This is a genomic window from Micromonospora sp. NPDC049801 (assembly GCF_040656575.1).
Classification (GTDB): Bacteria; Actinomycetota; Actinomycetes; order Mycobacteriales; family Micromonosporaceae; genus Micromonospora.
In genome coordinates, this window is the sequence record NZ_JBFAMS010000020.1 from 57,151 (window position 1) to 100,607 (window position 43,457).

Below are 43,457 nucleotides of genomic sequence, written 5' to 3' on the forward strand. Positions count from 1 at the left end.
CCTGGCGGGTGTTCCCGGGGGCCGCGACCCGGGGTCGCGGTGGCATGGGAGGTATAACGATCCCGCCCCGCCCGCGATTCCGCCGCCGGGGTGTCGTCCGCCACGGGACGATCGCACCACGGCCGCCCAAACCGCCCGCCCGGACCGGATGTTCCGCCGCCAACCGTGGTGATCGACTCGACGTCGGGGATGTTGGGGTATCCGGGTGGGCGGGACACCCCGATATCGGCGAACCCGAGTCGATCATCCCCCGGACTAGGTGCCGTGTCGTCAGCGTTCGGCGGTGTCTGCCTTGGCGGCGGGGCGCTGGCCCGGGATGGTCGGAATGGCCGGCCAGGGGATCTCGGGGCTGCGGTGGAAGGTGATCCCTGCGGTGGACCAGCGCGGGCCGTGTCCGGCCAGCCGGTCCCGGAAGCCGGCCCAGTCGTGCGTCGCCCGGGGCGACCAGCCCAGCTCGGCGATGGCGGGGAGCCGGGGGAGCAGCAGGAACTCGATGTCGGCCAGCGAGGTGACCGATTCGGTCCACAGCGGGGCCTCCACGCCGAGGACGGCCGTGCTGGGCACGCCGTCGACGTGTGTGCCCGGATCCCAGTCGTACGCGCGGCGTACGTCGATGAGGCCGGCCCAGTCGTGCCCGATCGGGGTCTCGTCGGCGTACTTCATGTCCAGGTACGCGTGGTTGCCGGGGGAGACGATCAGTCGGGCGCCCCGGCGGACGGCGTCGGCGGTGGTGGGGTCGTCGGTGTCCGTACCCCACCACTGCAGGACCCGCCCGTCGACGTGGGCGGCCGGGGCGAGCTGATGCCAGCCCACCACGGTCTTGCCGGTGTCGGCGACGAGTCGCTGCGCCCTCTGCACGAAACCGGTGTAGACCTCGCCCTTGACCTTGAACGCCTCGTCGCCGCCGATGTGCAGCCACGGCCCCGGGGTGAGGGCGGCGACCTCACCGAGTACGTCGGCGATGAAGTCGTACGTCTGCTCGTCGGCCGGGTCGACGTAGCTGAAACCGACCTCGGTGCCGGTGTACGGCGCGGGCGCGACCTTGTCCGGCGCGAGGCGCGGGTACGCGACGAGCGCCGCGTTGGTGTGGCCCGGAAGGTCGATCTCCGGGACGACGGTGACGTGCCGGGCGGACGCGTACGAGACGATCCGCCGGTAGTCGGCCTTGGTGTAGTGCCCGCCGGGGCCGCCGCCGACCTCGCTCGCCCCGCCGACGGTGGCGAGCCTCGGCCAGGAGTCGACGGCGATGCGCCAGCCCTGATCGTCGGTGAGGTGCAGGTGCAGGTGGTTGAGCTTGTAGCGGGCCAGGTGGTCGATCACCCGCAGGACGTCCTCGACGGCGAAGAAGTGTCGGGCCACGTCGAGCATCGCGCCCCGGTACGGGAAGCGGGGACGGTCCAGGATCGTGCCGCCGGGCAACGCCCAGCGGGCAGCCATCGGCGTCGGGCTCTCCACGGCGGCCGGGAGGAGCTGCCGGAGCGTCTGGACGCCGTAGAAGAGACCGGTGGCGGTCGCGGCGATGACGCGTACCCCGGTGGTGGTCACGTCGAGCCGGTAGCCCTCCGCCCCGAGGTCGGCGCTCTCGCCGGGGGTGGGGGGCGTCGTCGGGGTCGTGCCGGCCAGGGTGAGCGTCACCGTGCCGGTCGACTCCGTCGCGAGGGTGTCGGCGACGGGCAGCGGGAAGCCGGTCGCCGGGCGCAGCAGCTGGGCCAGGTGGTCGGCCACCTCCCGGGCGCCCGGGTGGGCGGTGACCCGGATGGCGGTGTCCCCGTCGAGCACGAACGTCACCCCCGGGTCCGCGTCGAGGAGTTCCGGTGCCGGCACGACGTTGTCGAGGCCGACCGGCGGGGCGAGCAGGTCGTCACCGGCCGCCCGAGCGGCGAGCGCCGCCAGGTCACCGGCCTCCGGCTGGTGCGCGGGCAGCGCGATCCCGTCGGCGGCGGCGGGGTGAGCGGCGGTGCTCGGGTCCGGGGTGGGGGAGGAGATCGGGAGGGAGGACACGACGACGGCTCCGGAAGGGGTTATTTCGCGTCGGATATGGCAAAAGCGAGCTTCGGCAGATCCAGTGGCGTCAACAATACGAGGACCGGGGATATTGCGTGATTGTGCGCGTGGAAGCGTTCCCAAAAACCGGTACGAACGCGGATAGTCGTGATAGCTGTGCCTATTGTCACCGAACGGTCCCAGGCCACCCGATCTTCGCTTAACCTTCGCCCTGAACCTTCGTTAAGTGTCAATCCGGCGCGCGTGGGAGGCTCTGGTGGCAGCGCAAGAGACCGACGAACACAAGTACGTCTACGACTTCTCCGAGGGCAACAAGGACCTGAAGGACCTGCTCGGAGGCAAGGGCGCCAACCTCGCCGAGATGACCAACCTCGGCCTGCCCGTGCCGCCCGGCTTCACCATCACCACCGAGGCGTGCCAGGCGTACCTCGCGACCGGCCGGGAGCCCGACGGCCTCGCCGGTCAGATCGAGGCGCACCTGCAGGCGCTGGAGCGCGAGATGGGCAAGCGTCTCGGCGACCCGGGCGACCCGCTGCTGGTGTCCGTCCGTTCCGGCGCGAAGTTCTCCATGCCCGGCATGATGGAGACCGTCCTCAACGTCGGCCTCAACGACCAGAGCGTGGTGGGGCTCGCCGCGCAGGCGGGCCAGAACGACCGCTTCGCCTGGGACTCGTACCGCCGACTCATCCAGATGTTCGGCAAGACCGTCTGCGAGGTGCCGGGCGAGGAGTTCGAGCACGCCCTCGACGAGATCAAGAGCGCCAAGGGTACGCACAACGACCTGGACCTGGACGCGGACGATCTGCGAGGGCTCGTCGACGCGTACAAGAAGATCTTCGCCAAGCACACCGGCCGGGAGTTCCCACAGCAGCCGCGTGAGCAGCTCGACCTGGCCATCCGCGCCGTCTTCGAGTCGTGGAACGCCGAGCGCGCGGTGCTCTACCGCCGCCAGGAGCGCATCCCGGCCGACCTCGGCACCGCCGTCAACGTGGTGACCATGGTCTTCGGCAACCTCGGCCCGGACTCGGGCACCGGGGTCGCGTTCACCCGGGACCCGGGCAGCGGCGCGCAGGGCATCTACGGCGACTACCTGGCCAACGCCCAGGGCGAGGACGTGGTGGCCGGCATCCGCAACACGGTGCCGTTGCAGGAGTTGGAGCGGCTGGACAAGTCCTCCTACGACGAGCTGTTGTCGATCATGGCCCGGTTGGAGGAGCACTACCGGGACCTGTGCGACATCGAGTTCACCATCGAGCGCGGCAAGCTGTGGATGTTGCAGACGAGGGTCGGCAAGCGGACGGCCGCCGCCGCGTTCGTCATCGCCGGGCAGCTCGTCGACGAGGGCCTGATCGACGAGGACGAGGCCCTGCACCGGGTCAACGGCGCGCAGCTCGCCCAGCTCATGTTCCCCCGCTTCCAGCTCGACCACGAGTTCGAGGCGGTCGCCACGGGCATCGGCGCGTCACCCGGCGCGGCGTCCGGCAAGGTGGTCTTCACCTCCGCGCGGGCCGTCGAGCTGGCCGCCGAGGGTGAGTCGGTGATCCTGGTCCGCCGGGAGACCAACCCGGACGACCTGAACGGCATGATCGCCGCGAAGGGCATCCTCACCTCGCGCGGCGGCAAGACCAGCCACGCCGCGGTGGTGGCCCGGGGCATGGGCAAGACCTGCGTCTCCGGCGCGGACGAGATCGACGTCAACGTGCCCGCGAAGCGGTTCACCGTGGCCGGGCAGACCGTCGACGAGGGCGACGTCGTCTCCATCGACGGCACCACCGGCAAGGTGTACCTGGGCGAGGTGCCGGTCATGCCGTCGGAGGTGGTGCAGTACTTCGAGGGCAGCCTCGACGACGAACACGTCGACAACCCGCTCGTCCGGGCCGTACACCGGATCATGACGCACGCCGACGGGAAGCGGCGGCTGGCGGTCCGCACGAACGCCGACACCGGCGCGGACGCGGCCCGCGCCCGGCGCTTCGGCGCCGAGGGCATCGGGCTGTGCCGCACCGAGCACATGTTCCTCGGTGACCGGCGCGAGCTGGTGGAGCGGCTGATCCTGGCCCGCGCCGAGGGTGAGCGCGGCGAGGCGCTGGCCGCGCTGCTGCCGATGCAGCGGGCCGACTTCGAGGAGATCTTCCGCGAGATGGACGGCCTGCCGGTCACCGTCCGGCTGATCGACCCGCCGCTGCACGAGTTCCTACCGCCGCTGGAACAGCTCGCGGTCAACGTGGCGGTCGCCCAGGAGCGCGGCGAGGACGTGGCCAAGGAGGAGGCGCTGCTCGCGGCCGTCCGGCGGATGCACGAGGAGAACCCGATGCTCGGGCTGCGGGGCGTACGCCTCGGCCTGGTCATCCCCGGCCTGTTCGCGATGCAGGTCCGGGCCATCGCCGAGGCCGCCGTCGCGGTCGTCCGCGCCGGCGGCAAAGCCTGCCCCGAGATCATGGTGCCGCTGGTCGGGGCCGTGCAGGAGTTGGAGACGGTACGCGCCGAGGCCGAGAAGATCATCGCCGAGGTGGTCGGGGACAGCGGCGTCGAGGTGCTGATCGGCACCATGATCGAGGTGCCCCGGGCGGCGCTGACCGCCGGTCAGATCGCCGAGGCCGCCGAGTTCTTCTCGTTCGGCACCAACGACCTGACGCAGATGGGCTGGGGCTTCTCCCGGGACGACGTCGAGGGCGCGTTCTTCTGGCGGTACCTGGAGCTGGGCATCTTCGGCATCTCGCCGTTCGAGTCGATCGACCGTGACGGCGTCGGCCGGCTGGTGCGGATCGCCGCCGAGGAGGGGCGGGCCGCCCGCCCCGGGCTGAAGCTCGGCGTCTGTGGCGAGCACGGCGGCGACCCCGACTCGGTGCACTTCTTCCACGAGGTCGGCCTGGACTACGTGTCCTGCTCACCGTTCCGGGTGCCGGTCGCACGCCTGGAGGCTGGCCGCGCGGCCGTGCAGACCGACGGCTCGGACAGTCGCTGACGCGTGACGCCGTGGCGGACCCGGGCGACCGGGCCGCCACGGCGCCCCACCACCCGTCGCCGCGTCGGGGGCACGTCAAGGAGCCGTGACGGGCGTAACCTTGGCTCGCTCGCAACGGCCGATTGTCTACGCCGTCGAACGGGAAGGGTGACTGAATGACAAGCGTCTGGGAGAGCCTCACCGTCGATGCCCGTGATCCGGCACGGTTGGCCCGCTGGTGGGCCGAGGCGCTCGGCTATCAGATCATTTCCGACAAGCCGAGTGGCGTGGAGATCCGCCAGTCGCCGGATCGGTCCCCCGCGATCTTCTTCGGCCCGGTCGCCGAGGGCAAGGTACGAAAGAACCGGCTCCACCTGGACCTGCGTCCCGCCGACCGGGAGGCCGAGGTCGAGCGCCTGGTCGACATGGGCGCCCGGCACGTCGACATCGGTCAGGGCGACGTGGAGTGGACGGTGCTCGCCGACCCGGAGGGCAACGAGTTCTGCGTGCTGCCTGAGCGCGAGGAGTGAGCCGGTTTTGCGAGCCCCGCAGTCGCGAACAACAGCGGCTGAGTGAAAGTGAGCGTTGATCCGGCCGACCGGTTGGTGGCGGAGCCGCCCAAGGACACCGGCCACCGCCGGTCGCCGTACGAGCGTGATCGTGCCCGGGTGCTGCACTCCGCCGCGTTCCGCCGGTTGGCCACCAAGACGCAGGTGCACACCGCCGGCACCGACGACTTCCTACGTACGCGGCTGACGCACTCGTTGGAGGTGGCCCAGATCGCCCGGGAGATGGGCGCCCGGCTGGGCTGTGACCCGGACGTCGTCGACGTCGCCGGGCTCGCCCACGACCTGGGGCACCCGCCGTTCGGGCACAACGGCGAGGCCGCGCTGGACCTGCTCGCGTCGCCCTGCGGCGGCTTCGAGGGCAACGCGCAGACGCTGCGGGTGCTGACCCGGCTGGAGGCCAAGGTGCTCGCCCCGGACGGGTCGTCCGCCGGGCTGAACCTGACCCGGGCGTCGCTCGACGCGATCGGCAAGTACCCGTGGCCGCGCCGCCCGGGGCAGCGCAAATTCGGGGTGTACGCCGACGACACGGCGGTGTTCGAGTGGCTCCGGGCCGGTGCGCCGGGAGACCGGCGCTGCCTGGAGGCGCAGGTGATGGACTGGGCCGACGACGTCGCGTACTCGGTGCACGACGTCGAGGACGGCATCCACGGCGGGTACGTCACGCTGCGTCCGCTGCTCGCCGACGCCGACGAACGGGCCGCGCTCTGTGCCGACGTGGCCGCCACGTACTCGGGGGAGTCCTCGGCCGATCTGGCCGAGGTGCTGGTCGCGTTGCTGGCCGACCCGCTGCTCGCCCCCCTCGCCGCGTACGACGGCAGCCATCGTGCCCAGGTCGCGCTGAAGGCGACCACGAGCGGGCTGACCGGCCGGTTCGTGTCGGCGGCGGTGGAGGCCACCGAGCAGCGGTACGGCCCCGGCCCGCACCGCCGGTACGCCGCCGACCTGGTGGTGCCGAGGCGGGTCCGGGCGCAGTGTGCGCTGCTCAAGGGCATCGCCCTGCGGTACGTGATGCGGCGCAGCGGGTTCCGGGGTCGCTACGAGCGCCAGCGGACGATGTTGGCCGAACTGGTGGCCGCGCTGGTGCGGCGGGCGCCGGACGGGCTTGATCCGATCTTCGCCCCGCTGTGGCGGGCCGCGCCCGACGACGACGCCCGGCTGCGCGTCGTGATTGACCAGGTCGCCTCGCTCACCGATCCGGCGGCGGTGAGCTGGCACACCCGTCTGGTGGACAGCTCGACTACTTAGGTTAGCCTAACTGCATGACGGAACGCCCCAGGAACGTCACCTCGGTCCGGGTGCTGCGCACCGAACGACCCACCCCGCACCTGATCCGGCTCGTCCTCGGTGGGGACGAACTGGTCGGCCTGCCGGTGGGCGAGTTCACCGACCACTACATCAAGCTGGTCTTCCCGCAGCCCGGTGTCGCGTACCCCGAGCCGCTCGACCTCGTCGCGATCCGCCGGGACATGCCCCGCGAGCAGTGGCCCCGGCTGCGCGCGTACACCGTGCGCCGGTGGGACCCGCGCGCCGGCGAGCTGACCGTCGACGTGGTGCACCACGGCGACGAGGGCCTGGCCGGGCCGTGGGCCGCCGCGCTGCGCCCCGGTGACCCGGTGCACTTCGTCGGCCCCGGCGGGGCGTACGCGCCGGACCCGGACGCGGACTGGCACCTGCTGGTCGGCGACGAGAGCGCCCTGCCGGCGATCGCCGCCGCGCTGGAACGGCTGCCGGTGGGCGCCCCGGCACACGTCTTCGTGGAGATCGCCGACCCGGCGGACGAGCAGAAGTTGCTCAGCCCCGGAGCGGTCACGCTCAGCTGGCTGCACCGTGGCGAACGCCCGGTGGGCGAGGCGCTGGTCGACGCGGTGCGCTCACTGGAGTTCCCGGCCGGCCAGGTGCACGCCTTCGTGCACGGCGAGGCGGCCTTCGTCCGGGAGCTGCGCCGGCTGCTGCGCGGCGAGCGCGGTGTGCCGCTGGACCGGCTCTCCATCTCCGGCTACTGGCGGCGGGGCATGGACGACGAGGGCTGGCGCTCGTCGAAGCAGGAGTGGAACCGGCAGGTCGCCGCCGAGGAGCCGGCCACCGCCTGAGCGCCGGCCAGCTCAGTCCTCGGCCGTCGTGGTGAGTCGTCGGGTGAGCAGCACCGCGTACCCGACGACCGCCACCGAGAGCAGGGACAGCATCAGCTTCGGTCCGTGCACCGCCGCGGTGATCAGGATGGCCGAGCCCACGCCGTAGCCGGCGATGCCCAGCCGACCGATGCTCGGCCGGTTCCACACCCAGTGCAACGCCAGCCCGCAGAGCACCCAGACGGTGAGCGTGGCCGCCAGCAGGAGCCGCAGCTCCATCGGCAGCCGGACCACCTCGTCGTCGGCCAGCCGGACCGTCTGCCCGAGTGCCCAGCCGAGCAGCAGTAGCGCGCCGCCGAGCGGAATATGCAGGTAGGCGTACGTCTGGCCGCCGCGCAGCCGGCGCTGTGACTCGCGGGTGGTGACGAAGGTGGTGTAGACCCACCAGACGGCCGCCGGCACCAGGAAGGCCAGTCCCGCCGTGACGATCATGTGTGGCCGCGGATGGTCGGGCACCGCGAAGAGGAGGCTGGCCAGCGCGCTGCCCAGCACGATGATGGTGAACTGCCCGATCCGTTCCGGCAGGTGCTGGTCGTCGACCGGAAACCGGTTCAGCCAGCGCTTGCCGACCCACGGGGTGGCCAGCTCGATGAGCATCGCGACGATCCACAACGTCGGGCGCGTGTCGGTGGGTACGGCCAGCGAGGCCAGCCAGATCAGCCAGCTCGACCCGAAGCCGCACAGGTAGATCGTGGTCACGGTACGGGCCATCGGGCTGGTCGGGCGGGCCCGCAGATACAGCAGGAGCAGCACACCCCGCACGATCAGGTAGCCGACCGGCAGGAGCACGCTCTCCGGCACCTCGTCCACCCCGAGCGTGATCGTTCCCGCGCCGACCAGCGCGACCAGCACCAGGATCCGGTGCGGTACGTCGTCCGGGTCGAAGCGGGTGTCGTAGAACACCTGGCCCAACCAGGCCCACTGGACCACGACGAAGAGCCCCAGCACGGCCAGCACGGCGCTCGGCGACGGTGTGGGGTCGTCGCCCAACCGGCGTGTCACCGCCGCCAGCGCGTACACGAAGATGAGGTCGAGGAACAGCTCCAGCCAGGTGGCGTGCCGTTCGCCGGTCTCACTCGCGCGCGGGCCGGACCCCCGTATCCGCAGCCGGCCGGCCACCCAATCCGGTGGCCGGGGCGTGTTGGCGCGTACCCTGCGCATCTGGTCATGGTCCCCGCGCGGACCCGCCGGCCGGGCCGGAACGGACGAGTCCGATGGCGGCCCCCGCCACACCGGCGTCCCCCGGACGGCGTCTCGTCGGCCCGGCAGGGCAGGATGTACGGCGAGGGGGTGGCGCATGGCTGGGCGGATCCGGGACGAGGACATCGCGCTGGTCCGGGAACGCACCTCGATCGGGGATGTGATCTCCGAGACGGTCACCCTGAAGTCCGCCGGGGGCGGCAACCTCAAGGGCCTGTGCCCGTTCCACGACGAGAAGAGCCCGTCGTTCAACGTCTCGCCGGCCCGCAACGTCTGGTACTGCTTCGGCTGCGGGGCCGGCGGCGACGCGATCAAGTTCCTGATGGACGCGGAGCACCTGAGCTTCGTCGAGTCCGTCGAGCGGCTGGCCGGGCGTGCCGGCATCCAGCTCCGCTACGTCGAGGACGACCGGGGCGCCCCGCGTCCGCGCCCGCAGCAGGGCCAGCGCCAGCGACTGGTCGCCGCGCACGCCGCCGCCGTCGAGTTCTACCGGGCGCAGCTCAGCACCGCCGGGGCCCGACCGGCGCGCGAGTTCCTGGCCCAACGTGGATTCGACCGGGCCGCCGCCGAGCGCTACGGGTGCGGGTTCGCGCCGGAGGGCTGGGACCTGCTCACCAAGCACCTGCGTCAGCAGGGCTTCACCCACCAGGAGCTGGTCACCGCCGGGCTGTCCCGGGAGTCCCGCTCGGGCACGCTGATCGACCGGTTCCGTCGTCGGCTGCTCTGGCCGATCCGCGACCTGGCCGGCGACGTGATCGGCTTCGGGGCGCGCAAGCTCTTCGACGACGACGACGGCCCGAAGTACCTGAACACCCCCGAGACGCCGATCTACAAGAAGTCGCACGTGCTCTACGGCCTCGACCAGGCCAAGCGGGAGATCGCCAAGCAGGGCCGGGTGGTCGTCGTCGAGGGCTACACCGACGTGATGGCCTGTCACCTGGCCGACGTGCCGACGGCGGTGGCGACCTGCGGCACGGCGTTCGGCGCGGACCACATCGGGGTGCTGCGCCGGCTCCTGCTGGACACCGACTCGGTGGCCGGCGAGATCATCTTCACCTTCGACGGGGACGCCGCCGGTCAGAAGGCGGCGCTGCGGGCGTTCGGCGACGACCAGCGCTTCGTCGGGCGGACGTTCATCGCGGTCAGCCCCGACAACATGGACCCGTGTGAGCTGCGCCTGGCCAAGGGTGACCTGGCCGTGCGGGACCTGGTCGCCCGCCGTGAACCGCTCGTCGACTTCGCGCTGCGGCACGAGATCAGCCGCTTCGACCTGGACACCGTCGATGGCCGGGTGGAGGCCATGCGCCGGGCCGCGCCGCTGGTCGCGCAACTCAAAGACCGGGAAAAACGCCCAGAGTACGTCCGCAAGCTCGCCATGGACCTCGGGATGGAGATCGAGCCGGTGCAGCGGGCCGTGCTCGCCGCCGCCAACACTCCGCCGTCCGGCGGCCGGGACGCCGCGCCCGCTGCACGGCCCGCCCCGGCCCACCCCGAGCCGGCGGTGGACAGCCCACAGTCGATGGTCGAGCGCGAGGCGTTGAAACTCGCCCTGCAACAGCCCGTGCTGGCCGGGCCCATGTTCGACGCGGTCGAGGCCAGCGAGTACCGCCACCCGTTGCACGTGGCCGTGCGCGCGGCCGTGGCGGCGGCCGGCGGGGCCGCGTCGGCGACCGGCGGCGCGGTCTGGATCGAGAAGGTCCGCGACGCCAGCGAGGATCTGGCCGCCGCCGCGCTGGTCGGCGAGCTGGCCGTGGAGCCGCTCCGTATCGACGGCGAGCCCGACCCGCGCTACGTGTCGATCACCATGGCCCGGGTGCAGTTCGGGTCGGTGACGGCCCGCATCCGCGACCTCAAGTCGCGGATCCAGCGGATCAACCCGGTCAACAACAAGGACGAGTACTTCGCCGCCTTCGGGGAGCTGCTGTCGCTGGAACAGCACGCCAGGGCGCTGCGCGAGCAGGCCGCGGGAGGGCTCTAGATGGGACTGTTCAGCCGCAAGCCGAAGCTGCCCCCGGCCGACCGGCCGCCGTTGGCCGCCGACGAGCGGGTACTCGCGTGGGCGGCGGTGGGCAACGGCGAGGGCGACGGCGTCGTCGTGGCCAGCAACCTCGGGCTGTGGCTGCCCGGTCGGGGGCACCGCATCGGCTGGCACGACCTGATCAAGGCGGTCTGGTCCGGTCGGGAGCTGACCGTCACGCCGGCCGAGACCGTCGTCGAGCGTGACGGCTACCTCGTGGTCGCCGACGGGCCGGCGGAGACGTACCTGCTGCTCGACCCCGGTGAGCTGCCACACCAGGTGCGCGCCCGGGTGACCCGTTCCGTCGCGTACACCGAACACCACCCGGTGCCCGGCGGCGCGGCGCGCGTCGCGGCCCGTCGCGCGGCCGGGGCCGACGGTCTGACCTGGACGGTCCGACTCGACCCCGGCACACCGGCGGACGACGAGGCGCTGCTCGCCGAGACCGACCGCCTGGTCGGCGTGGCCCGCGCCGCCACCGCGCCGACCGACCTCTGACCGACGGTCACCTCGCTCCCAGGTCGTTCAGCGCCTTCTCGGCGCCCCGGTGCAGCGGCACCGGCAGGGTCCGGCGGGCCTTCTCCAGCGTGATCCCCTTGGCCGCCGGGTTGGCCTGGGCCAGGGCGTCGCGCTTGTCGAACACCGTCCGGGTGATCACGCAGGCGACGTTGGCGTCCAGGTCCTCGCGAACCAGCAGCACGTTCGGCACGACGATGGTCGGGGTGTCGCTCGCCGTCCGGTAGACGTCCCGACCGATCGTGCCGGCCTGATAGCCGGGGCCAAGCGCGGTCAGCTTCGGCAGCAGCGTCGAGATGTCGACGAACGTCACCGTGTCACCGGCGGTGGTGAACAGGTCCGTCAGGCCACTGGTGGGCAGGCCACCGGACCAGAAGAAGCCGTCGATGCTGCCGTCCTTGACGCCGTCGACCGTCTTGGCGAGGTCGAGTCGCTGCGCCCGGACGTCCTTGGCCGGGTCGAGTCCGGCGGCCTCCAGCAGCCGGTTCGCGATCACCTCCGTGCCGGACTTCGGGGAGCCCGTGGAGATCCGCTTACCGCGCATGCCGGCGACCGAGGTGATTCCGGCGTCCTTGCGGACCACCACCTGCGTGTAGTTGTCGTAGAGACGGGCCAAGGCCCGCACCGGCTGTGGGGCGGTGAAGCTGCCCTTGCCCTCGACCGCGTTGACCGCCGTGTCGAACAGCGAGAACGCCACGTCGTACTGGCCGCCGACCAACTGCTCCACGTTCTGCACCGACGCGCCGGTCTCGGCGGCGGTGCCGGTGAGCTTGCCGCCGGTCGCCCCGGACAACTGCCCGGCCAGGGCGTTGCCGACCGAGTAGTAGACGCCCGTCGAGTTGCCGGTGGCGATGCCCACGCGGGTCTCCCGGGTCACCTCGCAGGTGACCGCACTGGCCGTGTCGTCCGTGGCCGCGCCGCCCTGCTGGCCTCCGCAGCCGGTGACGCCCGCCAGGACGAGGGCGAGCGCGCCCACGCCCGCCGCGAGCCGTACGTCGGTTCGTCTCACAGTCTCTCCTCTGTTGGTGTTCGCGGTCGGCCCGCTGTTGGTGTGCGCGGTCGGCTCGTGGATCCGCGTCGGACGAGCACTCCCGCTGCCGCGATGGCGGCCAGCGCCACGCCCACCGCGACCGGCACGGGTTCGAGCCAGAGCAGGGTGACTCCGGCGACGGCGCCGAGCACCCGTTCCGGTGCGCCGGCGGGACCCACCCCGGGCAGCCAGCCACCGGCGGCGACAGCGAGCACCGCCACGCTGAGCGCCGTCACCACGGCCGCGACGGCGATCCGCGGTACGCCGCCGATGCCGAGCAGGCCCAGCCCGGTCGGGGTGATGACGAACGCGATCGGGGTGAGGTACGCCGGCAGCGCGTACCGCAGGGTCTGCCACATGGTCGGCACCAGCCGGCCCCCGGTGACGGCGGCCGCGGCCACGGCGGCGAGCGCGGTCGGCGGGGACACCTCGGACAGCACGGCGAAGTAGAAGACGAACATCGCCGCGGCGGGCGCGGCCACGCCCAGGTCGAGCAGGGCCGGGCCGACGATCACCCACCCGATCACGAACGAGGCGGTGACTGGCACGGCCAGGCCCAGCAGGCTGAGCGCGACGGCCGCGAGCAGCGCCGTGAGCACCAGGACCAGCGTCGGGTCGGCGGTGACCGCCTTCGCCCCGCCGATCAGCAGCGCCGCCGTCTGCGGCCCGAGCCCGGTCTTCGTGGTGGTCGCCGTGATGATGCCGGCGGCGGCACACACGGCGGTGACGGCGAGCACCCCGCGTACGCCGGTGACCAGGGCGGTCACCAGCCGGGCCGGGGTGAGCCGGTGGGCGCGGTCCAGCCACGACAGCACGGCGGTGAGGACGATGGCGAACACCACGGCCCTCGTCGCGGAGACGCCGACCGCGAGGAACACGATGATCGCGATCAGCGAGGCGAAGTGGTAGCCGAAGCGGCCCAGCAGCCGCCACGGTGAGCCGACATGGAGCGCGACCGGACGTACGCCGGAGCGGCGGGCGTCGATCTCCACGGAGAGCAGGATGCCCAGGTAGTAGAGCACCGTCGGCACCGTCGCCCAACCCAGCACCTGAAGGTACGAAACGCCCAGGTACTCAGCGATGATGAACGCCGCCGCCCCGAGGGTGGGCGGGGACAGGATCGCGCCCACCCCGGCCGCCGCCAGCATGCCGCCGGCCCGCTCCGGTGGATAGCCGGCGCGACGCAGCAGCGGCCAGGTGACCGCGCCGATGCTCACCGTCGTCGCCGCACCCGAGCCGGAGACGGTGCCGAGCAGGAAGCCCGAGGCCACCGCCGTCCGACCGGCGGCGGTCCGGGAGCGGCGGAACGCGGCGGTCGACAGGTCGACGAAGAACCGCCCTGCCCCGGACAGCTCCAGCACCGCGCCGTAGATGGTGAACAACACGATGTACGAGGCGGCCACGTCCAACGGGGTGCCGTAGAAACCGCTGTCGGAGTTGTAGAACGCGTCGATGAGTTGACGGAAGTCGAGCCCGGCGTGCGCGACCGGCCACGACTGCGGCAGCAACCCGCCGTAGTAGCCGTACCCGAGGAACAGCAGGCCGACCGCCGGCAGGATCCAACCGGTCGTACGCCGGCACGCCTCCAGCAGCAGGAGCAGCAGCACGGTGCCGAGCACCAGGTCGGTCGGCGCGAGCAGGCCCTGCCGGTCGAGGAACGCGTTGTAGCCGCCGCCACCCGTACCGATCGTGATCGGCAGGACGGGATAGAGGCAGGCCGCCACGGTCAGCGCGGCCAGCAGCCAGTCGACGAGGGTGGGCCGGGTGCTGTCGGTGTGGTCGGGGCGTGCCGTGCCGTCGGTGGGCCGGGTGCTGTCGGTGTGGTCGGGGCGTGCCGTGCTGTCTGCGGGCCGGGTGCTGGCGGTGGCTTGTCGCCGCCGGCGCGGGCGGGTCCAGCGCGGCAGGTCGGCCGGGTAGGCGAGGAAGACCAGCGGGAGCACACCGGCCAAGAAGATGATCAGGTAGTACTTGCTGCCCTGTGCGAGCGGGCGGAACACCTGCCAGAGAGCGAGCGTGCCGACCGCCAGCGCCACCGTGCCGAGCAGGAGGGCCGCCGGACCGGCCAACACCCGGCCGGGCCTCTCGTCCTCGAACTGGGCCGCCACGTCCCTTGTGGCCCGCTCGGCGGCGCCGCCCGGCCCGGTCGGTTGTGCGGTCTCGGTTGGCTCTGCGGTGCGGGTCGGCTCTGCGGTCTGGGTCAGTTTCGCGGTCCGGGTCGGTTTCGCGGTCTCGGGCGGTTTCGCGGTGTCGGTCGGTTCTGGGGTCTCGGCGGTCGGCTCTGCCGTGTCGGCTGGTTCCGCGGCCTCGGCCGCTGGGCGCGGTCGAGGCGGCCTGTCGGCCGCAGTCGTGACGGGCTCGTCGGCAGGGCGCGTGTCGGGCCGGTCGGCGGGGCGCGTGTCGGGCCGGTCGGCGGGGCTCGTGTCGGGCCCGTCGGCGGGCGAGTTGGCTGGTCGGGCGGGTGACGGCGGACCATCGGGCGAGCTGGCGGGCGACACAGGGGGACGATACCTGTCGATCGGCCGACGGCGTGGGGCATTGATCGGCGTTTCGCTTCCGGCGGGTCAGGGCGCGCGGGTATTTGCCTGCAGGGATGTCGGACCCGGCGGTTAGGGTCGGGCGGTGACTACCGGGCGACCACTGATTCAGGCTCGTGGGCTGGTGAAGCGGTTCGGTGACTTCACCGCCGTGGACGGCATCGACGTCGAGGTGCAGTCGGGTGAGGCGTTCGGCTTTCTGGGACCGAACGGCGCGGGCAAGTCCTCCACCATGCGCATGGTCGGTTGCACCTCGCCGCCGAGCGCCGGTGAGCTGCGCATCCTCGGCCTGGATCCGGTGGCCGACGGGCCGGCGATCCGCGCCCGCCTCGGGGTGTGCCCGCAGCTCGACAATCTCGATCCGGAGCTGACCGTCCGGGAGAACCTGACCGTCTACGCCCGCTACTTCGGCATCTCGCGCCGGGCGGCACGGGCGCGGGCCGCCGAGTTGCTCGACTTCGTCCAGCTCACCGAGCGGGCCGACAGCAAGGTCGATCCGCTCTCCGGCGGGATGAAACGACGCCTGACCATCGCCCGTGCTCTGGTCAACGACCCGGACATCGTGCTGCTCGACGAGCCGACCACCGGGCTCGACCCGCAGGCGCGGCACCTGGTGTGGGAGCGCCTGTTCCGGCTGAAGCAGCAGGGCGTCACGCTGGTGCTCACCACTCACTACATGGACGAGGCCGAGCAGCTCTGCGACCGGCTGGTGGTGATGGACGGCGGTCGGATCGTCGCCGAGGGTTCGCCCCGGGCGCTGATCGAGCGATACTCCACCCGCGAGGTGGTCGAGCTGCGCTTCGCGGCCGAGTCGCAGGCGCCGTTCGCCGACAAGCTGGCCGGGGTGGGGGAGCGGGTCGAGGTGCTGCCCGACCGCGTTCTGCTCTATGTGCCCGACGGCGACGCGGCGGTCGCCGAGGTGACCGCGTCGGGTTTGCAGCCGGCGAATGTGCTGGTGCGCCGCAGCAGCCTGGAGGACGTCTTCCTGCACCTGACCGGCCGCACCCTCGTCGACTGACCCTGGTGCCGGTTGCCGCCGCCGGCCGATCGGTGGCGGTGCGGGGTGGGCCCGGGGGCGATCGGTGGCTGCTCAGCAACAAACCTGCCGGCGTGTCGTGCTGCTGAGCAGCCAACGACCATCGGGCTCTGGCCCAGGTGCGTGACTCGAAGGACCCGGACGGCCCGGTGCTCGTCTTCGAGCCCGACAGGTGGCGCGCCTTCATCGCGTCCGCCGCTGCCCGTCGAGCATGATCCATCACGCGAGCGGCCCCCGCTGGGGGTGATCCCCTCGATTTCCCGGATGTCGGGGCTTTCCGTGGCCGCCGACACCGCGACTTCCAGGAAGTCGAGTCGATCACGCAATCGCGGCGACGGGCACGGCGTAAGCGGCTCGCGGTATGTCGTACCCCTTGGGTAGACAAGGTCGTGGTCGACGCGGGTGGAGGTGGCGCGGTGAGCGTGGCGGAACGGACGCGGGCGAGACCGGGACCGCCGTGGGCGCCGGCGTCCGCGGTGTTCGGCTACTACCTGGTCGGGCTGCGGCGCACCTGGCGGGCCGGGGTGTTCTCGTCGTTCCTGCTGCCGCTGCTGACCGTGCTCGGGTTCGGCGTGGGCGTCGGGGGCTACATCGACCAGGGTGTCGGCGGGGTGCCCTACCTGGAGTGGCTGGTTCCCGGGCTGATCGCCTCGACCGCGCTCCAGGTGACCGTGGGTGACTCGACGTGGCCGGTGTTCAGCAACTTCCAGTGGGTCAAGAGCTACCAGGCGCAGAGCGCGTCGCCGCTGCGCGTGGGCGACATCCTGGCCGGGCACCTGGCCTTCGTGCTGTTCCGGGTGGTCACCACGATCGCGGTGTTCCTGCTGGTCACCGGGTTGTTCGGGGCGCTGCGGTCGCCGTGGGCGGTGGTTACCCTGCCGGTGGTGGCGTTGCTCGGTCTGGCCGTGGCCGCGCCCACCTTCGCGTACGCCGCGGCGGTGTCCAGCGACAACTGGTTGGCCATGCTGTTTCGGTTCGCGGTCATCCCGATGAGCCTGTTCGCCGGGGTGTTCTTCCCGGTCGAGTCGCTGCCCGAGGCGCTGCGCTGGCTGGCGTACGCCACGCCGCTGTGGCACGCCGTCGATCTGTGCCGGGCCGCCACGCTCGGTGTCGCTCCACAGTGGTCGATCGTCGGGCACCTGCTCTACCTGGCCGCCTGGGCGGTCGCCGGGTGGCTGCTCGCGCTGCGCGCCTTCCGCCGCAAGCTCGTCGTCTAGGGGGAACCCGTGGTCACGCTGGTCCTGCCCCGGCTGGTCGACGTCTCCGGCGCGTCCCGCCGGTCGGCGTCGGTGATCGGGCGCAACGTCACGGCCCTGAAGGCGGTCTACTGGCTGCTGTTGCTCTCCGGCTTCGTGGAGCCGCTGCTCTACCTGCTCTCCATCGGCCTGGGGGTGGGGACGCTGGTCGGGGACCTGCCGTTGCCCGACGGACGGCTGGTGTCGTACGCCGAGTTCGTGGCCCCGGCGATGCTGGCCTCCTCCGCGATGACCGGGGCGATCTCGGAGACCACATTCAATCTCTTCGGCAAGATGAAGTACATGAAGCTGTACGACGGGATGATCGCCACCCCGATCCGCCCGTTCGAGATCGCCCTCGGTGAGCTGGGCTGGGCGATGCTGCGCGGCAGTGCGTACTCGGCGGCGTTCCTCGGGGTCATGGTCGCGCTCGACCTGACCACCGTGACCCGGGCCGTCACCGCGCTGCCGGCGGCGGTGCTGGTCGGGTTCGCGTTCGGTGGGCTCGGCATGGCGGTCGCCACCGTCATGCGCAGTTGGCAGGATTTCGACCTGGTGGGGTCGGTCCAGTTCACCCTGTTCTTCTTCTCGGGCACGTTCGTGCCGGCGCAGGCCTACCCGACCCTGCTGCGCTGGCTGGTCGAGGTCACTCCGCTGTACCGGGCGGTGCACCTGCTCCGCGGGCTCACGGTGGGCACCGGTGGCTGGCTCTGGCTGCTCGACGTGCTCTACCTGCTGGGAATGATGGCGGTCGGTCTGCTGGTGGCCTCGCGCCGGATGGGCAGGATGCTCTACAAGTAGGGGGTTATCCAAGGCCGTCGACGGGGCATGTCCGCAGGTGACACCGCCGACGACGAGGAGGGGCGATGGCCTCGGACGAGTCTTCCGCCCAGCGTGAGCGCCAGCACAGCGCCCGTGACGACACCGCCCACGACAGCCCCGTGCACGACAGCACCCCGGGCGGCCGCACGGCGCGCGATCGCAAGCACGGCCGGAGCGAGCATGACCCCCGCACGCGCGCCCGCACCGAGCGGGACCGGGCCAGCGCGCCGGTCGGGGCGGTCGGGCCGGACGCGGGCCCGGACAGCCCCACCGACCTGCCCGGCAGCGGCTGGAAGGCGGCGCTGCGTCGTACGGTCCGCGAATTTCAGGACGACAGCCTGACCGACTGGGCGGCGGCGCTGACCTACTACGGCGTGCTGTCGATCTTCCCCGGGCTGCTGGTGCTGATCTCGATCCTCGGCCTGCTGGGCACCAGCGCCACCGAGGGTGTCAAGGACACGGTCAACCAGGCGGTGCCGAACGACAGCATCCAGAAGATCATCGAGGAGGCCATCAAGCAGGCGCAGGGCAACGGCGGGCTGGCCAGCGTCGCGGCGATCATCGGTCTGCTGGCGGCCTTCTGGTCGGCGTCGGGCTACATCGCCGCGTTCATGCGCGCCTCGAACACCATCTACGACGTGCCGGAGGGCCGGCCGATCTGGAAGACCCTGCCGATCCGGGTCGGCGTGACGGCGGTGATCGGCGTACTCCTGCTGGTCAGTGCGGTGATCGTGGTCTTCACGGGCCGCCTCGCGGAGGTGGTCGGCGACGCCATCGGCGTGGGCTCCGAGGCGGTCGCGGTGTGGAACGTGGCCAAGTGGCCGGTGCTGCTGCTCCTGGTCAGCCTGATGTTCGCCATCCTCTACTGGGCCTCGCCGAACGCCCGCCACGGCGGGTTCCGCTGGATCAGCCCAGGTGGCGTGCTGGCCGTGGTGATCTGGCTGGTGATCTCGGGTCTGTTCGCCTTCTACGTGGGCAACTTCGGCTCGTACAACAAGACGTACGGGGCGTTGGCCGGCGTGATCATCTTCCTGGTCTGGCTGTGGCTGAGCAACATCGCGATCCTGCTCGGGGCCGAGTTCGACGCGGAGTTGGAGCGCGGTCGGGCGATCTCGGCCGGGCATCCCGTCGACGAAGAGCCGTACGTCGAGCTGCGCGACGACCGCAAGCTCCGCAAGAAGGACCGCACCGCCTGATCGACACCACATCGCCGACCTGGCGGCATCCCCCGCACCGGATGGCAACACATCGCCGACCTGGAGTGGATCAAGCGCCGACCGACACGAACCCGCCCCGCCAGCACAGACCCGCTGGCGGGGCGGGTTCGTGTCGGTCGATGAAACTGCACGCGAGCGCCTGCGGGCACGCCGTTATCCTTTTCTTGATCCACTTTTAGCTTTTGTTCCTTCGGACAAAAGTTGGGAACGGAACGGCTGAAGCTCTGGACACGCGGCGCGGAGCGCTCCTACTGTGTCGGACACAACACATCGACATTGCGTCGATGTGAACGAGTCCGATGAAGAGGTGAACCGCGCGTGCGGACCGTCGACCCCCTGCACGTCCGGCTGTTGCGGTTACTCCGCGACGAGGGGGCCGTGTCCCGGGCCGAGCTGGGCGACCGGCTCCAGATGCCGCGCCCGCGACTGCTGGCCGAGCTGGACCGGCTGGTCGCGCTCGGGTACGTCGCCGAGGCCGGTTTCGCCGCCTCCCGGGGCGGGCGTCGCTCGACGCTCGTCGAGCTGAACCCGAAGCTGCGCTTCGCCGCCGTCGACCTGGGCGCCAGCTCGATGGACGTCGAGGTGGTCAACGGTCGCCTCGAACCGGTGGCCCACTACGCCGAGCCGGCCGACATCCGCAGCGGCCCGAAGGTCACCCTGCAACGGGTCAACGAGCTGCTGCACAAGGCCCGGGTCGACGGGGCGTACGAGCGGCTGGACGCGGTGGGCATCGGCGTACCCGGGCCGGTCAGCTTCCGCGACGGCGTGCCGGTGTCGCCGCCGATCATGCCGGGCTGGGACCGGTTCCCCGTCCGCGAGCTGCTCAGCCGGGAGCACGCCTGCCCGGCGGTGGTCGACAACGACGTCAACATCATGGCCATCGGGGAACGTCACGGCGGAGTCGCCCACTCGGTGGACGACTTCCTCTTCGTGAAGATCGGCACCGGTGTCGGCTGCGGCATCTACCTCTCCGGCGAGGTCTACCGGGGCACCGACGGCTGCGCCGGGGACATCGGCCACATCCAGGTCGACGCGCACGGTCCGATGTGCTCCTGCGGCAACGCGGGCTGCCTGGAGGCCCTGTTCAGCGGCGCGGCGCTGGCCAAGGACGCATTCGTCGCGGCCCGCAGCGGAGCGTCGCCGGCCCTGGCCGAGCGGTTGAGCACGCGGGGCACGGTGACCGCGCTGGACGTCGCCGAGGGCGCCGTCGAGGGCGACGTGACCTGCATCCAGTTGATCCGCGACGGCGGACGCCGGGTCGGCGGCGTGCTCGCCGGCCTGGTCAGCTTCACCAACCCGTCGATGATCGTGATCGGCGGCGGGTTGGCCCAGCTCGGGCACATCCTGCTCGCCGAGATCCGCAGTGTGGTCTACCGCCGGTCACTGCCCCTGGCTACCGGCAACCTGCCCGTCGTGCTGTCCGAGTTGGGTGGCCGGGCCGGTGTCGCCGGCGCGGCCGTGCTCGCCAGCGACGTCGCCTTCGGGGAAGCATCATGAGCGAGGAGGAGACCGTGGCCCTGTCCGACGAGACCGCCACCACCGGGTCGGCCGACGCCGACGCCGCCGCGCCGCTGGTCGAAGCTCCGCCCGACACCGTCGCGGGCGAGGTGGTCCTGCGCCTCACCGACGTGGTCAAGACCTTCCCCGGCGTACGCGCCCTGGACGGGGTCCAGCTCGAGGTACGCGCCGGAGAGGTGCACTGCCTGCTGGGGCAGAACGGCGCTGGCAAGTCCACGCTCATCAAGGTGCTGGCCGGCGTGCACCAGCCGGATTCCGGGCTGGTGGAGTGGCGCGGCGAACCGGTCACCTTCGCCAACCCGCAGGCCGCCATGAAGTCCGGCATCGCCACCATCTACCAGGAACTCGACCTCGTCGAAGACCTCTCGGTCGCGGAGAACGCGTTCCTCGGGCACGAGTACCGCAGTTTCGGCTTCGTCCGGCGCGGCCGGATGGCCCGGCACACCCGGCAGATCCTCAGCCGGCTCGGGCACGGCGAGATCCCGCCCGGTCGGATGGTCCGCTCCCTGCCGGCGGCCGGCAAGCAGATCGTCAGCATGGCGCGGGCGCTGTCGCACGAGGCGCGACTGATCATCATGGACGAGCCGAGCGCGGTGCTGGCCCACGACGAGGTCGGCAACCTGTTCCGGATCATCCGCGAGCTGACCGCGCAGGGCATCGCCGTCATCTATATCTCCCACCGCATGGAGGAGATCCGCGAGATCGGCGACCGGGTCACCGTACTCAAGGACGGCCGGACCACGGCGGCGAACCTGCCGGCGCGCGACACCCCGACCCGCGACCTGGTCAGCCGGATGACCGGCCGGACCATCGAGTACGTCTTCCCGGACCGGCCGACCGACGACACCGCCGGCAACGAGCTGCTCCAGGTCGAGGGGTTGACCCGCACCGGCGAGTTCGCCGACGTGTCGCTGAACGTGCGGGCCGGAGAGATCGTCGGCATCGCCGGTCTGGTCGGCTCCGGCCGCTCCGAGCTGCTGGAGACGATCTACGGCGCCCGGCTGGCGGAGGCCGGCACGGTGCGGATGGACGGCAAGGCGCTGCGCCCCGGCGTCGGGGCGGCGGTACGGGCCGGCATGGGCATGGCCCCGGAGGAGCGCAAGAGTCAGGCGCTGCTGTTGGGCGAGCCGATCTACCGCAACGTCACGCTGGCCACCTTCGGCCGGTACGCGCGGCTCGGCTTCACCAACGCGGCGGCGGAACGCGCCGAGGCGGACCGGATCGCCGAGACCCTGGAGCTGCGTCCCCGGGACGTCGACCGGCCGGTACGCACCCTGTCCGGCGGCAACCAGCAGAAGGTCGTGGTCGGCCGGTGGTTGCTCGGCGGCACCAAGCTGCTGCTGCTCGACGAGCCCACCCGGGGTGTGGACGTGGGCGCTCGGGCCGAGCTGTACCAGGTCATCCGCTCACTGGCCGCGCAGGGCGTCGGCGTGCTGCTGGTCTCCAGCGAGGTACCCGAGGTGCTGGGCCTGGCCGACCGGGTGCTGGTGATGCGCGAAGGCCGGGTCGTCCGCGAGGCCGCGGCCGGCGAACTTGACGAGAACACTGTGCTTGACCTCGTGATGGCGGGGTCCTTGATGGAAGGCGCACCGGCATGAGCGACGCGACTCCCACACCCACCGCGACACCGGAGCGCCCGCAGCTTCCGGCCCAGTCGCCGCCGGTGGACCCGGCGGAGACGGCGGTGGCCAGCGAAAAGACGGCCTCCACCGGCAAGCTCTCCTGGTGGCGGGGCGACGGCGGCGACGGTGCGAAGCGCAACCTCGGCCTGATCGGCGTGCTGGCCGCGCTCGTCGTGGTCGGCGCGATCACCAAGCCGGACCTGTACGGCGACCCGACCTGGGTCTGGAACAACGTCCTGGCGATCCTCCAACTCGCCTCGGTCGTCGGCGTGGTCACGGTCGGCATGACCTTCGTGATCATCGGCGGTGGCATCGACCTGTCGGTGGGAGCGATCGTCGCGCTGGCCGGGGTCTGGTGCACCACGGTGGCCACCCAGAGCTATGGCGCCGGCGGCATGATCTTCACCGCCCTCGTGGTGGGCATCTGCGTCGGCCTGGTCAACGGCGTCCTCATCTCGTACGGCAGGTTGGTGCCCTTCATCGCGACCCTGGCGATGCTGGTGGCCGCGCGCGGCCTGGCGGCCTCGATCTCCAACAAGCAGACGCAGGTGTCGAGCAGCACGTTCATCAACGACATCGCCGCCCGCAAGGTCATCGGCATCCCGATCCTGGTCTACATCCTCGGCGCGGTCGTACTGGCCGGATGGGTGCTGCTCAACCGGACGACCTTCGGCCGGCGGACCATCGCCGTCGGCGGTAACCCGGAGGCGGCCCGACTGGCCGGCATCAACGTCCGCCGGCACACGATGCTGCTCTACGCGCTCTCCGGTCTGTGCTGCGGCATCGCGGCCATCATGCTCACCTCACAGGCCACCTCGGCGCAGGCGGCGATGGCCAACCTGTACGAGTTGGACGCGATCGCCGCCGCGATCATCGGCGGGACGCTGCTCAGCGGTGGTCGGGGCACGATCGTCGGCTCGCTGCTCGGCGTCATCATCTTCGCCACGATCACGAACCTCTTCGCCATCAACGGCCTCTCCATCGAGGCGCAGAACATGGTCAAGGGCGGCATTATCGTCGCCGCCGTCCTGATCCAGCAGTTCAAGTTCAAGTCAGTCACCCGGCTCCTCGCGCGGAACAGGGTCACCACCACAACCTGACGCACCGCACCGTTGTCCTGGCGACGTCGAGATCTTCGACGGTGGCCGGACCTCGCACACCCTCACCCAGATGAAAACCCGCTCCCAGGAGGTCGTTCATGACCCAGAACAGTCGCGACCTGTCGCGCCGCCGGTTGCTCTTCGGTGGTGCCGCGGTTGGCGCCGCCACCCTGCTGACCGCCTGCACCAGTAACGACACGCCGGCCGCCAGCACGCAGACCAAGGCCGCCGGCAACGCCGAGGGCAACAACGCTCCGGGCAAGAAGGTCGTCATCGGCTTCTCCGCCCCGGCCGCCGACCACGGCTGGATGGGCGCGATCCACGCCAACGCCAAGGCGCAGGCCGCAGCGTACTCGGACGTGGAGTTCAAGGAGGTCGACGGCGGGTCGAACTCGGAGGCCCAGCGCTCCACGCTCGGCACCCTGATCGCCCAGAAGCCGGACATCATCGTCGTGCTGCCGCACGACGGCAAGGAGGTCAACGCCGTTGCCCTCCAGGCCATGCAGGCCGGCATCCCGATCGTCAACCTCGACCGGGCGTTCCCCGACGCGCTGGCCTCGCGGCTGGTGATCAAGGGTGACAACTACGGCATGGGCGTCTCCGCCGGCCACTTCATCGGCAAGATGCTCAAGGACAAGGGCGTCGCCAACCCGGTCATCGGTGAGATCGCCGGCCTGGAGATCCCGCTGACGGTCGAGCGCAGCGAGGGCTTCAAGGCCGCCCTGGCGACCTACGGGTTCAAGGTGAGCAACCGGCGTTCGGCGGAGTTCACCTCGGACAGCGGCCAGCGCGAGGCGGCCCAGCTCCTCCAGGCGCTGCCGAAGATCGACGCGATCTGGAACCACGACGACGACCAGGGCATCGGTGTGCTCGCGGCCGTCAAGCAGGCCAACCGGTCGGAGTTCTTCATGGTCGGCGGCGCGGGCTCCAAGCTCGCGATCGACGCGATCAAGGCCGACAACTCGGTGCTCAAGGCGACGGTCACCTACAACCCGTCGATGGCGTCCTCGGCGATCTCGCTCGCGCGGCTCATCGCGCAGGGCCGGGGCCTGGGCGACCTGACGGAGCTGCAGGTGCCCAAGGAAGTGACCCTCGCCTCCGAGACGATCACCAAGGAGAACGCGAGCAGCTACGACAAGCTCGGGTTCTGACATACCGGGGGGAGACCCACCTTGTCCACGACAGACAGAGAACTGCGGATCGGCATGGTCGGTTACGCGTTCATGGGCGCCGCGCACTCACAGGCGTGGCGCACCGTGAACCGCGTGTACGACCTGCCGGCGCGGGCCCGGATGGCGCTGGTCTGCGGCCGGGACACCACAGCGGTGTCCGAGGCCGCCGACCGGCTCGGCTGGGACGCGTACACGACCGACTGGCGTGACCTCGTCAACCGGGACGACATCGACGTTGTCGATGTCTGCACCCCGGGCGACAGTCACGCCGAGATCGCCCTCGCCGCGTTGGCCGCCGGCAAGCACGTGCTGTGCGAGAAGCCGCTGGCCAACACGGTGGCCGAGGCACGGGCGATGACCGCCGCGGCGGACACCGCACGCGCCGCCGGGGTGCGGTCGATGTGCGGGTTCAACTACCGCCGGGTCCCCGCGGTCACGATGATGCGCCAGATGGTCGCCGAGGGACGACTCGGGGTGATCCGTCACGTCCGAGCGTCGTACCTGCAGGACTGGATCGTGGATCCGCAGTTCCCGCTGGTCTGGCGGTTGCAGAAGGACAGGGCGGGCTCCGGCGCGCTCGGTGACATCGGTGCGCACATCATCGACCTGACGCAGTTCGTCGTCGGCCAGCAGATCACCGGCGTCAGCGCGATCACCGAGACGTTCGTCAAGGAGCGGCCGTTGCCGGCCGAGTCGAGCGGGCTGGCGGCCACCGTCGACGGCGAGTCGGTCGACGGCAGCGGTCCGGCCACCGGTCCGGTCACCGTCGACGACGCCGCGGTCTTCGTGGCCCGGCTCGACGGCGGCGCCCTGGCCACGTACGAGGCGAGCCGGTTCGCCACGGGCCGCAAGAACGCCCTGCGTGTCGAGATCAACGGCTCGCTGGGCAGCGTGGTCTTCGACCTGGAGCGGCTCAACGAGTTGGAGTTCTACGACGCCACCCGGCCGACGCTGGAGCAGGGCTTCAGCCGGATCCTGGTGACCGAGGGCGACCACCCGTACATGTCGGCGTGGTGGCCTCCGGGTCACATCATCGGCTACGAGCACTCCTTCACCCACCAGATGCGCGATCTCATCGAGGCGATCGCCACCGGCACCGACCCGGCGCCCTCGTTCGCCGACGCGTTGCAGGTCCAGCTCGTGCTGGACGCGGTGACCCGTTCGGCGGAGACCGGTTCCTCGTGGACCGACGTGGAACCGGCGCTGACCGTGGTCGCCGTCTGACCCCTGACCATCCGCGACGGCGGTGCTCGCGCCGCCGTCGCCCGACCGGCTTTCCGGAGCCGACCGGCGAGGGACCGGCCGCGGTTTGCGCCCCGCGGCCGGGACGAGGTCGGCTCCGGAGAGTGTGCAGCCGGGCCCTAACGGCCCGGTGGCGCACGGATAGGACGGTCGTCCGGTGCGACCGGACCGGGATTCCCCGGCCGCACCGGAGGACCGCCACCACCACCCCCGGCGATCCGGAGGACCCGATGACATCGCCCGCCGCTGCCCCCACCCGTACCACTTCCGCCTGCCACCGCACGGCGGACCGCACCCCGGTCGAGGATCCGGTGGGCGCGGCAACCTGAGACGTCCGGTCGGGGCATGCCAACGCCCCGGCCGGCGGATGCGGGGGAGGCAGGGTCGAGACGCCGACCGACCCTGCCTGCCAGCCCCGTCTGCCCGTACCCGTGCCGAGATCCGGTCCGTCGTCGTCGCCGCCGACGCCGACGCCGGGCCGGCGTCGTACCGGTACGGGTCGGGCGGGCGGGGCCCATCCATCCGGCCCGAAACTTTTCCGAAACCGGGCCGTATCTTTCCGAAACATATTCTGATATTCCTATATTTAGCGGTACCGACGGTTCCTCGGAAATGGGGAAGGAGCACCATGCGAACAGGTGTCTGGCTGGTAGGGGCGCGCGGTTCCGTCGCGACCACCAGCATCGTCGGGGGGCTCGCGCTGCGAGCCGGCCTGGCCGGGCCCACCGGCTGTGTGACCGAGCTGCCCGACCTGCGCGGTCCCGCCCTGCCGTCCTTCGCGGACCTGGTCTTCGGCGGGCACGACGTGGCCACCACCCCGCTGTGCAAGCGCGCCGAAGCGCTCGCCGACGCCGGTGTCATTCCCGGGCGGCTGGTCGCCGCGCTCCGCGACGAGTTGGGCGTGGTCGAGCAGGAGTTGCGCCCCGCGCCGGTCGGCGACACCCAGGCCGACCGGGCCGCGGCCGTGGTCCGCGACCTGACCAGCTTCCGGGAGCGCCACGAGCTGGACCGGGTGGTCGTGGTCAACGTCTCCGCCACCGAGGCCGTGCCCCGACCGCACCCCGGGCACGCCGACCCGGCCGCGTTGCGCGCCGCCCTCGACGGTCCCGACGAGGTGCTCCCGCCCAGCTCGCTGTACGCGTACGCGGCGCTGCTGGCCGGCTGCCCCTACGTCGACTTCACGCCGTCCACCGGCCTGCGGCTGCCGGCGCTGGCCGCGCTGGCGCAGGAGCGCCGGCTGCCGTACGCCGGGCACGACGGCAAGACCGGCGAGACCCTGGTCAAGTCGGTGCTCGCGCCGATGTTCGCGATGCGCAACCTCGCCGTCCGCTCCTGGTCGGGGATGAACCTGCTCGGCGGCGGCGACGGCGCCACCCTCGCCGACCCGGCCGCCAACGCGGCCAAGGTGCAGAGCAAGCAACGCGTGCTCGGCGAGACGCTCGGCTACGTGCCGCAGGGCAACACCCGCATCGAGTACGTCGAGGAGCTGGGCGACTTCAAGACCGCCTGGGATCTGATCACGTTCGCCGGCTTCCTCGGCACCGGCATGCGGATGGAGTTCACCTGGCACGGCTGCGACTCGGCGCTGGCCGCGCCGCTGGTGCTCGACCTGGCCCGCCTCACCGCCGCCGCGCACGCCGCCGGGCACGTCGGGCCGCTGGCCGACCTCGGCTTCTTCTTCAAGGACCCGCTCGGCACGCCGACCCACTCGCTGGCCGAGCAGTGGGCCCGGCTGACCGGCTTCGCCCAGCGACTGCACGCCGGCCCGGACGGTGGCCATGACCACGCTGGCTGACCTGGCCGAGCTGGTCCGCGCGCCGGCCGCGCTCTCGGTCCCCGGGGACGTCGTGGCCGGCGCGGCGGCGGCCGGTGCGCTGAGCCCACGTACTCCCGCCCTGGCGGGCGCGTCGGTGCTGCTCTACTGGGCCGGCATGGCCGCCAACGACTGGTCCGACCGGCGGCTCGACGCCGTCGAACGCCCCGAGCGGCCGATCCCCAGCGGCCGGGTCACCCCGAACGCCGCGCTGGGTCTCGCCGCCGGCCTCACCGCCGCCGGCGTGGGCCTGGCCGCCGCCGTGGGCGGTCGCCGCGCCGCCGCGCTCGCGGTGCCGCTGGCCGCCAGCATCTGGGGGTACGACCTGCTGGCCAAGAACACCGCCGCCGGCCCCGCCGTGATGGCCGCCTGCCGAGGGCTGGACGTGCTGCTGGGCGCATCCGGCGGCCGGCTGGCGCGGGCGCTGCCCTCGGCGGCCACCGTGGCGGCGCACACCTGGACGGTCACCGCGCTGTCCCGTCGCGAGGTCAGCGGCGCGGACACCGCCCTGCCGATGCGTACCCTGGCCGGCACCGCCGTGGTCGCCGCGAGCGCCGCCGTCGCCGTACCCCGGCGCGCTGGGATCGCCGCCGCGCTGCCCGCCGTGCTGGCCGGGTGGTACGCCGCCCGCTACGGCGCGGCCCAGGTGCAGGTGGTCCGGGATCCGTCGGCCGGGAAGGTCCGCGCGGCGGTGGGCGCCGGGATCACCGGCCTGCCCGCCCTCCAGGGAGCGCTCACCGCCCGTGGCGGCGCGGGCCTGCTCGGGCTGGCCGTCGCGGCGGCCGCGCCACTGGGCCGCCGGCTGGCCCGGAAGGTCTCCCCGACATGACCGTGCCCCAGTCGCGCCGGGCCCGGCGCGACACCGCCCAGCCGGACATCGCGCAGGCCGATGCGGTCCGGGCCGACGCGACGACGGTGCGTCTCGGGTACGGCACGAACGGCTTCGCCAACCACCGGCTCGACGACGCGCTCGCCGTCATCGCCGATCTCGGCTACGAGGGGGTGGCGCTCACCCTGGACCACGATCATCTGGACCCGTTCGCGCCCGGCCTCACCCGCCGGATCGCCGCGGTGGGCCGCCGGCTGTCCGAGCTGGGTCTCGCAGTGGTGATCGAGACCGGGGCCCGCTACCTGTTGGACCCGTGGCACAAGCACGCCCCGACGCTGCTGCACGACGACCCCACCCGGCGGATCGAGTTTCTGCGCCGGGCGGTACGGATCGGCGCCGACCTGGGCGCGGAGGCCGTCTCGTTCTGGGCCGGCGTACGGCCGGAGGCGGTGTCGCCGCAGTGCGCCTGGGACCGGCTCGTGTCCGGCTGCGCCACCGTGGTCGACGCCGCCGACAGCGCGGGCGTGACCCTCGGCTTCGAACCGGAACCGGGGATGCTGGTGCAGGACATCGCCGACTGGCGTCGTCTGCACGCGGCGCTCGGCGCCCCGGCCCGCCTCGGCATCACCCTCGACATCGGCCACTGCCGCTGCCTGGAGCCTCAGCCGGTGCCGCAGTGCGTCGCCGAGGTCGCCGAGCACCTGGTCAACGTGCAGATCGACGACATGCGCCGGGGCGTGCACGAGCACCTGGAGTTCGGCGCCGGCGAGATCGACTTCCCGCCGGTGCTGGCCGCCCTGGCCGCTGCCGGCTACCGCGGCCTGGTCGCGGTGGAGCTACCCCGCGACTCGCACGCCGCACCCGCCGTGGCCGCCCGGTCGATCGAGTTCCTACGCGCCGCCGCACCGGCCGGCCGTACGGGAGACGAGGTGCCCACAGGCACACCTGGGGTGCCGGCGTAGCAGCAAGGGGAGGAGACGGAATGACACCGGATTCACTGCGGGCCGCGCTGCGGGGCGTACCCGATCCCGACTGGCTGGACACGGCGCTGCGCCGGGTCGCGGCCGAGCCCACCGCGATCGCCCGGCTGTTTCCGGCCGCCGGCCGGCGCTGCGGTCGGGCCGCGCTGCCGGACGCACCCGGCTGGACCGCCGACGACGCGGCCCGGGTGCTGCTGCTCACCAGCCTGCCCGGCGAGCACGCCGCGTACGCCGAGAGCCTCTACCGGCACGGCGACGCCGCCGAACGGCGGGCCGTGCTGCGGGCTCTGCCGCTGCTGCCGATCGGCGCCGAGGCGGTGCCGCTGCTGCACGACGCGATCCGGACCAACGACACCCGGCTGGTCGCCGCCGCGCTCGGCCCGTACGCCCGGCACCTCGACGCGGCCGCCTGGCGGCAGGCGGTGCTCAAGTGCGTGTTCAGCGGAGTGCCCCTCGTCGCGGTGGCCGACCTGGACGGCCGGGCCGACGGCGAGCTGGCCGCAATGCTCGCCGCGCTCGCCGCCGAACGGCACGCCGCCGGCCGGGACCTGCCCGCCGACGCCACCGACCTGCTCCACCGGCTCACCGCCGCACTGCCCCGGGAGGCGTGACATGCGCATCTTCGACCCGCACATCCACATGACCTCGCGCACCACCGACGACTACGAACGGATGGCCGGCGCCGGCGTCCTCGCGGTGGTCGAGCCGGCGTTCTGGCTGGGCCAGCCGCGCACCAGCGCCGCGTCGTTCGTCGACTACTTCGACTCGCTGATCGGCTGGGAGCCGTTCCGGGCCGGGCAGTTCGGGGTGCGCCACTTCGCCACCATCGCGCTCAACCCGAAGGAGGCCAACGACCCGCGCTGCCGCCCGGTGCTCGACCTGTTGCCCCGCTACCTGGACAAGGACGCGGTCGTGGCGGTCGGCGAGATCGGGTACGACTCGATGACCCCCGAGGAGGACGAGGCGTTCGCCGCGCAACTCGCCCTCGCCGTGGCGTACGACCTGCCGGCGCTGGTGCACACCCCGCACCGGGACAAGGCCCGGGGCTGCGAACGCACCCTCGCCGTGGTCGCCGAGTCCGGCATCGACGCGGGTCGCGTGGTGGTCGACCACCTCAACGAGGTGACCGTCAAGCTCGTCAAGGACAGCGGCTGCTGGCTGGGCTTCTCCATCTACCCGGACACCAAGATGACACCGTCGCGGATGGTCGAGCTGCTGCGCGAGTACGGCACCGAACGGATGCTGGTCAACTCGGCCGCCGACTGGGGACGCTCCGATCCGCTGCTGACCCGGGCCACCGGCGAGGCGATGCGTGCGGCCGGCTTCAGCGACGACGACGTCGACAAGGTGCTGTGGCGCAACCCGGTGGAGTTCTACGGGCAGTCGGGTCGGCTCGACCTCGGCGACGTGGAGGCGCCCGCCGCCGTGGACCCGCAGACCGGCAACTCGATCCTGCGCGGTGGTAGCTGATGCGGCTGCGACATTCCGGCGGCGAGACGGTCCACCTCGGCTACTGCACCAACGTGCACCCCGCCGAGGACCTGGCCGGCATCCTCGCCCAACTGGACACCTACGCCGTGCCGGTGCGTCAGGCGCTCGGCAGCGACCTGCTCGGGCTCGGCCTGTGGCTGGCCGCCCCGGTCGCCGCCGAACTGGCCGCCGACCCGGCGCTGCGCCGCCGGCTCCGCGCCGAACTGGACGCGCGCGGTCTGGAGGTGGTCACCCTCAACGGCTTCCCGTACGCGGCCTTCCAGGCCCCCGTCGTGAAGCAGGACGTGTACCACCCGGACTGGACCACCGAGCAACGACTGACGTACACCCTGGATCTGGCCCGGGTGCTCGCCGACCTGCTGCCCGACGACGCGGCCCGGGGCTCGATCTCCACCCTGCCGTTGGCCTGGCGGCGGCCGTGGAGCACCGACCTGGCCGACGCCGCCCGGCGGCGGCTCGATGCGCTCGCGGCCGGCCTGGCCGACGTGCAGCGGGACACCGGCCGTGAGGTGCGGGTGGCGTTCGAGCCGGAGCCCGGTTGCGTGGTGGAGAGCACCGGGCAGGCCGCCGCGCTGCTGTCCGGCATGGACACCGACCGGATGGGGGTCTGCCTCGACCTCGCGCACCTGGCCTGCGCGTGGGAGGAGCCGGCGGCGGCGCTGGACCGGCTGCGGGCGGCCGGACTGCCCGTGGTGAAGGTGCAGGTCTCCGCCGCCGTCGAGGCGGCCGACCCGGCCGGTGGGGCCGACGCGCTGCGCCGCTGGGTGGAGCCGCGCTTCCTGCACCAGACCCGCAGCGCCGGCTGCGCGGGCGTGGCCGACCCGGCCGACGAGGCGTACGCCGCCGACGATCTCGACGAGGCCCTGGACCGGGAGCTTCCCGGCCCGTGGCGGGTGCACTACCACGTGCCCCTGCACGCCCCGCCCGAGCAACCGCTCGGCTCGACCCTGCCGGTCCTCCGCGCGGCCCTGAGAGCGCTCTTCGAGGGGCCGGTCGCCGGCTGCGACCACCTCGACGTCGAGACGTACACCTGGGGTGTCCTGCCGGCCGCACGGCGGCCCGGCACCGACGCGGAGCTGGCCGCCGGCATCGCCGCCGAGTTGGCCTTCGCCCGCGACGAACTGGTCGGCCTCGGGCTGACCGCAGACCGAACCGTGAGCATGGAGGTGACGCGATGAGCCGGCGACTGGTGGTCCTCGACGTGGTGGGGTTGACCCCGCGACTGCTGAAGCACATGCCCCGACTGCGCGGCGTCGCCGACGGTGGCTTCCGGGCCGAGCTGGGCACGGTGCTGCCGGCGGTGACCTGCTCGGTGCAGTCCACGTTCCTCACCGGCGAGCAGCCCAGCGGGCACGGCATCGTCGGCAACGGGTGGTACTTCCGGGAGCTGGGCGAGGTGCTGCTGTGGCGGCAGCACAACGCGCTGGTCGGTGGGGACAAGCTCTGGCACGCGGCCCGCCGGGCCGAGCCGGGCTACACCGTCGCCAACGTCTGCTGGTGGTACGCCATGGGCGCCGACGTGAACTGGACCGTCACGCCCCGCCCGGTCTACTACGCCGACGGCCGCAAGGAGCCGGACTGCTACACCGACCCGCCGGAGCTGCACGACGCGCTGACCGGGCGGCTCGGCACCTTCCCGCTGTTCACCTACTGGGGGCCGACGGCCGCGCTGCCGTCGTCGAAGTGGATCTGCCAGGCGGCCGAGCAGATCCTGGCCGACGTGTCACCCGATCTGACCCTGGTCTACGTGCCCCACCTGGACTACGACCTGCAACGGTACGGCCCCTCGTCGCCGCAGGCAGCCACGGCGGCGGCCGAGCTGGACGCCGTTCTCGGGCCGCTGCTGGACGCCGCCCGCGCCCGGGACGCCACCGTGGTGGTGCTGTCGGAGTACGGCATCACCGACGTGTCCCGGCCGGTCGACGTCAACCGGCTGCTGCGCAGCGAGGGTTTGCTGCGGGTGCACACCCAGGCCGGCATGGAGTACCTCGACCCCTGGACGTCGAAGGCGTTCGCCGTCGCCGACCACCAGATCGCGCACGTCTACGTCAAGGACCCGGCCGACGTGCCGGCGGTGGCGAAGCTCTGCGCCGGCCTGCCCGGGGTGGCCGAGGTGCTCGACGCCGACGGCAAGGCCGCGCACGGGCTGGACCATCCGCGCGCCGGGGAACTGGTGCTGGTGGCCGAGCCGGACTCCTGGTTCACCTACTACTACTGGCTCGACGACGCCAACGCGCCCGATTTCGCCCGGCTGGTCGAGATCCACCGCAAGCCCGGGTACGACCCCGCCGAGCTGTTCTTCGACCCGGCCAATCCCGGTGCCGCCAAGGCCCGCGCCGGCGTGGCGCTGGCCCGCAAGAAGCTCGGCATGCGCTACCTGATGAGCGCCGTCGGCCTGGACGCCGGCGCGCGGGCGATCCGCGGCTCGCACGGGCGGCTTCCCACCGACCCGGCGGACGCCCCGGTGCTGCTCTGCTCCGACGCGTCCGCGGCCCGGGACCGGATCGCCGCCACCGAGGTCAAGGGCTTGTTACTGGAGCTGGCCGGGTTAAGCGCCGCTGGTGCGCAGGGTCCGGGAGATCGGACGTGACCGTCACCGTCGCGCCCACCGACACCAGCGGTCTGCGGGCGCGCTTCGACGCGGAGCTGGCCGCCTTCCTCGACCGGCAGGGGCCGGACTGGCCCGACGGCGCGCCCCGGGGGGTGTTCACCGCGCTGCAACGGTTCGTGCTGGCCGGGGGGAAGCGGCTGCGGCCACTGTTCTGCTACTGGGGCTGGCGCGGCGCCGGGGCGGCCGACGCCACCCCGATCGTGGTGGCCGCGGCGGCGTTGGAGCTGTTCCACGCGTTCGCGCTGATCCACGACGACATCCTGGACGGCAGCGACCGCCGCCGGGGTGAGCCGTCGGTGCACCGGCTCTTCGCCGACCTGCACGCCCGGTCGTCGTGGCGCGGCGACCCGGAGGCGTACGGGCGCAACACCGCCCTGCTCTGCGGCGACCTCTGCGCGGCCTGGTCGGATCAGATGTTCCATGAGTGTGGGCTCGGGACCGAGCAGGTGCACCGGGGGTACGCGGTGTTCGCGCTGATGCGTACCGAGGTGATCGCGGGGGAGTACCTGGACCTGGTGTCCGGCGTGGGCGACGGCTCGGTCGCCAGCGCGCTCACCGTGATACGGATGAAGGCGGCCCGGTACACGGTCACCCGGCCGTTGCAGATCGGCGCGGCGCTCGCCGGTGGGGGACCGGAGCTGATCGCCGCTCTCGGCGAGTTCGGCGACCCGTTGGGGGACGCGTTCCAGCTCCGCGACGACGTGTTGGGCGTCTTCGGTGATCCGGCGGTCACCGGCAAGTCGATCCTGGACGACCTGCGCGAGGGCAAGCCGACGGTGATGATGGCGCTGGCCCGCAGCTCTGCGGACCGGTCGCAGACCGCGCGGCTGAAGGAGCTGTTCGGCAACCCCACGCTGGACGCCGACGGCGCGGCGGAGCTGCGCGAGATCATCCAGGCCACCGGCGCGCGGGACCGGATCGAGCAGATGATCCGCGTCCGCACCGAGGCCGCGCTGACCGCGTTGCGGAGCGCGGCGGTGAACGAGGAGGCCCGGGCCGCGCTTGTCGCGTTGGCCGCGCAGGCCATCGACCGCCGCGCCTGACCGGCCGACTTTCGATCAAATCGACGAAAGTTCATGCCGGTTCACCGGAAGGTATGGACACATCGACACTTGCGACTTAGTGTCGGGGCCAACACGACAATGTTTCGTCGAGGTGAACCGGCGGCGCGGTAACCCATCGACCCCACCACCCGCTACGGCATCCGGCGCGACGGCGCGCGCCCCGCCCTGGCCTCTCGTCAGGAAGGGACAGCACAGATGTCCATGAAGGACAGACCCAACCAACGGTCCCGACGATGGTTCTCCGCCGGATCGGCCCTGCTCCTCGTGGCCGCGGCCGGCACGGTCACCCTCACGGCCAGCGCGACACCGGCCCAGGCGCACACCATCAACGCCAGCGACTTCCAGCAGGTCGAACTCGCCCGCGGCGTAACCGACATGGGCGAGCCGATGTCGCTGGCCGTCCTGCCGGACCGTTCGGTCCTGCACACCGCCCGCAACGGCACCCTGCGCCGCACCGACGCGAACGGCACCACCTCGGTGATCGGCACCCTGTCGGTCTACAACCACGACGAGGAGGGCCTACAGGGCGTCGGCGTCGACCCGAACTTCGCCAGCAACCGGCAGATCTTCCTCTACTACGCGCCGCCGCTGTCCACCCCCGCCGGCGACGCCCCGGCGACCGGCACCGACTTCTCGGCCTGGCAGGGAGTGAACCGCCTCTCCCGGTTCACCCTCAACAGCGACTTCACCGTCAACCAGGCCAGCAAGGTCGACGTCCTCGACGTACCGGCCGATCGCGGCCTGTGCTGCCACGTCGGTGGTGACATCGACTTCGACGCCGCCGGCAACCTCTACCTGTCCACCGGCGACGACACCAACCCGTTCGAGTCCGCCGGCTACTCGCCGCTGGACGAGCGGACCAACCGCAACCCGGCGTACGACGCGCAGCGCAGCGCCGGCAACACCAACGACCTGCGGGGCAAGATCCTGCGGATCAAGGTGAACACCAACGGGACCTACTCCATCCCGTCGGGCAACCTGTTCGCGCCCGGCACCGCCAAGACGCGGCCGGAGATCTACGCGATGGGGTTCCGCAACCCGTTCCGGATCAGCGTCGACAAGGGAACCGGGGTCGTCTACGTCGGCGACTACGGGCCGGACGCGGGCTCCACCAGCTCCACCCGTGGCCCGTCCGGCCAGGTGGAGTTCAACCGGGTCGCGGCTCCGGGCAACTACGGCTGGCCGTACTGCACCGGCACCAACACCAGCACCGAGACGTACAACGAGTGGGACTTCGCCACCAACGCCAGCGGCGCGAAGTACAACTGCACCGGCGGGCCGACCAACAACTCGTTCCGCAACACCGGCCTGACCACCCTGCCGCCGGCCCAGCCGGCCTGGATCCGGTACGCCGGTGACGCCGGCACCCCGACCGAGTTCGGCGGCGGCTCCGAGTCGCCGATGGGCGGCCCGGTCTACCGGTACAACGCCTCGTCGACCTCCACCACGAAGTTCCCGCAGTCCTTCGACGGGCAGTTCTTCGCCACCGAGTTCGGCCGCGGCTGGATCAAGCCCATCCACGTCAACTCCGACGGCTCCCGGGGCACCATCGACACGTTCCCGTGGGTCGGCAAGCAGGTGATGGACTCGGCCTTCGGCCCGGACGGCTCGTACTACGTGCTCGACTACGGCACCGGCTACTTCAACGGTGACGCCAACTCGGCGCTGTACCGCTTCGACTACGTCGCCGGTGGCAACCGCGCGCCCAGCGCCGCGGCGAGCGCCAACAAGACGTCCGGCGCTGCCCCGCTGGCCGTGACGTTCTCCTCGGCCGGCTCGTCCGACCCCGAGGGCGGGACGCTCACCTACTCGTGGAGCTTCGGCGACGGCACCACCTCCACGGCGGCGAACCCGACGAAGACCTACAGCACCAACGGCACGTACACGGCGACGCTGACCGTACGGGACCCGCAGGGCGCCACCGGCAGCGCCAGCGTGCAGATCAACGTCGGCAACACCGCGCCCACGGTGACCATCAACAACCCCGGCAACGGGCAGCTTTTCAGCTTCGGTGACACCGTGCCGTACAGCATCACGGTGACCGACCCCGAGGACGGCACGATCGACTGCACCAAGGTCAAGATGACCTACGTGCTCGGTCACGACCAGCACGGGCACCAGATCACCTCGAAGAACGGCTGCTCCGGCTCGATCACCATCCCGGTCGACGGCGAGCACGACGACGCGGCGAACATCTTCGCCATCTTCGACGCCGAGTACACCGACGCCGGTGGCCTGACCACGCACACCCAGCACACCCTGCCGCCGCGGCACCGCCAGGCCGAGTTCTTCGGCAGCTCCTCCGGGATCAACGTGTTCAGCAAGACCCCGGCCGAGGGCGGTAAGACCGTCGGTGACATCAACAACGGCGACTGGATCGCGTTCCAGCCGTACCGGCTCGGCAACGTCACCTCGTTCACCGCCCGGGTCTCCTCGGCGGGCAGCGGCGGCACCCTCCAGGTGCGGGCCGGCTCGGCCACCGGCACGGTCCTCGGCTCCGCCACGGTCCCGGTGACCGGCGGCTGGGAAACGTTCACCACGGTCACGGGGGCGATCACCAACCCGCCGACCGGCACCACCACGCTCTACCTGACCTTCGCGGGTACGGGCACCGGCGCGCTCTACGACCTGGACGCGTTCACCTTCGTCACCGGCTCGGCCCCGACCGGTGGGACCGGCCCGATCACGGGCCTGGGCGGCAAGTGCCTGGACGTCCGCAGCGCCGCCACCGCCGACGGCACGCAGATCCAGATCTACACCTGCAACGCCAGCGCGGCCCAGACCTGGGCGGTCACGCCGAACTCCACCATCAAGTCGTTGGGCAAGTGTCTCGACGTCTCCGGTGCCGGAACCGCCGACGGCACCAAGATCCAGCTCTACACCTGCAACGGCACCGGGGCGCAGAACTGGGCCGCGCAGGCCGACGGCACGCTGCGCAACGTGGCGTCCGGCAAGTGCCTGAACGTCTCCGGAAGCAGCTCCGCGGACAGCACCGTGGTGAACCTCTGGACCTGCACCGCCGCCGCGAACCAAAAGTGGACCCTGCCCTGAGTTGAAAGGAAGGGCCCCTTGTTACCGCCTAGTGTTGTACAAGGGGCCCCTCCTAACAGGTTTTAGGAGAGCGACATGCGCAGACTCCTGCGATCCGCGGTCGGCCTGAGCGCCGCCGTCCTCGCCGTCATCGCCTGCACCACCCCGGCCACCCCGGCCAGCGCCGCCGACGCCCCGTACGACGTGCTGGTCTTCTCCAAGACCGCCGGCTTCCGGCACGACGCGATCCCAGTCGGCATCCAGACCATCCGTGATCTGGGCGCGGCCAACAACTTCACGGTCACCGCCACCGAGGACGCCGCCGCGTTCACCACCAGCAACCTCGCCCAGTACGAGGCGGTCGTCTTTCTCAACACCACCGGCGACGTGCTCAACGCCACCCAGCAGACCGCCTTCGAGTCGTACATCGGCTCGGGCCGCGGGTACGTGGGTGTGCACGCCGCCGCCGACACCGAGTACGACTGGCCGTTCTACGGCAACCTGGTCGGCGCGTGGTTCGCCTCGCACCCGGCCATCCAGCAGGCCAACGTCAAGGTGGAGGACCGGGGGCACGCCGCGACCGGGCACCTGCCGCAGACCTGGACCCGCACCGACGAGTGGTACAACTACCGCACCAACGCCCGGTCCACCGCGCACGTGCTCGCCACGCTGGACGAGTCGTCGTACTCCGGCGGTGGGATGGGCGCCGACCACCCGCACTCCTGGTGCAAGAGCTACAGCGGGGGCCGCTCCTTCTACACCGGAAGCGGGCACACCCAGGCGTCGTACGCCGAGCCGGCCTTCCGCAACCACCTGCTCGGTGGCATCCGGTACGCGGCCGGCCGGAGCAAGGCCGACTGCCGGCCCGAGACCGGCTACACGCCGCTCTACAACGGCTCCACCACCGGCTGGTCGCAGGCCGGGCCGGGCAACTTCACCAACTCCGACGCCACCCTCACCTCGGTCGGCGGCATGGGCCTGTACTGGTACAGCGCGAAGCAGTTCACCAACTACTCGCTGAAGCTGGACTGGAAGCTGGCCGGCGACGACAACTCGGGCATCTTCATCGGCTTCCCGCCGTCGAGTAACCCGCAGTCGGCGATCGACAACGGCTACGAGGTCCAGATCGACGCCACCGACGCGGTCGACCGCACCACCGGCGCGGTCTACACGTACAAGGCGGCCGACATCGCCGCCCGGGACGCGGCGCTGAACGCGCCGGGGGAGTGGAACACCTACGAGCTGCTGGTCGAGGGGGAGCGGTTGCAGGTCTTCCTCAACGGAGTGAAGATCAACGACTTCACCAACACCGATCCGGTACGATCGCTGGCCGGCCACATCGGCATCCAGAACCACGGTACGGGCGACGACGCCTACTTCCGCAACATCCGGATCAAGGAGCTGGGCGGCAGCAACCCGCCGACCGGCAACACCACGGTCCAGGCCGAGGCGTTCAGCTCGGCCAACGGCGTCAGCGCGTTCACCAAGGCCGGCGCCAACGGCGGGCAGACGCTCGGCTACATCGAACCGGGCGACTGGGCCGCGTACAACGGCGTGGACCTGACCGGCGTCACCTCGTTCACCTCCCGGGTCGTCTCGGGTGGCACGGGCGGCACCATCGGAGTCCGTACCGGCTCGGCCACCGGGCCGCTGCTGGGCACGGTCACGGTGCCGAACACCGGTAGCTGGAGCACGTACGCCAACGTCACCACGACGCTGTCGAACGTCCCGTCCGGCGCCCAGAACCTGTACCTCACGTTCAACGGCAGCGGCACCGGCCTCTTCGACGTGGACGACTTCACCCTCGTCAAGGGCACCGGCGGCGGTTCCGGCGTCGGGCCGGTCAAGGGGCTCGCCGGCAAGTGCCTGGACGTCCGCAGCGGCGCCACCGCCGACGGTACCCAGATCCAGATCTACACCTGCAACGGCAGTACGGCGCAGACCTGGACCGTGACGCCGAACTCGACCATCAAGGCGCTCGGCAAGTGCCTCGACGTCTCCGGCGGTGGCACCGCCGACGGCACCAAGATCCAGCTCTGGACCTGCAACGGCAGCGGCGCGCAGAACTGGGCGGCCCAGTCCGACGGCAGCCTGCGCAACACGTCCTCGAGCAAGTGCCTCGACGTGTCCGGCAACAACTCCGCCGACAGCACCGTCGTCCACCTCTGGACCTGCAACGGCGCGGCCAACCAGAAGTGGACCCTGCCCTGACCCACCGAGCCCGCTGGGGCCGTCGGACATGACCGGCGGCCCCGGCGTACCACCCGATGACGCCGCCGGCGCGGCGGTACCTCACCGCCGCCGCGCCGACGGCGTCCCGCGCGTCGGACCGATGCCGCGGATCGACTGCCAGTCGGCTGCCGTACCTTGACCGGCATGGGGCGTTACGCGCGATGGCGCCGGATGGTCCAGGCGCAGGGACGCCGGCTGCACAACGCGCTGCGCCCGGCCGACGAGCCCGACCCGCTGACCGGGCCGGCGCCCAGCCTGAACCGCCTCGATGCCCTGGTGGAGGGCTTCGCCGCAGGCCAGCCCGTGCGCTGGAGCCTGGCCGGGGCGCCCCGGCCACTGCCCGAGCCGGTGGACGTGGCGGCGTACCGGGTCATCGAAGAGGCCCTGACCAACGCGTGCCGGCACGCGCCGGGCGCGGCCGTCGCGGTCCGCCTGCGCTACGACGACGAGGGCATCACCATCGAGGTACGCGACGACGGCGCGCCAGCGGTGCGGAGCCCGGCGCGGGTCGGTGGCGGCCTGGTCGCGGTACGCCGCCGGGTCGAGCGGGTCGGCGGCACCCTGAGCGCCGGCCCGAACCCGGGCGGTGGCTTCACCGTCCGGGCGGTCCTGCCGGCCCCCGAAGAAATGGCCGGGTGACGATCCGGGGCTTTCGCGATGCGCCCGGCGGAAATAGGGTGGGGGCGGCGACCGTGACGGTTGCCGGTGGCCCGGTGGGAGGCGCAACCCGCCGGGTTCAGGTGCGCTCGGCACCCACCGGCGTTCCGCCCCGATGCCACGTACCGATCTGACCGGTCACCCTCGCCCCGGTCCGCACAACGGAATCCCCATCACATCAGGGGAGAAGGACAATGGCGCGACCCATCACGCTCTTCACCGGCCAGTGGGCCGACCTGCCGTTCGAAGAGGTCTGCCGGCTCGCCTCCGAGTGGGGCTACGACGGTCTGGAGATCGCCTGCTGGGGCGACCACTTCGAGGTCGACAAGGCGCTCGCCGACGACTCGTACATCGAGCGCAAGAAGGAGACCCTGGCCAAGCACAACCTCCAGGTCTTCACGATCTCCAACCACCTGGTCGGTCAGGCGGTCTGCGACCACCCGATCGACGAGCGGCACCAGGACATCCTGCCCGGCCGCATCTGGGGTGACGGGGAGCCCGAGGGCGTACGCCAGCGGGCCGCCGAGGAGATCAAGGACACCGCGCGGGCGGCGGCGAAGCTCGGGGTGAACACCGTCGTCGGCTTCACCGGCTCGTCCATCTGGCACACCCTCGCGATGTTCCCGCCGGTGCCGCCGGCGATGATCGAGCGCGGCTACCAGGACTTCGCCGACCGGTGGAACCCGATCCTCGACGTCTTCGACGAGGTGGGCGTGCGGTTCGCGCACGAGGTGCACCCCAGCGAGATCGCGTACGACTACTGGACGACGAAGCGGACGCTCGAGGCGATCGGCAACCGGCCCGCGTTCGGGCTCAACTGGGACCCGTCGCACTTCGTCTGGCAGGAGCTGGACCCGGTGAACTTCATCTTCGACTTCGCCGACCGCATCTACCACGTCGACTGCAAGGACGCGAAGGTGCGTACGGGCGACGGCCGTCGCGGCCGGCTCGCCTCGCACCTGCCCTGGGCCGACCTGCGCCGCGGCTGGGACTTCGTCTCCACCGGCCACGGCGACGTGCCCTGGGAGGACTGCTTCCGGGCGTTGAACGCGATCGGCTACGACGGCCCGATCTCGGTCGAGTGGGAGGACGCCGGCATGGACCGCCTGGTCGGTGCCCCCGAGGCGCTGCAGTTCGTCCGCCGGCTCGCCTTCGACGCGCCGAGCGCCGCCTTCGACGCCGCGTTCAGCAGCAAGGACTGACGAGCCACCGCCCGGCCCGACGACCACCGCCGGGCCGGGCCGGGTTCGGTCTGCTGGTCTGCTGGTCTGCTGGACGGCCGACCGGCCGGTGGGCAGGTCGGCCGGGTTCTCCGCTTGGCTGGTCGAACGGTTGGCCGGATTCTCCGCTTGGCTGGTCGAACGGTTGGCTGGCCGAACGGTTGGCCGGTTGGCCGGTCGGTAGGTCGGCCGGAGCGCGGGTCCGGACAGACCACGGGCCGGTCGCCTCGCGGCGGCCGGCCCGTCGACGTGCGGGTGGGTCAGAGCGTGCTTGCGTTGGTGCCCGAGCCGGACGGCTTGGTGCGGGGGGTGGTGGCCGACGGCGACCCGGAGGTCGTGCCGACCGGGCTGCTGCCCGCCTTGGCGCCCACGGTGGCGGGCGTGCCAGCGAACGCGTCGTCGGCGGCGGTCAGCTCCTGCTTGCCGGTGCTGCCGTTGCCCAGCTTCTCGCCCAGCTTGGTCTGGCCGAGCTTGTCCTTGCCCTCGCTGTAGAGCCGGTTGGCCTGGGCCTGCGCGACCCCGGCCGCCTCCTGGACGGTCGGGTGGTCGAGCACCTTGCGGCCTCGGACCACGAGCTCTTCGTACTTCTCCCGGCCGGCACGGGCGCCCAGGACGAATCCCGCAGCCAGCCCGCCAAGAAACATGATCTTTCCGCGCATGGCGGCTCCTTCCGTACCTGACGCGCCGTCGCCCCGTCGGGTCGCCCCGCCGGACGCGACCAATTCGCGCCTGCGTCCTCTGTCCGCAGCTAACTACCCATCCTGCTCTCCGCTCAAGCCTGCTTGTGCCCGGATGGCGATTTGCCCTGATTGTGAACGCCCTCCCAGCCCTGACCTGCGAATCTGGATCATGGTGGGTTACGGGCGGGCTGCGGGTGTGCTGTGGGTGTGCTGCGGGTGGAACCCACTGGACCACCACCCGGGGATGTCCTGTACTCTTGTCCCCGTCGCACGGTGCCGGCGAGATCCGGTTACCAAGCGGTGCACGATCCCCTGTAGCTCAATTGGCAGAGCAGCCGGCTGTTAACCGGCAGGTTATTGGTTCGAGTCCAATCGGGGGAGCTTCTCCACCCAAACGCCCGTCGGCCCACGCCGACGGGCGTTCCCGTATCCAGATCCTCCCAGCCCCTCGGCCGTCCCTGCCCCCGGGCCGTCCCCGGCCCCGGCTCTCCCGGCCCCGGCTCTCCCGGCCCTGGTCCCTGAAGGCGCTCCCGCCCCGGGGCCCCTCCCCACCCTCGGCCCTGCTCCGACCCCACCCTGGGCACTGCCTCGGCCTCGCCTTGCCCCGGCCCAACCTCTGCCTCGGCCTCGCGGCCCACCCCTGCGCGCCGATCTTGCACTTGGTGCGGTGGCATATCGGGATGTAGCGCGCCTTTCGACAACCGAAAGCGCAAGATCGACGTGATCATGCCGGCAAGCGCGGAGGCGCGCGGGTGTGTGGGGCAGGAGGTCGGCGTTCGGGGCAGCAACTTCACCGATGTTGCTGTTTCCCGCGTGGCGGAGGCAGCAGCATCGGGGAAGTTGTGAGGATCTTGGGCGCGGGGCGCGGGGCGCGGGGCGCGGGGCGCGGGGCGCGGGGCGCGGGGCGCGGGGCGCGGGGCGCGGGGCGCCGACCAGTTCCGCG

The 43,457-nt window shown here is 71.8% G+C and carries 32 protein-coding genes, 1 tRNA gene and 1 pseudogene; 29 read left to right on the forward strand and 5 right to left on the reverse strand.

Features of this window, described 5'->3' with window-relative positions; genetic code table 11:
* Positions 1 to 270: 270 nt before the first annotated feature.
* Positions 271 to 1,986 (reverse strand): beta-N-acetylhexosaminidase, encoded by a 1,716-nt coding sequence (locus AB0I89_RS29180; protein WP_357133379.1) that lies wholly within the window; start codon positions 1,984 to 1,986, stop codon positions 271 to 273.
* A gap of 274 nt (positions 1,987 to 2,260) precedes the next feature.
* Here AB0I89_RS29180 and ppdK point away from each other — a divergent pair, with 274 nt between their 5' ends.
* The 4 genes from ppdK (at position 2,261) to AB0I89_RS29200 (ending at position 7,607) form a co-directional block, all read left to right on the forward strand.
* Positions 2,261 to 4,969: a pyruvate, phosphate dikinase gene (ppdK, locus tag AB0I89_RS29185; RefSeq protein ID WP_357133309.1), complete on the forward strand. Its 2,709-nt coding sequence runs from the start codon at positions 2,261 to 2,263 to the stop codon at positions 4,967 to 4,969.
* A 155-nt stretch (positions 4,970 to 5,124) separates the two neighbouring features.
* Positions 5,125 to 5,478 (forward strand): VOC family protein, encoded by a 354-nt coding sequence (locus AB0I89_RS29190; RefSeq protein WP_357133311.1) that lies wholly within the window; start codon positions 5,125 to 5,127, stop codon positions 5,476 to 5,478.
* Positions 5,479 to 5,526: 48 nt separating this feature from the next.
* Positions 5,527 to 6,762, forward strand: a complete 1,236-nt coding sequence (locus tag AB0I89_RS29195; RefSeq protein ID WP_357133313.1) for a deoxyguanosinetriphosphate triphosphohydrolase — start codon at positions 5,527 to 5,529, stop codon at positions 6,760 to 6,762.
* A gap of 14 nt (positions 6,763 to 6,776) precedes the next feature.
* Positions 6,777 to 7,607, forward strand: a complete 831-nt coding sequence (locus tag AB0I89_RS29200) for a siderophore-interacting protein (protein ID WP_357133315.1) — start codon at positions 6,777 to 6,779, stop codon at positions 7,605 to 7,607.
* A gap of 12 nt (positions 7,608 to 7,619) precedes the next feature.
* On the opposite strand, the gene AB0I89_RS29205 is transcribed toward AB0I89_RS29200, so the two are convergent.
* On the reverse strand, positions 7,620 to 8,807 hold the full coding sequence (locus AB0I89_RS29205; protein WP_357133317.1) for a low temperature requirement protein A: 1,188 nt from the start codon (positions 8,805 to 8,807) through the stop codon (positions 7,620 to 7,622).
* Positions 8,808 to 8,921: 114 nt separating this feature from the next.
* On the opposite strand from AB0I89_RS29205, the pseudogene dnaG reads away from it, so the two are divergent.
* Positions 8,922 to 10,824 (forward strand): annotated as a pseudogene (dnaG, locus tag AB0I89_RS29210) (DNA primase).
* Positions 10,825 to 11,361: a hypothetical protein gene (locus tag AB0I89_RS29215; RefSeq protein WP_357133319.1), complete on the forward strand. Its 537-nt coding sequence runs from the start codon at positions 10,825 to 10,827 to the stop codon at positions 11,359 to 11,361.
* A 7-nt stretch (positions 11,362 to 11,368) separates the two neighbouring features.
* Here the strand turns inward: AB0I89_RS29215 and AB0I89_RS29220 are convergent, their stop codons facing one another.
* Both AB0I89_RS29220 and AB0I89_RS29225 read right to left on the reverse strand, forming a co-directional pair.
* Positions 11,369 to 12,388, reverse strand: a complete 1,020-nt coding sequence (locus AB0I89_RS29220; RefSeq protein ID WP_357133321.1) for a TAXI family TRAP transporter solute-binding subunit — start codon at positions 12,386 to 12,388, stop codon at positions 11,369 to 11,371.
* On the reverse strand, positions 12,385 to 14,514 hold the full coding sequence (locus AB0I89_RS29225; protein ID WP_357133323.1) for a TRAP transporter fused permease subunit: 2,130 nt from the start codon (positions 14,512 to 14,514) through the stop codon (positions 12,385 to 12,387). The genes AB0I89_RS29220 and AB0I89_RS29225 overlap by 4 nt, the downstream gene beginning before the upstream one ends.
* Before the next feature lie 514 nt (positions 14,515 to 15,028).
* On the opposite strand from AB0I89_RS29225, the gene AB0I89_RS29230 reads away from it, so the two are divergent.
* From AB0I89_RS29230 to AB0I89_RS29335, 22 genes are all read left to right on the forward strand, one after another.
* A complete protein-coding gene (locus tag AB0I89_RS29230; protein WP_357133326.1) occupies positions 15,029 to 15,961 on the forward strand; it encodes an ABC transporter ATP-binding protein in 933 nt (310 codons plus the stop codon).
* A gap of 128 nt (positions 15,962 to 16,089) precedes the next feature.
* Complete coding sequence (locus AB0I89_RS29235; protein WP_357133381.1) at positions 16,090 to 16,194, forward strand: DUF397 domain-containing protein; 105 nt, start codon at positions 16,090 to 16,092, stop codon at positions 16,192 to 16,194.
* Positions 16,195 to 16,395: 201 nt separating this feature from the next.
* Positions 16,396 to 17,196: an ABC transporter permease gene (locus AB0I89_RS29240; protein ID WP_357133328.1), complete on the forward strand. Its 801-nt coding sequence runs from the start codon at positions 16,396 to 16,398 to the stop codon at positions 17,194 to 17,196.
* Between the two features lie 9 nt (positions 17,197 to 17,205).
* Positions 17,206 to 18,015 carry an ABC transporter permease gene (locus AB0I89_RS29245; RefSeq protein ID WP_357133330.1) on the forward strand — a complete coding sequence of 270 codons (810 nt, stop codon included), beginning with the start codon at positions 17,206 to 17,208 and terminating at the stop codon, positions 18,013 to 18,015.
* Between the two features lie 65 nt (positions 18,016 to 18,080).
* Positions 18,081 to 19,232 carry a YihY/virulence factor BrkB family protein gene (locus tag AB0I89_RS29250; protein ID WP_357133332.1) on the forward strand — a complete coding sequence of 384 codons (1,152 nt, stop codon included), beginning with the start codon at positions 18,081 to 18,083 and terminating at the stop codon, positions 19,230 to 19,232.
* Positions 19,233 to 19,571: 339 nt separating this feature from the next.
* Positions 19,572 to 20,750 (forward strand): ROK family protein, encoded by a 1,179-nt coding sequence (locus tag AB0I89_RS29255; RefSeq protein WP_355051303.1) that lies wholly within the window; start codon positions 19,572 to 19,574, stop codon positions 20,748 to 20,750.
* Positions 20,747 to 22,369, forward strand: a complete 1,623-nt coding sequence (locus AB0I89_RS29260; protein WP_357133335.1) for a sugar ABC transporter ATP-binding protein — start codon at positions 20,747 to 20,749, stop codon at positions 22,367 to 22,369. Before AB0I89_RS29255 ends, AB0I89_RS29260 begins: the two co-directional genes overlap by 4 nt.
* The gene (locus tag AB0I89_RS29265) at positions 22,366 to 23,493 is read left to right on the forward strand and encodes an ABC transporter permease (protein WP_357133337.1); all 1,128 of its coding nucleotides are present in this window, start codon (positions 22,366 to 22,368) and stop codon (positions 23,491 to 23,493) included. The genes AB0I89_RS29260 and AB0I89_RS29265 overlap by 4 nt, the downstream gene beginning before the upstream one ends.
* Positions 23,494 to 23,591: 98 nt before the next feature.
* Complete coding sequence (locus AB0I89_RS29270; RefSeq protein ID WP_357133339.1) at positions 23,592 to 24,644, forward strand: substrate-binding domain-containing protein; 1,053 nt, start codon at positions 23,592 to 23,594, stop codon at positions 24,642 to 24,644.
* A 21-nt stretch (positions 24,645 to 24,665) separates the two neighbouring features.
* Entirely contained in the window at positions 24,666 to 25,889 is a 1,224-nt protein-coding gene (locus AB0I89_RS29275) for a Gfo/Idh/MocA family oxidoreductase (RefSeq protein ID WP_357133341.1), read from the forward strand.
* A 646-nt stretch (positions 25,890 to 26,535) separates the two neighbouring features.
* A complete protein-coding gene (locus AB0I89_RS29280) occupies positions 26,536 to 27,702 on the forward strand; it encodes an inositol-3-phosphate synthase (protein WP_357133343.1) in 1,167 nt (388 codons plus the stop codon).
* Complete coding sequence (locus AB0I89_RS29285; RefSeq protein ID WP_357133345.1) at positions 27,686 to 28,549, forward strand: SCO3242 family prenyltransferase; 864 nt, start codon at positions 27,686 to 27,688, stop codon at positions 28,547 to 28,549. The genes AB0I89_RS29280 and AB0I89_RS29285 overlap by 17 nt, the downstream gene beginning before the upstream one ends.
* Positions 28,546 to 29,511, forward strand: a complete 966-nt coding sequence (locus AB0I89_RS29290) for a sugar phosphate isomerase/epimerase family protein (protein ID WP_357133347.1) — start codon at positions 28,546 to 28,548, stop codon at positions 29,509 to 29,511. Before AB0I89_RS29285 ends, AB0I89_RS29290 begins: the two co-directional genes overlap by 4 nt.
* Positions 29,512 to 29,531: 20 nt before the next feature.
* Positions 29,532 to 30,140 carry an EboA domain-containing protein gene (locus tag AB0I89_RS29295; protein ID WP_357133349.1) on the forward strand — a complete coding sequence of 203 codons (609 nt, stop codon included), beginning with the start codon at positions 29,532 to 29,534 and terminating at the stop codon, positions 30,138 to 30,140.
* Between the two features lies 1 nt (position 30,141).
* Positions 30,142 to 30,999: a TatD family hydrolase gene (locus tag AB0I89_RS29300; protein ID WP_357133351.1), complete on the forward strand. Its 858-nt coding sequence runs from the start codon at positions 30,142 to 30,144 to the stop codon at positions 30,997 to 30,999.
* Positions 30,999 to 32,198 carry a metabolite traffic protein EboE gene (gene eboE / locus AB0I89_RS29305; RefSeq protein WP_357133353.1) on the forward strand — a complete coding sequence of 400 codons (1,200 nt, stop codon included), beginning with the start codon at positions 30,999 to 31,001 and terminating at the stop codon, positions 32,196 to 32,198. Before AB0I89_RS29300 ends, eboE begins: the two co-directional genes overlap by 1 nt.
* Positions 32,195 to 33,610 carry a nucleotide pyrophosphatase/phosphodiesterase family protein gene (locus tag AB0I89_RS29310; protein ID WP_357133355.1) on the forward strand — a complete coding sequence of 472 codons (1,416 nt, stop codon included), beginning with the start codon at positions 32,195 to 32,197 and terminating at the stop codon, positions 33,608 to 33,610. Before eboE ends, AB0I89_RS29310 begins: the two co-directional genes overlap by 4 nt.
* Positions 33,607 to 34,674 (forward strand): polyprenyl synthetase family protein, encoded by a 1,068-nt coding sequence (locus AB0I89_RS29315; RefSeq protein ID WP_357133357.1) that lies wholly within the window; start codon positions 33,607 to 33,609, stop codon positions 34,672 to 34,674. The genes AB0I89_RS29310 and AB0I89_RS29315 overlap by 4 nt, the downstream gene beginning before the upstream one ends.
* A 216-nt stretch (positions 34,675 to 34,890) precedes the next feature.
* Positions 34,891 to 37,746: a PQQ-dependent sugar dehydrogenase gene (locus tag AB0I89_RS29320; protein WP_357133359.1), complete on the forward strand. Its 2,856-nt coding sequence runs from the start codon at positions 34,891 to 34,893 to the stop codon at positions 37,744 to 37,746.
* Positions 37,747 to 37,821: 75 nt separating this feature from the next.
* Positions 37,822 to 39,936, forward strand: coding sequence for a ThuA domain-containing protein (locus AB0I89_RS29325; protein WP_357133361.1), 2,115 nt, complete (start codon positions 37,822 to 37,824; stop codon positions 39,934 to 39,936).
* A 165-nt stretch (positions 39,937 to 40,101) separates the two neighbouring features.
* Positions 40,102 to 40,596, forward strand: a complete 495-nt coding sequence (locus AB0I89_RS29330) for an ATP-binding protein (protein ID WP_357133363.1) — start codon at positions 40,102 to 40,104, stop codon at positions 40,594 to 40,596.
* Positions 40,597 to 40,808: 212 nt separating this feature from the next.
* Entirely contained in the window at positions 40,809 to 41,816 is a 1,008-nt protein-coding gene (locus AB0I89_RS29335; protein WP_355051319.1) for a sugar phosphate isomerase/epimerase family protein, read from the forward strand.
* A gap of 278 nt (positions 41,817 to 42,094) precedes the next feature.
* On the opposite strand, the gene AB0I89_RS29340 is transcribed toward AB0I89_RS29335, so the two are convergent.
* Entirely contained in the window at positions 42,095 to 42,493 is a 399-nt protein-coding gene (locus AB0I89_RS29340) for a hypothetical protein (protein ID WP_355051320.1), read from the reverse strand.
* Positions 42,494 to 42,822: 329 nt separating this feature from the next.
* On the opposite strand from AB0I89_RS29340, the gene AB0I89_RS29345 reads away from it, so the two are divergent.
* Positions 42,823 to 42,895: transfer RNA gene (locus AB0I89_RS29345), tRNA-Asn, on the forward strand.
* Positions 42,896 to 43,457 lie beyond the last annotated feature (562 nt).

Bases quoted from the DNA above. Each gene is read 5' to 3' on its own strand.
- AB0I89_RS29325 (WP_357133361.1), top strand. From the start codon at position 37,822: ATGCGCAGACTCCTGCGATCCGCGGTCGGCCTGAGCGCCGCCGTCCTC.
- AB0I89_RS29205 (WP_357133317.1), bottom strand. From the start codon at position 8,807: ATGCGCAGGGTACGCGCCAACACGCCCCGGCCACCGGATTGGGTGGCC.
- AB0I89_RS29280 (WP_357133343.1), top strand. From the start codon at position 26,536: ATGCGAACAGGTGTCTGGCTGGTAGGGGCGCGCGGTTCCGTCGCGACC.
- AB0I89_RS29295 (WP_357133349.1), top strand. From the start codon at position 29,532: ATGACACCGGATTCACTGCGGGCCGCGCTGCGGGGCGTACCCGATCCC.
- AB0I89_RS29310 (WP_357133355.1), top strand. From the start codon at position 32,195: ATGAGCCGGCGACTGGTGGTCCTCGACGTGGTGGGGTTGACCCCGCGA.
- AB0I89_RS29270 (WP_357133339.1), top strand. From the start codon at position 23,592: ATGACCCAGAACAGTCGCGACCTGTCGCGCCGCCGGTTGCTCTTCGGT.
- AB0I89_RS29340 (WP_355051320.1), bottom strand. From the start codon at position 42,493: ATGCGCGGAAAGATCATGTTTCTTGGCGGGCTGGCTGCGGGATTCGTC.
- AB0I89_RS29215 (WP_357133319.1), top strand. From the start codon at position 10,825: ATGGGACTGTTCAGCCGCAAGCCGAAGCTGCCCCCGGCCGACCGGCCG.
- AB0I89_RS29250 (WP_357133332.1), top strand. From the start codon at position 18,081: ATGGCCTCGGACGAGTCTTCCGCCCAGCGTGAGCGCCAGCACAGCGCC.
- AB0I89_RS29330 (WP_357133363.1), top strand. From the start codon at position 40,102: ATGGGGCGTTACGCGCGATGGCGCCGGATGGTCCAGGCGCAGGGACGC.
- AB0I89_RS29290 (WP_357133347.1), top strand. From the start codon at position 28,546: ATGACCGTGCCCCAGTCGCGCCGGGCCCGGCGCGACACCGCCCAGCCG.
- AB0I89_RS29265 (WP_357133337.1), top strand. From the start codon at position 22,366: ATGAGCGACGCGACTCCCACACCCACCGCGACACCGGAGCGCCCGCAG.
- eboE (WP_357133353.1), top strand. From the start codon at position 30,999: ATGCGGCTGCGACATTCCGGCGGCGAGACGGTCCACCTCGGCTACTGC.
- AB0I89_RS29190 (WP_357133311.1), top strand. From the start codon at position 5,125: ATGACAAGCGTCTGGGAGAGCCTCACCGTCGATGCCCGTGATCCGGCA.
- AB0I89_RS29320 (WP_357133359.1), top strand. From the start codon at position 34,891: ATGTCCATGAAGGACAGACCCAACCAACGGTCCCGACGATGGTTCTCC.
- AB0I89_RS29285 (WP_357133345.1), top strand. From the start codon at position 27,686: ATGACCACGCTGGCTGACCTGGCCGAGCTGGTCCGCGCGCCGGCCGCG.
- AB0I89_RS29300 (WP_357133351.1), top strand. From the start codon at position 30,142: ATGCGCATCTTCGACCCGCACATCCACATGACCTCGCGCACCACCGAC.
- AB0I89_RS29200 (WP_357133315.1), top strand. From the start codon at position 6,777: ATGACGGAACGCCCCAGGAACGTCACCTCGGTCCGGGTGCTGCGCACC.
- AB0I89_RS29335 (WP_355051319.1), top strand. From the start codon at position 40,809: ATGGCGCGACCCATCACGCTCTTCACCGGCCAGTGGGCCGACCTGCCG.
- AB0I89_RS29260 (WP_357133335.1), top strand. From the start codon at position 20,747: ATGAGCGAGGAGGAGACCGTGGCCCTGTCCGACGAGACCGCCACCACC.